43 protein-coding genes (1 of these 43 running past the window's edge) are annotated in these 41,151 nt (G+C 40.1%); 29 read left to right on the top strand and 14 right to left on the bottom strand.

What is annotated here, in order from left to right; all coding sequences use genetic code 11:
- The 7 genes from pntB to R7127_RS09705 form a co-directional block, all read left to right on the top strand.
- Positions 1 to 1,228, top strand: partial view of a Re/Si-specific NAD(P)(+) transhydrogenase subunit beta gene (pntB, locus tag R7127_RS09675; protein ID WP_005376248.1) — the 3' portion only. Its footprint begins 149 nt before the window's first position; the window shows 1,228 of its 1,377 coding nt (coding positions 150-1,377); its start codon lies beyond the left edge, outside the window; it ends in the stop codon at positions 1,226 to 1,228.
- A 155-nt stretch (positions 1,229 to 1,383) separates the two neighbouring features.
- Entirely contained in the window at positions 1,384 to 2,838 is a 1,455-nt protein-coding gene (vxrA, locus tag R7127_RS09680; protein WP_025767766.1) for a sensor histidine kinase VxrA, read from the top strand.
- Positions 2,813 to 3,475, top strand: a complete 663-nt coding sequence (gene vxrB / locus R7127_RS09685; RefSeq protein WP_005376251.1) for a response regulator transcription factor VxrB — start codon at positions 2,813 to 2,815, stop codon at positions 3,473 to 3,475. Before vxrA ends, vxrB begins: the two co-directional genes overlap by 26 nt.
- 6 nt (positions 3,476 to 3,481) lie before the next feature.
- Positions 3,482 to 4,363: a DUF2861 family protein gene (locus tag R7127_RS09690; RefSeq protein ID WP_053303637.1), complete on the top strand. Its 882-nt coding sequence runs from the start codon at positions 3,482 to 3,484 to the stop codon at positions 4,361 to 4,363.
- A 60-nt stretch (positions 4,364 to 4,423) separates the two neighbouring features.
- Complete coding sequence (locus tag R7127_RS09695; RefSeq protein ID WP_053349901.1) at positions 4,424 to 5,545, top strand: conjugal transfer protein TraF; 1,122 nt, start codon at positions 4,424 to 4,426, stop codon at positions 5,543 to 5,545.
- Between the two features lie 41 nt (positions 5,546 to 5,586).
- Complete coding sequence (locus R7127_RS09700; protein ID WP_005376257.1) at positions 5,587 to 5,748, top strand: YoaH family protein; 162 nt, start codon at positions 5,587 to 5,589, stop codon at positions 5,746 to 5,748.
- 874 nt (positions 5,749 to 6,622) lie between these two features.
- Positions 6,623 to 7,012, top strand: coding sequence for a universal stress protein (locus R7127_RS09705; protein WP_172563962.1), 390 nt, complete (start codon positions 6,623 to 6,625; stop codon positions 7,010 to 7,012).
- Positions 7,013 to 7,102: 90 nt separating this feature from the next.
- Here R7127_RS09705 and R7127_RS09710 read toward each other — a convergent pair whose 3' ends face one another.
- Positions 7,103 to 7,315 (bottom strand): hypothetical protein, encoded by a 213-nt coding sequence (locus R7127_RS09710; RefSeq protein WP_005376260.1) that lies wholly within the window; start codon positions 7,313 to 7,315, stop codon positions 7,103 to 7,105.
- A gap of 296 nt (positions 7,316 to 7,611) precedes the next feature.
- Complete coding sequence (locus R7127_RS09715; RefSeq protein WP_025998628.1) at positions 7,612 to 8,451, bottom strand: LysR family transcriptional regulator; 840 nt, start codon at positions 8,449 to 8,451, stop codon at positions 7,612 to 7,614.
- An 81-nt stretch (positions 8,452 to 8,532) separates the two neighbouring features.
- Here R7127_RS09715 and R7127_RS09720 point away from each other — a divergent pair, with 81 nt between their 5' ends.
- On the top strand, positions 8,533 to 8,883 hold the full coding sequence (locus R7127_RS09720) for a hypothetical protein (protein WP_064376838.1): 351 nt from the start codon (positions 8,533 to 8,535) through the stop codon (positions 8,881 to 8,883).
- Positions 8,884 to 9,627: 744 nt separating this feature from the next.
- Here the strand turns inward: R7127_RS09720 and yciH are convergent.
- The 4 genes from yciH to R7127_RS09740 all read right to left on the bottom strand — a co-directional run bounded on the left by yciH (position 9,628) and on the right by R7127_RS09740 (position 12,164).
- Entirely contained in the window at positions 9,628 to 9,939 is a 312-nt protein-coding gene (yciH, locus tag R7127_RS09725) for a stress response translation initiation inhibitor YciH (protein ID WP_005376292.1), read from the bottom strand.
- Position 9,940: 1 nt separating this feature from the next.
- Positions 9,941 to 10,327 carry a DUF3319 domain-containing protein gene (locus R7127_RS09730; RefSeq protein WP_005376294.1) on the bottom strand — a complete coding sequence of 129 codons (387 nt, stop codon included), beginning with the start codon at positions 10,325 to 10,327 and terminating at the stop codon, positions 9,941 to 9,943.
- Between the two features lie 128 nt (positions 10,328 to 10,455).
- On the bottom strand, positions 10,456 to 11,445 hold the full coding sequence (locus R7127_RS09735) for a D-alanine--D-alanine ligase (protein ID WP_085569029.1): 990 nt from the start codon (positions 11,443 to 11,445) through the stop codon (positions 10,456 to 10,458).
- A gap of 149 nt (positions 11,446 to 11,594) precedes the next feature.
- Positions 11,595 to 12,164: an SPOR domain-containing protein gene (locus R7127_RS09740; protein WP_005390018.1), complete on the bottom strand. Its 570-nt coding sequence runs from the start codon at positions 12,162 to 12,164 to the stop codon at positions 11,595 to 11,597.
- Between the two features lie 236 nt (positions 12,165 to 12,400).
- Between R7127_RS09740 and R7127_RS09745 the strand changes: the two genes are divergently transcribed.
- Positions 12,401 to 15,034 (top strand): bifunctional acetate--CoA ligase family protein/GNAT family N-acetyltransferase, encoded by a 2,634-nt coding sequence (locus R7127_RS09745; RefSeq protein ID WP_085569030.1) that lies wholly within the window; start codon positions 12,401 to 12,403, stop codon positions 15,032 to 15,034.
- 77 nt (positions 15,035 to 15,111) lie between these two features.
- Here the strand turns inward: R7127_RS09745 and R7127_RS09750 are convergent, their stop codons facing one another.
- Positions 15,112 to 15,999: a LysR family transcriptional regulator gene (locus R7127_RS09750; RefSeq protein WP_017634152.1), complete on the bottom strand. Its 888-nt coding sequence runs from the start codon at positions 15,997 to 15,999 to the stop codon at positions 15,112 to 15,114.
- A 231-nt stretch (positions 16,000 to 16,230) separates the two neighbouring features.
- On the opposite strand from R7127_RS09750, the gene R7127_RS09755 reads away from it, so the two are divergent.
- Positions 16,231 to 18,369, top strand: a complete 2,139-nt coding sequence (locus tag R7127_RS09755; protein WP_033907072.1) for a TonB-dependent hemoglobin/transferrin/lactoferrin family receptor — start codon at positions 16,231 to 16,233, stop codon at positions 18,367 to 18,369.
- A gap of 334 nt (positions 18,370 to 18,703) precedes the next feature.
- Here the strand turns inward: R7127_RS09755 and galE are convergent, their stop codons facing one another.
- Both galE and R7127_RS09765 read right to left on the bottom strand, forming a co-directional pair.
- Positions 18,704 to 19,720: a UDP-glucose 4-epimerase GalE gene (galE, locus tag R7127_RS09760; protein WP_085569031.1), complete on the bottom strand. Its 1,017-nt coding sequence runs from the start codon at positions 19,718 to 19,720 to the stop codon at positions 18,704 to 18,706.
- A gap of 54 nt (positions 19,721 to 19,774) precedes the next feature.
- Complete coding sequence (locus R7127_RS09765) at positions 19,775 to 21,733, bottom strand: diguanylate cyclase domain-containing protein (RefSeq protein ID WP_085569032.1); 1,959 nt, start codon at positions 21,731 to 21,733, stop codon at positions 19,775 to 19,777.
- 319 nt (positions 21,734 to 22,052) lie between these two features.
- On the opposite strand from R7127_RS09765, the gene R7127_RS09770 reads away from it, so the two are divergent.
- Genes R7127_RS09770 through R7127_RS09780 form a run of 3 tightly spaced genes read left to right on the top strand, consistent with a single transcriptional unit; the run spans position 22,053 to position 24,423 of the window.
- On the top strand, positions 22,053 to 22,808 hold the full coding sequence (locus tag R7127_RS09770) for a 5-oxoprolinase subunit PxpA (RefSeq protein ID WP_005386314.1): 756 nt from the start codon (positions 22,053 to 22,055) through the stop codon (positions 22,806 to 22,808).
- Positions 22,808 to 23,491: a 5-oxoprolinase subunit B family protein gene (locus R7127_RS09775; RefSeq protein ID WP_318141793.1), complete on the top strand. Its 684-nt coding sequence runs from the start codon at positions 22,808 to 22,810 to the stop codon at positions 23,489 to 23,491. Before R7127_RS09770 ends, R7127_RS09775 begins: the two co-directional genes overlap by 1 nt.
- The gene (locus tag R7127_RS09780) at positions 23,488 to 24,423 is read left to right on the top strand and encodes a biotin-dependent carboxyltransferase family protein (RefSeq protein WP_005376316.1); all 936 of its coding nucleotides are present in this window, start codon (positions 23,488 to 23,490) and stop codon (positions 24,421 to 24,423) included. Before R7127_RS09775 ends, R7127_RS09780 begins: the two co-directional genes overlap by 4 nt.
- A gap of 28 nt (positions 24,424 to 24,451) precedes the next feature.
- Here R7127_RS09780 and R7127_RS09785 read toward each other — a convergent pair whose 3' ends face one another.
- A complete protein-coding gene (locus tag R7127_RS09785) occupies positions 24,452 to 25,891 on the bottom strand; it encodes an FAD-dependent oxidoreductase (RefSeq protein ID WP_025767775.1) in 1,440 nt (479 codons plus the stop codon).
- A gap of 515 nt (positions 25,892 to 26,406) precedes the next feature.
- Here R7127_RS09785 and R7127_RS09790 point away from each other — a divergent pair.
- The 3 genes from R7127_RS09790 (at position 26,407) to R7127_RS09800 (ending at position 29,505) form a co-directional block, all read left to right on the top strand.
- Positions 26,407 to 28,038 carry a tyrosine-type recombinase/integrase gene (locus R7127_RS09790; protein WP_318148386.1) on the top strand — a complete coding sequence of 544 codons (1,632 nt, stop codon included), beginning with the start codon at positions 26,407 to 26,409 and terminating at the stop codon, positions 28,036 to 28,038.
- A 456-nt stretch (positions 28,039 to 28,494) separates the two neighbouring features.
- A complete protein-coding gene (locus tag R7127_RS09795; protein WP_318148387.1) occupies positions 28,495 to 29,070 on the top strand; it encodes a hypothetical protein in 576 nt (191 codons plus the stop codon).
- Between the two features lie 123 nt (positions 29,071 to 29,193).
- Entirely contained in the window at positions 29,194 to 29,505 is a 312-nt protein-coding gene (locus R7127_RS09800; protein WP_153645782.1) for a superinfection immunity protein, read from the top strand.
- Between the two features lie 86 nt (positions 29,506 to 29,591).
- Here R7127_RS09800 and R7127_RS09805 read toward each other — a convergent pair whose 3' ends face one another.
- From R7127_RS09805 to R7127_RS09815, 3 genes are read right to left on the bottom strand one after another with little or no spacing between them, the layout of a single operon-like run.
- The gene (locus R7127_RS09805; protein ID WP_318148388.1) at positions 29,592 to 29,963 is read right to left on the bottom strand and encodes a hypothetical protein; all 372 of its coding nucleotides are present in this window, start codon (positions 29,961 to 29,963) and stop codon (positions 29,592 to 29,594) included.
- Positions 29,964 to 29,977: 14 nt separating this feature from the next.
- Complete coding sequence (locus R7127_RS09810; RefSeq protein WP_213965947.1) at positions 29,978 to 30,331, bottom strand: hypothetical protein; 354 nt, start codon at positions 30,329 to 30,331, stop codon at positions 29,978 to 29,980.
- An 18-nt stretch (positions 30,332 to 30,349) separates the two neighbouring features.
- Positions 30,350 to 30,634, bottom strand: coding sequence for a hypothetical protein (locus R7127_RS09815; RefSeq protein WP_169644188.1), 285 nt, complete (start codon positions 30,632 to 30,634; stop codon positions 30,350 to 30,352).
- A gap of 656 nt (positions 30,635 to 31,290) precedes the next feature.
- Here R7127_RS09815 and R7127_RS09820 point away from each other — a divergent pair.
- Entirely contained in the window at positions 31,291 to 31,842 is a 552-nt protein-coding gene (locus R7127_RS09820; RefSeq protein WP_318148389.1) for a recombinase family protein, read from the top strand.
- A 467-nt stretch (positions 31,843 to 32,309) separates the two neighbouring features.
- Here the strand turns inward: R7127_RS09820 and R7127_RS09825 are convergent, their stop codons facing one another.
- Positions 32,310 to 33,014 carry a hypothetical protein gene (locus R7127_RS09825; RefSeq protein WP_049875208.1) on the bottom strand — a complete coding sequence of 235 codons (705 nt, stop codon included), beginning with the start codon at positions 33,012 to 33,014 and terminating at the stop codon, positions 32,310 to 32,312.
- A 1,500-nt stretch (positions 33,015 to 34,514) separates the two neighbouring features.
- On the opposite strand from R7127_RS09825, the gene R7127_RS09830 reads away from it, so the two are divergent.
- From R7127_RS09830 to R7127_RS27040, 12 genes are all read left to right on the top strand, one after another.
- Complete coding sequence (locus R7127_RS09830; RefSeq protein WP_069547987.1) at positions 34,515 to 34,721, top strand: hypothetical protein; 207 nt, start codon at positions 34,515 to 34,517, stop codon at positions 34,719 to 34,721.
- On the top strand, positions 34,715 to 34,870 hold the full coding sequence (locus R7127_RS09835; protein ID WP_176721303.1) for a hypothetical protein: 156 nt from the start codon (positions 34,715 to 34,717) through the stop codon (positions 34,868 to 34,870). Before R7127_RS09830 ends, R7127_RS09835 begins: the two co-directional genes overlap by 7 nt.
- 14 nt (positions 34,871 to 34,884) lie before the next feature.
- Positions 34,885 to 35,058: a hypothetical protein gene (locus tag R7127_RS09840; protein ID WP_176721302.1), complete on the top strand. Its 174-nt coding sequence runs from the start codon at positions 34,885 to 34,887 to the stop codon at positions 35,056 to 35,058.
- Positions 35,042 to 36,196: a DUF6945 domain-containing protein gene (locus tag R7127_RS09845; RefSeq protein WP_318148390.1), complete on the top strand. Its 1,155-nt coding sequence runs from the start codon at positions 35,042 to 35,044 to the stop codon at positions 36,194 to 36,196. Before R7127_RS09840 ends, R7127_RS09845 begins: the two co-directional genes overlap by 17 nt.
- 147 nt (positions 36,197 to 36,343) lie before the next feature.
- On the top strand, positions 36,344 to 36,742 hold the full coding sequence (locus R7127_RS09850; RefSeq protein ID WP_318148391.1) for a hypothetical protein: 399 nt from the start codon (positions 36,344 to 36,346) through the stop codon (positions 36,740 to 36,742).
- A 188-nt stretch (positions 36,743 to 36,930) separates the two neighbouring features.
- Complete coding sequence (locus tag R7127_RS09855) at positions 36,931 to 37,524, top strand: hypothetical protein (protein WP_318148392.1); 594 nt, start codon at positions 36,931 to 36,933, stop codon at positions 37,522 to 37,524.
- A 374-nt stretch (positions 37,525 to 37,898) separates the two neighbouring features.
- Positions 37,899 to 38,096, top strand: coding sequence for a hypothetical protein (locus R7127_RS09860; RefSeq protein ID WP_318148393.1), 198 nt, complete (start codon positions 37,899 to 37,901; stop codon positions 38,094 to 38,096).
- Between the two features lie 50 nt (positions 38,097 to 38,146).
- On the top strand, positions 38,147 to 38,656 hold the full coding sequence (locus R7127_RS09865; RefSeq protein ID WP_213963562.1) for a hypothetical protein: 510 nt from the start codon (positions 38,147 to 38,149) through the stop codon (positions 38,654 to 38,656).
- Positions 38,657 to 38,673: 17 nt separating this feature from the next.
- Entirely contained in the window at positions 38,674 to 39,744 is a 1,071-nt protein-coding gene (locus R7127_RS09870; protein ID WP_318148394.1) for a S49 family peptidase, read from the top strand.
- 91 nt (positions 39,745 to 39,835) lie between these two features.
- The gene (locus tag R7127_RS09875; protein WP_318148395.1) at positions 39,836 to 40,681 is read left to right on the top strand and encodes a hypothetical protein; all 846 of its coding nucleotides are present in this window, start codon (positions 39,836 to 39,838) and stop codon (positions 40,679 to 40,681) included.
- 37 nt (positions 40,682 to 40,718) lie between these two features.
- Positions 40,719 to 40,886, top strand: coding sequence for a hypothetical protein (locus R7127_RS09880; protein ID WP_154216245.1), 168 nt, complete (start codon positions 40,719 to 40,721; stop codon positions 40,884 to 40,886).
- 30 nt (positions 40,887 to 40,916) lie between these two features.
- Positions 40,917 to 41,099, top strand: coding sequence for a phage baseplate protein (locus R7127_RS27040; RefSeq protein WP_411977853.1), 183 nt, complete (start codon positions 40,917 to 40,919; stop codon positions 41,097 to 41,099).
- The last annotated feature ends 52 nt before the right edge of the window (positions 41,100 to 41,151 follow it).

Below are 41,151 nucleotides of genomic sequence, written 5' to 3' on the forward strand. Positions count from 1 at the left end.
TAGCCCAGATGCGCAAGGTTTTGGTTGGATCATTATCGCGATGGCGATAGGTGGTGCGATCGGTATTTTCTATGCGAAGAAAGTAGAAATGACCGAGATGCCAGAACTGGTTGCGATTCTACACAGCTTTGTAGGTTTAGCTGCGGTTTTAGTTGGCTACAACAGTTACCTAGATGCGCCAGAAGCAGCAACACATGCTGAGCATGTTATCCACCTTGTAGAAGTATTCTTGGGTGTGTTCATCGGTGCCGTAACTTTCACCGGTTCAATTGTCGCATTTGGTAAGCTGCGTGGTGTGATTTCTTCGTCGCCACTTAACCTGCCTCATAAGCACAAAATGAACCTCGCAGCGGTTGTTATTTCTACGCTTCTTATGATCTACTTCGTAAAAGCAGATGGCAGCATGTTCGCTCTTATTGTGATGACTTTGATCGCGTTCGCATTCGGCTACCATTTAGTCGCTTCAATCGGTGGTGCTGATATGCCAGTTGTTGTCTCTATGTTGAACTCATATTCAGGTTGGGCAGCAGCGGCAGCAGGTTTCATGCTAGCAAATGATCTATTGATTGTAACAGGTGCTTTGGTAGGTTCATCAGGTGCGATTCTTTCTTACATCATGTGTAAAGCAATGAACCGTTCGTTTATCAGTGTTATTGCCGGTGGTTTTGGTCAAGAGATAGTGATTTCAGGTGACGAAGAGCAGGGCGAATATCGTGAAACAACGGCTGAAGAAGTTGCAGAGATGTTGAAGAACTCAAAATCAGTAATCATCACTCCAGGATATGGCATGGCAGTAGCTCAGGCACAATACCCTGTTCATGAAATTACTGATGTACTTCGTTCACAAGGTATTGAAGTTCGCTTTGGGATTCACCCAGTAGCGGGTCGTCTACCGGGGCATATGAATGTGTTACTCGCTGAAGCAAAAGTACCGTATGATATCGTTCTTGAAATGGATGAAATCAATGATGACTTTGCAGAAACCGATACCGTATTGGTTATCGGTGCTAACGATACGGTCAACCCAGCCGCACTGGAAGATCCGAACAGCCCAATCGCTGGTATGCCCGTATTGGAGGTATGGAACGCGAAAAACGTAGTGGTATTCAAGCGCTCAATGAATACTGGTTACGCAGGAGTACAGAACCCACTGTTCTTCAAAGAAAATACATCAATGCTATTTGGTGATGCGAAAGAAAGTGTTGAGTCTATTTTTAAAGCACTTTAACCATTCTTGATTTAAAACTATACAGGGTCAGCAATCGCTGGCCCTTTTTTGTTCCGTTTCAATGTTATAGTAATGCAAATCCTTCTGTTAGCAGATGTCAATTGCTTGTAGATTGATGTATAGTTTTGGCTAATGTAACAAGTGACGGTAACAGTTTGATTAAAAAGTTTTTGCTCGGTTTTGCAACTGTATTGCCGCTTTTTTCGGCACCTGCATTTTCCGATTCACTACCAGAAAGAATAGATACGTTTACAGAGCTATTTAACTATGAAGTAGCTCTTAAGTCGTACGATATTCGTATTCTGCAATCAAATTATCCTACCAAGTTACTTGCGCCAGATTCGCTTCTGCCGCAAACGTCTGACTATCCGTTAAAAGATATCCAACAGCTTTACAGCTTGGCGAATACTTGTCGTGGCAAATTACCATTAAGTCCTTTAATTACTGAGCCTTTAGTATTTACAAGAGCGATTTGTAAAGGGACGCAGCTGACACCTCGTTGGTTCTCGCGTAGTGGTCTCATTCACCCTGGTGGTGGGACGTATGCGGCACGTTATGTGGATAAGTATCCAGAACTCAAACCCAAACTATCTCAGTACATGCATATAAAAGAGCGTGATAACGAGGAAGGGGATGAGTTGCTAGAAAGCTTGAAAAACATGGATGACGACGCCATTAATGCTTTGATTGCAGGCGCGAGCATGTTTATTGAAGGTAACGAACTTTGGCTAAGACGTGGTGACCGTTACTTTGTTTTCGAGAAAGATATCTGGCAAGAGAACGTAGCGAATGCGGGTCTGTCATACGCTCTAGCCTCTCAAAGCAAAAGTTGCTTTGTTAAACGAGGCAATATTTGTTGGGATGTAGAAGATCACTCGCAAGTTTTGCGGATCAGTATGATCATACTGGTAATCGCCAATATTCTTTTGGTGATTGGTTGGGCGGTGTACCGTTGGAATAGCAAGCGAGAAGAACTACGTAGTAGAATGCTCGTGTTGCAAATTTTAACGCATGAGCTCAGAACACCGATTGCATCTCTGTCACTAACGGTTGAAGGCTTTCGTCGAGAGTTCGAGCATTTGCCTGAAAGTGTGTATGACGAATTCCGCAGATTGTGTGAAGATACGCGCCGCCTGCGTCAATTGGCAGAAGCAAGTAAAGATTATTTGCAATCTGATAACCAAATGCTTGCAACAGACTGGGTACCATCCGTTGCAGATTGGTTAGAATTTAAGATCGAAGAAGAATTTGATAGTGCCGTGCTTTTTAACATCAATGAAGATGTGGCTGCTAAAGTTAATGTGTACTGGTTAGGAACTTGTATCGATAACTTGCTTCGTAATGCGCTTAAGTACGGTGTCGCACCGGTTGAATTGGATGTCTCAACTAGTGAAGAAAAAATAGTATTCCAAGTCCGAGATGCAGGAGGCCTAACGGCTAAAGATTGGGCAAATTTGAAGAAACCGTTCGTAAGTAAGAGCGGGTTAGGACTTGGATTAACAATCGTTGAATCTATGGTAGGCCGCATGGGCGGAAAAATGTCCTTAATGGGACCACCTACAACTTTTATATTGGAGATACCTTGTGAAACAGACACTGCTTCTCGTTGAGGACGATAAAAACTTGGCTGACGGCCTGTTAGTAAGCCTGGAACAAGCAGGATATGAGTGTTTACATGTGGAGCGTATTGCAGACGTAGAGCCACAATGGAAAAAAGCTGACTTGGTAATTCTCGATCGCCAACTCCCAGATGGTGACTCTGTACAATGTCTCCCAGAATGGAAACAGATTAAAGACGTACCAGTTATCTTGTTAACGGCACTTGTTACCGTAAAAGATAAAGTTGCAGGCCTTGATTCCGGCGCGAACGACTACTTAACAAAGCCTTTTGCTGAGGCGGAGCTTTTTGCGAGAATCCGTGCACAGCTACGAGCACCGGATTCAGCAGAACAAAGCAACGCTGATAAAGTGATTACAAAAGACTTAGAGATTGACCGCTCGACTCGTGAAGTGACTTATAAAGACGAGCTAATTACGCTTACTCGAACAGAGTTTGATTTGCTGCTATTTTTGGCGTCAAACTTAGGTCGCGTGTTTACTCGTGATGAGCTACTTGACCACGTTTGGGGTTACAATCACTTCCCGACAACACGTACGGTTGATACACATGTACTACAGCTTCGTCAAAAACTGCCAGGACTGGAAATTGAAACACTTCGTGGTGTTGGCTACAAGATGAAAGCATAAGTCGTAATGAAAATACTACTCCCTGTAGTTCTCTCATTAGCGTTAGTGAAACCAGTCCATGCAATGGACTGGTTTCAAACTAACACGCCTTTAACACAGGCACATCAACACTTACTTGAAGATGATCTTGCGGGTATGTTCAACTCTCTTGTTGAACTCTGGCAAACGGAACCAAGTAAAGATTTGACTCCTCACCTTAATGATCTTCTTGGTCAGTCACTATCTAAAAACTGTGGCAAGGCTCTCACTGGTGTAACGCTGCCTGATTGGATAAGTGGTGTGAACGTTATTCGTCAGACTATTCAAAGCCCTGGGCGAGATACATTTAGATTGGTGATCAAGCTAAGAGCTACAACTGACATCGAAAATATTTCATTTAATCGATGGGTGGATGATTCTATATCCGCGGACAGTTCATTCAGCTATGAACAACAGCCGAACGGGACAGAACTTGCCAACGAGCGTAGTTACTCGAAACGCTATAACTTAACCGGTAAGCTTGAAGCTGGTTTATATCACTTAACCGTTGTTTCTACTGATAAACAAGAGTATCGAACTTGGGTAATACTTGGAGATTCAAACTCTTCTCAATATGTTCGTTGGACATCTAAAGAGAATTGGAAAGTAGAAAAGAGCGCACTTCGTAATCCCCATTGTCCATTACCGCAACTTGAAGTCGGTTTGTATGACTACATTGATGGCCAGTACGAGCAAATGTGGAAAAAGACTTACGAGTCTAACTATCCAAATTCATTGGAGCTAGCGGGTGTCCCAAACGATAGATACGTATTGGCGGTAAGTATCAATAGTCGCCGTTGGCAGGGCGATATAATTGTTGAGCAGGCTCAAACTATTAGCCGAACCTATGATCTTTCCCAGGAAGAATAGTTAAAGAAATACTACTTGTGCCGATAAAGGTTCAGGACGAACTAAAATCACAAGTGTAGTATGAAAAACAAATATAAAATTCTTGCCACTTCTGTTGCTACTATTCTTTTCGCTAATGCTGCCTCTGCTGCTACTTATGCGATAGAGGCTCGTAGTGATGCAATGGGTGGCGTTGGTACCGTATCAGCAACTTATCTAACTGCGCCTTTTTTCAACCCCGCTCTTACTGCGATTTATCGTCGAAATGACGATGCAGGCATGATCGTGCCAAGTTTTGGTGGCAGCTACGATGATCAATATGATCTAGTTGATGAGATCGAACGCATCAGCAAATTAACAGACGTCGATGAAATCAAAAAATCGATGGATGCTATCGATGGGAAAAAGACAGACTTTGATCTTGGTGGTGTCGTTGCCATTGGTATCCCCAACAAATTCTTATCTGCAACTGCATACGGTAAGCTATACACTGAATCATTCGTACAACCAAATGTTGATACCTCAGGTACTAATCCATTAGATGATAGCTATGTACAAGGTGTTTCTATTGGCGTGGCTGAAGCTGGTATTTCACTTGCTAAATACACTAATTTCATGAACCAACACCTTTCTTTTGGTGTTACTCCTAAACTTCAGCGTATATACACGTACTCATACGCCACGAGTTTTCAGAATTTTGATACTAAAGACTTACGTGAAAATGAGACCGCGGAAACGATGTTTAACTTAGACGCAGGCGCACTTTGGTTCTTTGGCCCATATCGTCTCGGTATTTCAGCGAAAAATTTGATCGGAAGAGACGTTAAAACAAAATCATTCCAATATGGCAGCGATACGATAAAATCATACGAATATAGCATGCGTCCTGTATACACCGTTGGGGCAGGGATTGTTGCCGATTACTTTACGATGAGTGTTGACTACGATCTTAACGAAGAAAAACGTTTTTCATCCTTTGATGATAATACGCAAATGATTCGAGCTGGTATTGAATTTGATATTTTGCGTCAAATGGCATTACGAGCAGGGTATATGAAGAACTTAGCTCGAAGTAAGGACGAAGGAACCATTACTGCTGGTATCGGGTTGTCTCCACTTAAGTTGTTCGAATTGGATATCGCAGCTCAGTACACAAACGAGAACGCTATGGGTGCATCCATTAATTTCCTTGCTACCTATTAATTGAATCGTTATAGTCAGCTCCTCAAAATGAGGAGCTTTTTATGTTTGACGATTTACCCCCTCTATCTCACCAAGAGCAACAACAAGCTGTAGAGAGAATTCAAGAATTGATGGCGAAGGGCACAAGTACTGCAGAAGCTATCAAAATTGTTGCCGAACGGATTCGTTCTGAGTACGCAGAAAAACAACAGCAACAAAACTAATCAATTCATGGACAGGGCATACGCCCTGTTTTTTTGCCTTTCTATTTTCAATTCCTTTACATTCCCAAACACCACCCTAGTTACGCTGTAACTACAATTTACTAAACCTATATGATTTTAATCTTGTTCAATTGCCTTTAAGACTAAATAGCGAGTTGGTAAAATTTTACCCAATCGTGTTAACCTTAGTTTTCGTAGCACAGGTAATTAGGCGTTTTTTAAAGAACTTACAAGTTAAACTCAATTATATCAATTGTTTACCTCGGTCTTTTAATCTGCCAACCATATTGGTCGCGATTGATCTTGTAATTTAATTACAAAGCCCAAGATGGTCTCGTTCTCAGGTAGAAGATTATGCTAAAAAAATAAAAAAGAGACACCGTAACTTATAGCGATAATTCAACTAGAGTTATTAAATAAGCGATATAAGAACAGTAAGCACTCGCAGACATATGTAATAGATGAAGCGAAATTCATCTTATTGAGCTGCTTTTTTTAGCCGAAATACGTCTCCTGGATTTGAGCGGAGCGTTACATATTGAGCATGCTTAATCTAAAGTAGTTTTACTAAACTAGGCGACGTTGAAGTGGGTAATATGAAACCTCAAGAGTAGTAGAAATCAAGAGTAGTAACGCGTGTTACAACGTAATGTTTTCTGGCATCCTTCCTGTTAAATAGTCCGATAATTAGAGAAGAAATTGGAAAAACATCGTTGATCTTTGGATGAGAGGAAGCAACAAGGTTGCAATGAAAACTATTTGCCTGTTTTACACTAAACTCCTTTAACTATCATGTAGCAGTAGTTTTGATGTTGTGTTCGCTCTATGTGGACTAGACTTAATATGAGAACAAAAACTAACCAAGGGAGGAATGATGGGTTACAAGCACGTTTTGGTTGCTGTCGACTTATCTAAATCTAGCCAAGCCGTTATCGAAAAAGCAATAATGCAAGCAGATAACTCAAGCAGCAAACTCTCATTTGTTTACGTAGATGTTGATCGGATAGTCATGGAAGCGAAGGAAGAGCAAGAATTGGAAAGAAGGCTGCGAGAGCTCGCTGATAAATGCTTATACCCAGTAAACGAGACCATGGTAGTAATCGGCGATCTTCATATAAAACTATCGGGAATCGTCAAAAAAGAGGGGATAGATTTAGTTGTCTGTGGTCATCATCACAACTTATTGAGTCGCTTTTTTTCATCGATACCAAAGGTTGTGAACGAAGTTGAAGCTGATTTATTAATCGTCTATTTAGACGAGTGATCGACAACTCTTGTTCGCACTCATCATTTTTTGTCACTAAAAAGCCGAACGTTTATGTTCGGCTTGGTGTATCGGTGATAATAAAAGTTTTTAGCCAGGAATGATTGATGCCTCATGAGATAAAACAGATGCAGACTCCGCGTTTGACTGCAGATCAAAATGTACGTTAACTTGCACGCCTTCTCGCTCAAAAGTGACATCATCAAAATCGGTCATAGCGATTTTGAATCCATTTCTAGCAAAAAAGCCAGTCACCATAGTTCGCTGCTTAATTTCTAATGCAGACGCGAGTAGCTTATCCATGGCATTCTCCTTGGTTATTGTGGGGATATGGGTAGAAGATACACATAGATTGGTATGAAATCAATTTTATATAAAGTTGCTTTTGATGAAAATTTTAATGTAAGTCAATCTATCGTTTACCCCACGTGATTTATTCCACGCAAAACCTTGATAACAAGACGGCGGAGCATTTCACATTGTGATAGCAAGCATAAAGATGGGGGTGTTAATAAATACCGCTGAAACAATATGTTACAAAGATTAGCGTTAGGCCTAGTTGAGTAGACAACGCAAAATTCTAAATCTGAACAACCGCCCTAAAATGACTCACTCTTCAATACTTGTGATAACTCAGACCTAATAAAAGTAGATATCTCAGCTAGCTTTCTTGGCAAAGGGTTTTGATAAGGGTAGGCAATATACATGGAACGTTCTATATCAAAAGTTTGCGATATTCGGATGTTTTTGTCTATATAGTTACTTTTAATAAGATAGTTTGGAATGACACCAACCCCAACTCCCTCAGAAACAAAGTTTATTAAAATAGAGGTGTTATCAACTTCGATAACATCAGTATATTGATTTTTAATTGATTCCTTATTCGAATGATGTTTGTAGATTAATAGTGTTTTGTTGTTGGCATTACTTACCCTAGATATCAAAACATCACTATAATCACCAATTTTATGTGCAATAAGAGTGTCATCAATAACATTATTAAGCCTAATCGCTAAATCTACATTGCTTTCTAATAAATTTTCTACATTGTTACTTGACGATATTTCAAAATCAACTTTTGGATATCGTTCTTGTAAGTCTTTAAGAACAGAACCAAAAATAGAAGAGGCTATAGAGTTGGGCATTGTGATTTTAAACTTTCCATCAATGCATTCACTCAACGAGCTAGCTCTGTAATTTAACTCGTGCAAACTCTCTAACGTCTTGATAGCAAGCTCTCTAATGCTTTCGCCATGATCAGTTAAAACGAGTTTCCTTGTTGTCCTGTGGACGAGTGTTACACCAAGTTGTTTTTCTAATGCTGCTAGCTGCCTGCTGACTTGAGCTTTCGACTTTCCAAGTTCTTTTGATGCCTCTGTAAGAGAGAGGTGTTTACAAATGGCTGCAAAGCAGATCAACTCATTGTTCATCAATTCCATGATTGTTACCTTTTTGCAACTCTGAGTCACGTTGTCTTTTAACTGGTGGGAAAGTATAACTTGCTTCATCGGAGGGGGACAATGATATTTAAAAGCCGCCATGAAATAAAGGCAGACTACTATCTTAATAAAATCATATTGGATATTAAGTTAAACCGATATCCTGAAGAAATTAACTCAATCGGATTAAATATAGAAAATAAAGATTTAAAAATAAAGAATTTGTCTCGTGAAATTACTAAGTTGGATTCGGGTGATTTAATTGTTGATTGTGCATCATTGATAATGACTCATTACATATCGAAAAAAGTAATAATAAAAGTTGAAATTGATTTTTTAAATTATAAAGTTAAACGTGTAAGGATATTAAAATATGAAGACTGCAATACAAAATTCGAAAAGATCTGTTTATCAGAAAGATACATTGTATAGAATAATAAATAATATTAGTACTTTGTATACCAAATCACTAGTAAAATTATTTGGTGAAGAGTTGAGAATCCATCATTGCAAACATAAGATTAATGTAAGAACCACTAACGAGTTGAGTGAACATATGAAGAAAGATCTAGGTATAGATTGAAAAGTAGAGAGTTTACATCTGTTAGATTCCTTGTTCCTATAAAGATAATCTAGTACTTACACGTTAGGGTTAAGCAAACGCGTATCCATGTTGACTCATATTGAATGAGCAAGATGCAAAACCAACGTGCATGGTGTCGGACGTAACCAAAGATACAGTTCAAGTGGTCGCTGTGGTGGAATCGAAGTTCATGGCCCATACAAGACAGCTGATGAAGCTTGCAAGGAAGCAAAAGCCAAATACGGTGTAACTAAACTGACTTCACCAATGCTAATCTTCTAACTCTTAAGTTCGCATTATATGTGTTATGTTAAATTCACAATGATTAGTATTCTGTACACGTACTTACCCTAAGGCTAGATAAATTAGAACGTTAACTTTATAACCCCTCTTACTTTCTTGGCAAAATCTATGAGCGTATATTTGTACATATAATGCCCTGAAAGCTGTTTTTCTAATTTAACCATAATCTATTTACCATAAAATAGCTAATATCAATCTATCAATCTACGATTGCTTGCTCTTCAATTAGCAACTTATAAAAATGGCGTCTATTTCTTTAGACGCCATTTTTGTTTACTGGAAATATTAAATTAGCCACCGGCTAATTTGACTGTCATGCCTTTCTTTTCAAGATGTGCCTTGATCTTGTCTCTAGCATCACCTTGAATCTCGATATTGCCATCTTTTACAGAGCCACCACAGCCACAGACTTTTTTGAGTTCTGCCGCTAATAACTTTAAAGGTGCATCATCCAAGTCTAAACCTGTAACAATGCATACGCCTTTACCTTTACGGCCTTTCGTTTGGCGCTGAATCCGAACAACACCATCGCCTTTAGGGCGAGATACTTTTTCTTCTTCCGGTTTAATTCGACCGGTTTCTGTTGAATATACCAGAGTCATTCTATTGTTTCTTTTGTTGTTGAGCTTGCATCGCTTTTTGCTTTGCAACCAAATAAGCTTCGATATGGCGTTGAATAGCGGCTTTGCTGCCCTTAATCAGTTTACCATTAAACATACAGTACCAAGAGTTAGGTTGGCCTGTATCGTTTTGAATAGTATAGCCGTTAAAGACCTCTGATTTTGCAACACCAGTTTGCTGCACTCTTTGTCCGAGTGAAGCAAACTCTTTGGGATCAATAATCGATGCGGTGTCGCACCACCAATCAATGCTTTTCTTTACCGCCGTCAAACTGCCCTGTAAAACGTGGTTCTTGATTTTAACCTTCCAAACACTGCCATCTGATCCGACTGACTGCAGGTTAAAACCTCTATAATTTGAAATCGCCATACCACTGAGTCATCTGTTTAATGCGTTGATATAATCATAATTGCTACTGAGCAATATTCAAATACGGCTTGAATAATCCTTGCTCTAGAAAACAACTTGTATCATAAAACGCGTCTCGATAACGTTAATCACTTTGCACTGTTTATACAATCTTCCAAGAACTCATGAAATTTGTGCCCGTTGTTTTGAAGCATTTTAGGGAACATTGAGATTGGAGTCATTCCTGGAAATGTGTTTACTTCGTTTAAGTAAATCTCATCATCTTCCGTTAGGAAAAAGTCGATACGAGATAAATGACGAAGATTCATTTGTTTAAATACCGTCTCTGACGCATGTTGGATGGAATCTAATTGTACTTGAGTTAGATTCTTCGCCTCAACTTCTGTGAGCGAGTGACTTGAACTGCTGTACTTTTCATCGTAAGAGTAAAAAGCACCATCAGGCGCGATGACCTCGCCTGGCTTAGTGATATGTAGTTGGCCATTCATCTCATATACAGCAACTTCAAGTTCTCGAGGTTTTACTGCTTTCTCAACCAACACTTGGTCAGAAAACCCAAAAGCATCATTTACTGCATTAGAAAGTTTGTCTTTTGCTGTGACACTGTAACAGCCAACGGAAGAGCCTTGACGAGCGGCTTTAACAAAAACTTTCCCCCATTTTTCAAAGGCTTTATGAGCTTGAGCGTGAGCTTCTTCATCGTTTCGCGTTAAGAATAAGTATGGCGTATTGGGTATGCCGATAGCGTCGTACCAAAGCTTAGATGTGATTTTATTGAAACTATTGCTACTCGCTTCTGGCCCGCAGCCAAGATAAGGAATACCTGCGATTTCAAACAGAGATTGAATGTCGCCTGTTTCGCCAGGAAAACCATGTATACAAGGCACGATGAAATCAATGGTTTGATTAGATCCACTTGAGCACAACTGCTTGGTATTGAGATCCAAGTAAACCAACTCACCTTGGTTGGTCATCCAACCTTCGTTTTTTATTTCTACGCGTGTAACGTGAACGTCTTCAATAAGATTTAGTTGTTGTTCGACAAAGTTTGCAGACAATAATGAAATCTCGTGCTCAGAAGAGCCACCGCCGCATAGTAAAAGAATATTTTTAATCATGAATCCATCTTTCCGTGACCTACAAAAGATACTATTTATTATGATAAACCTTTGAAGTGTGACGTACAGTAATTTTAATGTGAGGAATGTTGTTCGAATAGGATTTGAGCAAATAAATAAGGGAGCTATTCGCTCCCTTATTTGATGTGTTAATTTAATTTGTTAAGCGTTGGGTAAGCTGAGTTTTTGATTGCATCAATGCTTTTAACAAATGGTCTTAACTGCTGAAATTGAGCTGGCAAAGTCGAAATCGCTTGCTTGGCTTCTGCGCTTGTTGCGTAGTCTCCGTATAAAACTGAGAACCACTTAGTACCGTTTACAACTTTGTAGTTTTCCCAAATTGGCTGACCGTTCTGTGGCAGCTTATTTGCAAACTGATCGACTTTAGCTTGGCTACCCACAGCTGCGACTTGAATGGTATAGCCGAATCGTTGAATGCCAGCTTGCTTTTTACTTGGTGGTACGATCTTAACTGGCTTCGCCTGCTCTTTTGGCGTTAGCTTGACTACTTTCTTTTCTTCAGGCTTTGCCGTCATTTTCACAACAGTTGGTTGTACGTCTTTTTCTACTACAGCGTTTTCAGACGCCATAATTGGTTTAGAGATACGATCTGATTTGTAGTCCTCTCGGTAACTTTCTGAGGTCACATCCGTGATGTAAGTTTCAGATGCACAAGCAGAAAGCAGAACTGACAAGCCGATGATTGCGATTTTTTTCATGAAGTAACAAATGCTCTGGATAAATATTACGATAAATCATGCCGATAGCAGGGCCGTTTATCAAGCATCAAATACAATAATCTGTGATTTTGATGTGATGAATAACACAAACTCCATAAGCATCGTACACATTTTCTGCAATGTCTGGTCTGAAGATGTTTTATCAGTAAATTATTCGTTTATGATTGATATGAAACCGAGAAGCCAACGTGACTTACAAACGGCCAGGAGTCAGCATGAATAAACTACATAAACTCTTTAAACCCAACTCTGTGGCCGTTATTGGGGCATCTCAAAAAGCATTGCGAGCAGGACATGTTGTGATGCGCAACCTTCTACAAAGTGGATTTGGTGGCGCGATTATGCCAGTAACGCCGCGATATAAAGCCGTATCTGGCGTGATCGCTTACCCTGATGTAGCTTCCCTGCCCTATACGCCAGATATTGCAATTTTGTGTACGAACGTTTCACGTAACGAGCAATTGCTTAAAGAGCTAGATGAGAGAGGCACACCGTTTGCGATTGTTATCTCTGATGACCCTAATCCTTTAGATATCTCATCATTGAACATTCGAGTCTTAGGCCCAAACAGCTTAGGTATCATCCTTCCTTGGCACAATTTTAACTGCACGTTTTCCCCTGTTGCAGCTAAACCCGGAAAAATTGCTTTCATCTCACAATCCGCGGCGGTTTGTACCACGGTTTTAGACTGGGCAAATGATAAGAACATTGGTTTTTCTTCGTTCATTTCGATTGGGCGCGGACAAGATATCGATTTTGCAGATTTGCTCGACTATTTGAGTATGGATGGAAACACTGAAGCTATTCTGCTTTATGTTGATAATATCCAAGACGCTCGCCGATTTATGTCTGCTGCGCGCGCCGCTTCACGTAACCGACGTATATTGGTGCTAAAAGCGGGCCGCTCTAAAGAGATGAATACTTTTGAGCAGCAAGACGGAGATACACTTGACGTAATTTACGATTCTGCTATTCGCAGAACTGGTATGTTACGAGTCAGCAATACGCATGAGCTTTTTGCCGCGGTAGAAACACTCACGCATTCTGTGCCACTTCGTGGAGAGCGTTTAGCGATCATCACCAATGGCGGCGGCCCTGCTGTTATGTCCGTTGATACTTTGATTGAACGTGGTGGCCAACTCGCAACGCTTGATGACGCTTCCATTGAGCAATTACAAGCAGTACTTCCATCCAACTGGCGTGCTCGAAATCCAATTGATCTGTCTGGTGACGCAACCCAAAAACGCTATATTGATACCATTAACGCACTGATGAATAACGACTGTGCAGATGCGATATTGATTATGCATAGTCCTTCTGCTGTTTCTGATCCTCTTGAAACTGCTCAAGTCGTTATTAATGCCATCAAATCTCACCCTCGGCATAAGCATTTTAATATCTTGACCAACTGGTCAGGAGAACAAACGTCGAGAGAAGCGCGACTGGCCTTTACTCAAGCAGGCATTCCAACCTATAGAACACCTGAAAGTGCGGTTGTAGCATACATGCACTTGGTCGAATACAGACGAAACCAGAAACAACTAATGGAAACGCCAACGACGGCAGAGCCATTACATTCTGGAAGTGTGAGTTCAGCAAAAGAATGGGTAAACGAACGACTACTGGATAAAAACACAGTCACCTTGGATACGCATCAAACCAGCCCATTATTTAAGCTGTTCGGGTTTAACGTTTTGCCTACGTGGATTGCATCTGACGACATTGAAGCCGTTCATATGGCAGAAAATATTGGATATCCTGTTGCGGTTAAATTGCGTTCTCCAGACATTCCTCATAAATCGGATGTTCACGGTGTTGCTCTAAATTTAAGAAACAGTCGAGAAGTTTCCAACGCAGCGCTATCCATTTTAGATACCGTAAAGCTCAGTTACCCTTCCGCCAATGTACATGGGCTGTTAGTACAAGGGATGGCAAAGCTCGGCAGCGCTGAAGAGCTACGGATTAGTATTGCAGTAGATAAAGTCTTTGGACCAGTGATCTTGCTTGGTCAAGGCGGCTCTGAGTGGAATATCGCCCAAGATGCCGTCGCTGCACTTCCTCCTTTGAACATGACGCTTGCGCGCTACCTTGTCGTTGTTGCCCTAAAGTCTGGAAAGATTCGCCTGCAGAAACACAAAGATGCGCTCGATATTACTGAGTTGTCGAAGTTCTTGGTTCGTATCTCCCAAATGGCAGTTGAGTTACCAGAAATACAAAAACTGGATATCCATCCAGTACTGGTGTCCGGAAGCGATTTAACTATCCTTGATGCAGATGTCACACTGTGTAAGTACGAAGGAGACGCCCAAAAACGGCTAGCGATTCGCCCTTTCCCGGCAGAGTTTGTCGAAACGGTGACGCTTCGAGATGGCCAACCTATCCTGCTTCGCCCTATCTTGCCTGAGGATGAGCCGCTGCATGCTCAATTCATTAATAGCGTATCGAAAGAAGATCTCTATAAGCGTTTCTTTTCTGAAGTTGGAGAGTTCAACCATGAGGCTTTGGCAAACTTTACTCAAATCGACTACGACCGCGAAATGGCGTTTGTTGCGGTAGCGTTTAATACTGACGGACCGTCTATCATAGGGGTAGCCCGCGCATTGATTACACCAGACAATAGTGACGCTGAGTTTGCTATTTTGGTTCGTTCAGATTTGAAAGGAAAAGGTTTAGGCAAAGTGCTGATGCAGAAAATAATCAGCTATTGCAAAATTAAAGGCACAAAGCAAATGTCTGGAATGACCATGCCAACAAACAGAGGAATGTTGATGTTGGCTCAGAACTTGGGGTTTGAGATCGATGTCCAGTTTGCAGACGGTACGGCAGATATGGTGCTCCCTTTAAATTGAAAAGCGCAGCATTAGCGATGACTTTTACTTCTTACATTCGATAATCAATGGGAATCTAAGAAGTAAAAGTTACGTTGTTACTTTAGTTTCCAATTCTTTTTTAAGTACTGAATACACCAGGATTTTGCCTCACCCATAGTGTTCCGGCGCCATGCCAAAATAATATCCATCGGCTGTTCTTCAGTGCCTTCGATTCGTTTCAATACACCACTATCAATAAGAGGTTGTGCAATTTGGCTTGGTAATGTACCAATGCCTAAACCTGCAGTTAGCGCTTCTACTTTTGCCGTAAAGTTGGTGACGGTCAAGCGAGGTTGTTTTTGAATGATATTAATTGAGAGCGCGGGTTGCTCACGTGCGGTATCTGCAATAGCAATAATCCGATACTTTTCTCGCGCTGCTTCATCAAACTTACCACTACGCTTGTGAACATAGTGATCAGCGGAAGCTACCCAATACATACTCATTTTACCAATTTTTTCTGACTTAACTTCTTGAGGAAGCGTATCCAGTGATGGGCAAATCAGTAAATCAGCTCTCCCCGTATTCAAAGACTCCCAGCTACCAGCCAGAATCTCCTCTTGCAGCCTGACTCGAGTTGAGCTGACCTCGGCCAACGCATCAACCATCGGGAAAAAATTGGATATAGGAATAATGCCATCAAAGGCAATGGTAATATCCAGTTCCCAACCATTCGCCAATAACGTTGCATCGTTCACTAACTTTTCACTGGCTTGTAAAATGGCTCTTCCTCTTTCAAGAATAAGCTTACCTGCTTCAGTAAAATGGGCTTTGTGACCAGAGCGATCGAAGATAATAATGTCTAAATCTTGCTCGAGTTTCTGGATTTGATAGCTCAGCGATGACGGGGCTCTGTCTAACTCATTCGCAGCAGCAGCAAAACTCCCTCTTCGATCAATAGCATCTAGAATATGGAGTGCTTCTAACGTAATTGGACTCTGCACATGGCCTCTCTTAATGTGACATTTATCACATTCGTTGTATTTGGATGAACTTATCAAGAACTAACGACAAATTATATAACATATTGATAACTAAAGACTAGGAATGCTAATAGCCTAAGAAGAAGATTCAATACAAATCAATAAATGACAATGGTAATGATAGTAATTACCATTTAGATCCATTAATATCCGCGTGTTGTTACCTATTATGGATCTAAGGTATTGAAGCCAATGTATAAAAAATCAATTTTGTCAGCCTCCATTTTAGTTGCCCTTTCCCATACTGCTTATGCGGAAGAAGCTTCTAAGTTTGAAGAAGTCGTTGTGTCGGCCACCCGTACCAACCAAACCATAAACACTGTTGCTGCTTCTGTTGCTGTTGTATCAGAGAAAGACATCGAAGAAAACATGGTAAAGGACTTGAATGATCTATTCGAGTATACGCCAGGTGTTACTGTTAATGGCACTCAACGCCAAGGCGTCCAAAGTATTAACATTCGCGGGATGGAAGGTAAACGAGTTAAAATCTTAGTAGACGGTGCATCTCAACCAGGTGTATTCAGCGGTGGACCATATTCGTTTATCAATTCTAGTGCCGTTACTGTCGACCCCGATATGCTAAAGAGTGTCGAAATTGTTAAAGGAGCAGCTTCTAGCCTACATGGTAGTGATGCAATTGGCGGTGTTGTCGCATTCGAAACAAAAGATCCGAAGGATTTCCTCAAAGATGGCAAAGACTTTGGTGGTCAAGCTAAACTCTCTTATTCATCGGAAGATAACTCTTTTAGTGAGCATGTAGCTTTAGCAAAGCGTTTCGGTAGTACAGAAGCACTTGTAGCCTTTACACGCCGTGATGGTGCAGAGCTACAAAATTTCTCTAAGGCGCCTTACGATAACTATTCTGTGGACAACCAAGATTATTACAAAAACGATCTATTGGTAAAACTTCAATCTCAATTGAATGACGCTCATCGCTTGGAGTTTTTGGGAGAAGTTATTTACAACGAGACTGACTCAGAGATCGCACATAAAAGTTACAAAAACTTCAACGCTGAAGACACAACCAAGCAAAATCGCATTGGGCTCAAGCACATTTGGTTTGCAGATGCAGCTATCTCGGATACGATCACGTCCAAGCTTACATGGATTGGTAAAGAAGAAAACGGCGTCTCTAATCGCTTTATCGAAGCTAGCCCTGGTTACCCACCTTACGTACCGCCTAGTGGTGACAACCAACAGAAAAAAGATTACGAATATACTGAAGACAAATTTGAATTCGAAACTCAGTTAGATAAAGAGATTCAAAATCACTATATTGTTTACGGAATATCGTACAAACATAGTGACATCAGTAATACCAATCGCGAGTTTAATTCCGATCCTGGCACGCCAGATACTGTTTACGTTTACACACCGGATGCAAAAGAAGAAAGCTTTGGTTTATTCTTGCAAGATGAAATTTCGCTTCTTAATGACAAGCTAATTCTGACTCCAGGTGTGCGTTACGATTACTTCTCTACTAATCCTTCAAATACTTCTGAAGAGTCATTCGAGAAGTTTAGCGACTCTGCATTAACTGGTCGTTTAGGAGCAACTTACTCTATATCGCAACCAGGCACGATCTTCGCGCAAGTGAGCCAAGGGTTCCGAGCGCCATCGTTCGACGAGCTTTACTACACCTACGATAATCCGGCTCATGGCTATACCAACCGCCCTAACCCAAATTTGGGATCTGAAAAGAGTTTGTCTTATGAGCTTGGTTACCGTCATAACACTGCAGCGTCGGCAACTGAAGTAGCGTTCTACTACAGTGATTACAGTGACTTTATTGAGCAAACGTCATCAAACAATGGTGGTTTAACTGAATTCACAAATATCAATATTAGTGAAGCAAACATTAAAGGGGTTGAGCTCTCTAACCGTCTTGATTGGCATGCCATTGCTGGTCTTCCATCAGGCGTGACAACTCGCTTTGTTGCAGCATACACAGAAGGTGAAGATGGTGATGGTAATCCTTTGAACAGTGTAAACCCATGGAATGCCGTAGCTGCTGTAAATTACGATTCACCAAATGCACTTTGGGGGACAAGCCTAAAAGTAAACTACACGGCTAAGAAATCGAACAGTGATATCAACTCTGATGGTGATAAAGGCGGAATCAAAGACCAAGTTGCTTTGCCGTCTGCGACAGTCGTTGACTTAACGGCGTACTACAAACCAATGAAAGATATAACCATTCGTGCTGGTGTTATGAATCTAACGAATGAAGAATACCATCTTTGGAACGATGTTCGCGGTAAGACTGAGTTAAGTCGAGACAAAACGCAAGCTGAGCGTAATTATAACATTAGTGTTAAATACGAGTTCTAAACCTTAAAAACACAAAAGCCAGCTTAATGCTGGCTTTTTTATGGCTTTCATTTCAAAAATGTAAAGAAAAGTATGAAAAATGAAAGTTTACTGTTTTGCCATCTCTTTTTTCACCATTACTGCTGCTGCAATGATGAAAGTGATGATCAGACCGAGTTCCATGAACTACCCCAATAGCTATGAGAAAATTTATAACCCAAATTAAGAGTCGGGCATAGTTTAACAGCTCTATATATACTTGCTACCTTTTAACCAGTAATTTACGATTTTTTCCGATTTGGATCAAAAAAGACGCAATCACGCGCCTTTTTGTTACTATTATGTAAATTAAAGATTAGACATCTGGATAACCTTGAGGGTTAGTAGACTGCCAGCGCCATGTATCGCCAGTCATTTCTTCTAGAGTGCGAGTTGCTTTCCAACCTAACTCATTCATCGCTTTTGATGGATCCGCCCAACACTCTGCAATATCACCTGGACGACGCTCAACAAGTTGGTATGGGACATCTTTACCACTTGCGGCTTCAAACGCTTTCACCATGTCCAGTACACTGTAGCCGTTACCAGTACCGAGGTTATAGATATGAAGGCCAGCTTTGCTACCTACTTTTTCTAATGCAGCAACGTGACCATCAGATAAGTCCATTACATGAATATAATCACGTACGCCTGTGCCATCTTTGGTCGGATAATCACTACCAAACACAGAAAGGAACTCTCTGCGCCCTACCGCAACTTGAGAAACAAACGGCATTAAGTTGTTTGGAATACCTTGAGGATCTTCACCTAGCTCGCCTGTTGGATGTGAACCTACCGGGTTAAAGTAACGAAGAAGTGTAATGCTCCAGTCAGGGTTCGCATTTTGGAAGTCGGTTAAACACTCTTCCACCATTAACTTGCTGCGACCATATGGGTTAGTTGCGCTAGTTGGAAAGTCCTCAGTGATGGGTACAGATGCAGGATCACCGTATACAGTCGCTGATGAACTAAATACCAACGATTTAACTCCGGCTTCGCGCATTGCATCAACCAATACTAAAGTGCCATTAACGTTGTTGTCGTAATACTCTAGAGGTTTTGCTACAGACTCACCGACGGCCTTTAAACCTGCAAAATGGATAACAGCTTCAATATTGTGCGACTTTAGTGCTTCTACCATCGCCAATTTATCTCTGATATCGGCTTTAATGAAGGTTGGCTTTACACCACATACCTTTTCAATTCGATCTAATACCGTAGATTTACTGTTGTACAGGTTGTCTAGAATCACTGGCGTCATGCCAGCTTCGATCATTTGAATACACGTATGACTACCGATATAGCCCATACCACCCGTAACGAGTACTTTCATTTTATTATTCCTTCTGACGCGAATTGGGTTAGTTTAAAGCTTTGACGTTACGATTTAAACTGTCTCTTGTAATTCGCATCCCATTAATATTGCTTGGCCTTTTCCGGCTTTCTTTGCTTGATACATTGCCGTATCCGCACTTTTTAAAACTCGAGTAGCATCGCGCTCATTTACGCCGACTAATTTTACGCCGATACTAACGCCAACTTTGAGTAAGTGACCTTTGTACTCAATTGGAGCACATATGCTCTCGAGCAACTGTTCTGCTATTCGGGTGACCACTTTTTGATTGGCGGGATTTACCAACATGACAAATTCATCACCAGAAAGTCTTGCGATTAAATCACTATGTCTCGTCGCAGATGTTAGACGCTCGGAAACTTTTTTCAAAACTTCATCACCTGCATCATGACCGTAGGTATCGTTAACTTCTTTAAATCCATCCAGATCGAGGTACAAAACTGCAAATTCGTCACGCAAGTATCCAGAGCGTTGTACTAGTTGTTCCAACTCTAAATGGAACTTAGATCGATTGGCTAACCCCGTTAAAGCATCGTGATGAGCTAAATGCTCCAATCGTTCCATCTCTTTTGCGCCGGAAAGGTCGGTAAGAACAATAACCAGATCATAGAAACCATAGTCTTCACACTTAACGATACGATTGACTCGAGCAAACATCGGTACAAACTGACCAATATGGTTCTTCTCGATAACTTCACCTTGCCAAACGCCATAATTTTCTATCGACTCGATGATACTAGGCATCATTTCCTGTAACTTGCGCCACTTTAGCGTTTGGATGAATGATTTCCCAATAAGCTGATCCACCTCTAAGCCGACTAACTTAGTGACGGCAGGGTTTGCCATCGTAATGACACCGCGATGATTAAGAACAATGAGACCATCTTGGCTGCTTTCAAAAACACGCCCCGCAACACGTTGCCGGTTTATGGCTTCTTCAATTTCGGTGATATCTTGAATCGAAAACAGTAAGTATTCATGTGTCGAGAGGCGACGACTGGTTAGGCTCAACTGCTGTTCGTTATCTGCATTTTTGAGGTGAATATCATCGCACTCTAGGCCTCGACTCAGGATCTGACTCAGCTCATTCGGTGTTTTGGTTTTAATTAGATCACGAATATTGGCATATTTAAGTTCATCTAATTTTTTTTGAAATATTTGCTGGGTCGCCGTATTACAATGAATAACACGTCCGGAATTGTCGGTAATAACTAATGCATGCTGAACAGATTCGATAACCTCTTCTGAAAATGCGCGCTTTTGTTCTAGTGTGTCTAGCGAATGTTGCCGCTGCTTCTCACGTACTGTTAACCTATTCATCATTTGATTGAAAGATCTCGCGAGCTCTCCAATTTCATCGTTGGCGTAATAGCGTGCTTGATTTTCCGTGCTTCGTCCGTGTGTCACATTCTCTATTAAGCGGCTAAGCTCCATAACGGGCTTGAGAACAAGCCTCTCGATACTTATGTAAAAAACAGTGCCACCAGCGATCAGAAACAGAAGAAGTAAAGCGCCATCTTGAAGTAAAGATTGTATGGCTTCTACAATTGGGCGATGAGAAAGCGTAACTCTCATGCTACCAATGACATAGCCATCATGGATAATCGGCTCTAGAACATAAAGAAATTTGGTTGATAAGGCATAGCCTAGAGCGTGCAACCTACTTCTTTCGGTTTGACTTGGAACGGGTGCTAGTGCCCCACTTATCTCCATAACAGCGAATGGTTGGTCATCTTGGTCATAAAGTTTGACCCGCGTTACATTTGGCTGGTTTAAAAAGTTGGCGAGAATAGTTTGAGCTTTTTGCTTGTCCTTTGTTGTCAGCGCATCTTTAATTGAGAAAGAAACATTGTTAATCAGCTTTCTTGTCTGCTCGACCAGTTCATGCTTAGACGATTGGTATACAGTATACGAGGTGTAACCTTTTGAGATAACAAAGATAGCCGTTAAAAAGACCAGAAGAGGCCAAATAAGCTTCGCTCGTAATGACATATATATTCCTGTCGCAGACAACCACAAAAATGACAGAAGAACCATTATGCAATCTATCACCCATGAAGGGCGACAAGATTAACACGATGCTAATGCAAAATAACCTTAAATTCTCAAAAATTGGATGGAAAAGAAACGAAATACCTCAAAATTCGGATCAACTCAAATAACGGCAACATCTTTATGGACTAACGTGATCTTTTTCGTCACCTATCTGCTCAAAAAGCCTCGTTTTCATGATAGAAGAATGAAGTGAGTCACTGAACCTAGATGCATTTTCCTGCATCGTAACCCCATTGCTTGTGTAGAAATAAAACGTATGACATTGAATAAACAGCAACTTACATTGAACTGTGATATGGGCGAGAGCTTTGGCTCTTGGAGTATGGGCGCAGATGAAGACGTGATGCCCCATGTTGATATGGCGAACATCGCGTGTGGTTTTCATGCCTCCGACCCTAATGTCATGCACGACACTATCACCCTAGCGAATGACAACGATGTTGATATTGGCGCACACCCAGGTTACGCCGACCTACAAGGCTTTGGCAGACGAAGCATAAGCATGACGGGTGATGAAATTACGAACATGGTTATATATCAGGTTGGTGCTTTACAAGCATTATGCCGGGCGCAATACACAGACATCAGTTACATAAAGCCTCATGGTGCTCTATACAACGACATGATGAAAAGTGATGCGATATTTAGAGCGGTAGTAAAGGCGGCAGCACTGTTCAAAGTACCGTTAATGATCCTAGCTTCACAGGAAAACGAAAAATACTTAGAAATCGCAGACGATTATGATGTTCCCTTGTTATTTGAAGCATTTGCAGATCGTTTATACCAAGATGACGGCTTACTGACTCCTAGAACACAGCCCAATGCCGTGTTAAAAAGCGAGCACGCGATACTTGAGCAAGTCCGGACCTTAGCTGACTCTGGGCGTGTCAAAACCGCTTCAGGCGGTTACATATTATTGGAAGCCGACACAATTTGTGTTCATGGTGACAATGAAGAGTCGATCGCGCTGATCCAAAAGATCCGCCAAAGCCTATACGCTGGAGGAAATTAATGCATAAAGAGAAATTTAGTATCTCTTTGATCTCCGAGTGCAGTATTTTCATTAAGTTTGATGAGAGTATTTCTGAAAATGCAGTCGGAGAGCTTGCTCGCAGCATAAGAGAAACTTTCGCTTCAATTGTTATGAACGTTGTCCCCTCCTATCAAACTATTCTCATTGATTACTTACCTTTTCGAATCAACGAAAAGAACTTAGCCAATGAGCTGCAACAAATCGTGAGCCAGTTTGATACTCAATCACTTAAGCTTTCCCAGCCGAATCACATTACTATCCCTGTATATTACTCTGAAGAAACCGCGTTAGATCTATCTCGTTTTAAAAAGCGAGGTCTGTCATTAGACGATCTTATTACCCTGCATACGAAAACCGAGTACGCGGTTTCTGCAATTGGCTTTGCTCCAGGCTTTGCATTTCTCTCGGACGTTGATACTCAATTGCACATGGCAAGGCTTGCCACACCAAGAACTCAAGTGCCGGCCGGAAGTGTAGGAATCGCAGACTCTAAAACGGCCGTCTATCCATCAGATAGTCCTGGCGGATGGAACATTATTGGTAAAAGCCCGCTTGCGCTCTTCTCCGACTCTCCTCCTTTTATACCGTTTGAAGTGGGTGACAAGGTCACCTTTAATGCTATTTCAAAACAAGAGTTTATCGATTTAGGAGGCGTACTATGAGTTACGGTGGATTACTGGTGGAAAAGCCAGGACCGCTCTCTTTAGTTCAAGACTTTGGTCGTTTTGGCTTAGCGCATGTCGGTGTGACTCAAGGTGGCCCGGTCGACGACTATGCTTACAGTTGGGCCAACCATTTGCTTGGTAACGTAGTCAATTGCGTTGCGATTGAAATTACTCTGGGTAACGCTTGTTTTATTGCATTGCATAACTGCCACCTTGCTATATGTGGCGGTGACTTAAATGCGAAAATAGATGGTGAACCTATTTCAAATTGGTCTGACTTTACGTTGAAAAAAGGACAGAAGCTTCAGTTCGGAGTCGCAAGGAATGGACTTCGCTCCTACCTAGCGGTTAAAGGTGGATTCAATGTTGCTCAGCACTTAGGAAGCGCATCGACCGTCTTGCGAGAATCTCTAGGTGGTTATGATTCAAATGGTGGCGCTTTGAAAGCTGGTGATATTCTTCCCTTTGTCCCTCATAACTTACCGAAACGTAAACCAAGGCAAATGACGTTTCGCTTTAAGCCAGATTACAACTTACCCATTAAGCTGAGAGTGATTGAAGGCTATCAGAACGAGGACTTTGATGAAGACGCTCGCCAAGCATTTTATAACAAAGCATTCATCATCTCCCCAAATTCGAATCGCATGGGCTACCGTCTTGAGGGCAATAACATTCGTCCACCTTACGAAGGCGTCCTATCAGAGGGAATTGCATTAGGTTCAATTCAAGTACCTAGCGATGGTAACCCTATTGTGCTGCTCAACGATCACCAGACTATTGGCGGGTATCCTAAATTTGGCTGCGTAGCTCGTATTGACTTACCTAGACTGGCACAGGCGAAACCCGGACAAAAAGTCAATTTTGTGAAAGGAGATAGACTAGGCTTGCAAGAAGTATGGTGCCAATGGGCTCAGTTTTTTGGGTATTAATACAACCACTGAGCCCAAACACAGCCGATTATGCAGGCATACCATAACGCACTGCTAAAGCTTGTGGATAGCCTCGCTCTTGAGTGAGTTTAATCGCGTACTGCTCGACCTCTTGTTCAGACCACTTCACAGCGACCGGATGCTGTGTTTCCACATTTTGGTTAGGATCGATGTCAAACCAGAATTGAAGCATTTTTTGCGCTGCGAGTAGTGTCGATGACGCTTTTACCACCTCTATTCTCGCGTAGTGGTTATCTTCAAAAGTCACATCTGCCGCTCTGAGTACTGGATCTGTGCCGGGAATTTGCTGAGCGCCAAATAATGCTTTTCCTCCTTTTACAGCAGAGTGATAGTCGGGAATGAACTGTGCCATGTGTTTGATGGCGTTGTTCGTTCGCTCTTCTAACACTTCTTCTCTCCAGCCGTTACGGATCTTCGAGAGTAAAGGCATAGGCAGTTCAGGTTGAGCAGATGAGTTCGTGCTCTCCACTAAACCATCTTCAAACAGCGTGATTCCTTTTGTCATACCATGAAGTTGAAAGTAACCATCGCCATAAGGCGTCAATTGAGCCATTCCTTTATCGGTTCCACGCGGGCCATGAAAAATAACTTCTGGCCATTGTTGTTGACAGTCTGCCCACCTCGTAACGTAAGCGGCTTTAAACTCCACCAACCTGTCTCGCTTGGCACCAACTGTGTTGTCAATTGAGCCTGTTTCAAAGCCACACGCGTTAACCAAGTAGTCGCATGTCATCAGGTAATCGATACCTTCACGTTCATAGCCAAGTTGCCAGTGTTCCCCCATCCAATCGGCTTGCTTAAACGTTGCTTGTGTGAAGACCGAAGCATTAGGAAGCGTATCTAGTGTTAAGTTGGCAATTGCGGCGAGGCGAAAAACACTCCAACCATATTCTTGAACTGCGACAACAGGATACTTTAGCGCTTCAAGATCAGCATGTTGAGCAAAAGGAATGCACCACTCATCGAAGTTTGTAGGATGACTTGGTTGAGTACGTTGCGCGAGAGCTTCTAGCTCCGCTTTTGAATACAGTTTGTAGTATTTGCTTGGCTCGCCGAGCACTTTATTACTCTCATCTTTATCAACGAGCGTCTGATAAGCACTTTTCACAACCTCTAATCGCGGAATTAGTGTGGATGGGTCTCCACCATCGGAATGAGGAACCGCGATGATTGTCGGACGAATATTCAGTGAAAGCGGATACAGGCGAACAGTATCAATAGATTGTGCTAACAAGTCTAAGCACTGTTGCTCGGAAATCTCTCGATATAAATTACCACCAGCATGCAAATGACAAATGGGTGGACCATTTACTAGTGATACGCCCTTCTCTATTACGGAAACTTTAAAACCCAGCTCCGCAAAATGAATTGCTGCTGTTGCACCTGCTACACCGCCACCAACAACAGCGATATGCTTATCTTTATAACTTGGAAACTCAGACTTCATTGCTTCACTAAAAATTTTATAAGGAAAATTCTTTACTAACGGTGAATTCTACTCGTGTTTGGACTTGATTAAAATCACAAAAAGTTCATGGGTTTGCGAAATATCCAACAGCGCCTGTAAAGTGCATTAAAGTAGAAAAAATTTGCGAAAAAGTACTTGACGACATGGTTAAGAAGACACTTTTTTGTGTCTATGTGAATAAGAATTTCACTGTAAGACCCATGGCGCAAAGCCTGCAGAAACACCCCACTTTTTACCCCATTTAGTTATCCCAAAAGTTATCCACTGTTTTTGTGGATAACTAAAATAAAAGTGTCATGGAGTGTTCCAAACTTGATAACACTCTCTGCGATTAAGTGTTTACTGGCGTTAACAATCTTTTCAACAAACTCATCACTACAAGTGCCAACGTAACAAATGTTGCAAGCGGTAAAGCTATCCACAATTCGGGGTTCTCAGATAAGTAAAACACGTGCTTTCCGGTAGGTTAGCATGATTATCTGGATGATATACACATGTCATACGTCTTGTCATACACGAATGGTTCAAATTACCTAATAAAAAGAGGAAGATTTTTTTATATTTCTATCCGTTGCGAAGGGAAAATTTTTAGGAAGTCACTTAAAACCGATATACTACCGATTGCTCAAGAGATGGTAGAAAATGTATTAATCGAAGCAAGGAGAATGGGAAAGATGTCTGTAGAGCTACTGAAAGCTATTGTTGATGACCAGATAGAGATTGCGTTAGATGCTGTTACAGCCGTTCTATATCCCCGTTCAATTCAAGGTAAGGCAGCTATCAAAGCTCACTACAAGCAGACTATAGGCGCGACCTTACACAATATGCAGGTAGAAGATGCAGAAGGAATGGCAAGCGAAGATCTAAGCCAGCATTACAAACATGTGCCTACTTTTAGAGAATCACAGGTTGATAAGCTTCGCCGTCCTTCGAATTTACCTCAAGCAGATGAAAACGATTGTGGTTTAGAAGAACATTATGAACAGCCTACCCAAGAGTTAGGACTACTCGACACATATAAAAAATCGATTGCTAACGCTCTAGCCAATGATGACCTAGTTACGGCTCACAACAACCTAGCTGCTTTAAAACAAAGTTTTGAGATTGGTACAGCGTCACAAACTGAGTTAGTAGATTCCCCAACCACACCGACTTTCAAAGAAGCCTTAGATCAATATATTCATGATAAATCGAGCAACTTGTACATTAAGAAAAACAAGCCTGTTAGTAAGAAAGCCTCAGATGAAAAGATTAACTATCTATCAGGTTTAATTCTGCACTTGTTGAAGGATAAACCAATCGGCGACATCAACGGTAAGGATATTGATAGAGCTTTCAGGTTGTATAGTCAGTTCCCTTTAACCAAACACAACCCTTGGAAGTCGATGACCCTTGAGGAGCGCATAGAAGCAGCAGAACAAGGTGATGTTCCAGAAGGTGAACGTGTAGGTAAAACACTAGGTAGGATTAAAACGGCTGTTAATTTGTTTTTTGACCACTTTTGGCGTTTGGCTGTGATAGATAACAATCCAGTGAAAGATATGCGCTTTAATGACTTTGTTGGAGGTGGTGAACGTGGTTCATTTACAAAAGCTCAGTTGAATGACTTTCATACCTTTGCAACGACTAATGATTTAGATGGTTTCAAAGTAGCGATCCTTCTTCAAATGTATAGTGGGATGAGGAATAGTGAAATCTCTAACATTCAACCAGAAGATATTAAGACTGAACAAGGTGTTGATTACATACATGTAAGAGGGACTAAAACCGTCAATGCTGAACGTTACATACCTATTCACTCTAAGTTAAAAGAATTCGGTGTGGTCGATTATATTAAAGCAGGTGGTGAAATATACACCTCTCAAAGCATCACACAACGTTTTAATCGTTTGATGCAATCTCTCAGTATGTCTAAAGAAGATAGCAAAGGCTTACCACTAAGCTTTTACAGCTTTAGACATAACTTTGCTTCTGGTTTGGCTTCTGGTGGTGTTTCAGAGCTTCACATTGAATGGTTAATGGGGCACAGCCACCAAGGGACGAAGCAACGATATATAGATAGAGGTGTTGAACACGTTCCATCATTAGCCGAGAGTATCAATTGCTTAAGCTATGAATTCATGTAGAACTACAGGCGGCTATGTTGCCGCCTTATTTACCTTTCAAGTTTGCACCTCTCAACGTTTGCCAGTGTACAAAGTCATGATCATTGTTGATTCTTACAAAGGGATAAGGCGCAGCAAAATAGACTAATTGATTACAGCTGGAACAAAGGTGTGGGATCTGATTGTGTCTCGTTATCGGGTGGTCTTGAGATACACGATAAAAACCTTCACCACATTCACAACGGTACTCTACGAGCAATGCAGATTTTAACGGTCTGGTAAAATGGTTCTCTGTAAGCTTCATATTGACATCCTCACTTGCTCAAAATGCTAGAATATACCAATACTGTATAAATACACAGTTCTGTGAAATTTTTCCATAAGTGCAATTTCTACACTTTTTGAACTAGTGCAATCTTACTTTAAGGTTAAGGCACTAAAATATGTAACTAGATGAGCATGATCTAGGATGTGTTGATGGCATTGATAACGTGTACAGAGTGTGGAAAGGAATACAGCGATAAGGCAAGCGCATGTATAAACTGTGGTTGTCCAACGGAAGTTAATGTTTCACCACCTCAACAAGAATCTGAACAAACAGAAGAAGAAAGCAATTTAGCAAGTGATTCTTATGAGCTTACACCGCTTCCACATCAGGAAGACCGGAACAGCCTTGAAAGTACCGAAGAAGAACCAACCAAGGAAGCTAAGGCTAGGTCAGTATTCGTATTAGTTTCAATAGTATTAGTCGCTATGACCATTGGGATAAGTAATCTGGAAAACAGTAGGGTAAGAAAAAACGCTGAACAAGCAAATACCTTTACTCACCCTCTCCTCGAATCAGGAGCTAGAGTACCAGAAGGTATCAAAGAAAACCCTGAAGTAATAAATCAACTTGTTAAAATCATTGGTTTGTACGGGTACAAATGCAACAGCGTATCGGGGATTGTAGAAATGTCATTTACAAGAGGGTTTTCCGTGTGGTGTAACAACCACAACTACGCCTATCACATTAAGGATAAAGGCGGTAACTGGGTGGTGACACTTCAATGATTCTCATGTGTAGGTACTTCACTAAAATTTTTGCATGATATTAAAAACAGGATCTCAACCAAGATATGATATGAAACCTTATGTTATCATGTCTTCAGTTTAACTTATTAATTAGGTGTTGATATGGGTGGCGTTAGCGTTTGGCAATTACTCATTATTTTAGTTTTACTACCGCTGGCTTTTCTTCCAACGATTATTTCTATCAGAAAAAATCACCCTTACAAAATTCCCATAATCCTTATTAACGTATTAGGCGGATTATTCTGGGGTGTTGGGTGGCTAGTCGCCCTAATCTGGTGCTTCATAGTCCCTGAGAAGAAAACCAATATATCGGGTAGTATCGCTGATGAGATTGAAAAGCTACATTCACTGAAAGAAAAAGGTGTTATCTCTGAAGATGAGTTCAATTCAAAAAAAAGTGAATTAATGCAATAGGTACACACTCAAATATCAGGTAACAACGTTACTTACAGCGCAAAAAGGAGCAATTAAGCTCCTTTTTAATTATGCCAAGTGTGACTTCAATTACTGTCTCCAAAACCCATTATGATCTCACAACCAACAACCTTTTCTTTGTTGTAGAGCTTCACAGCATCATTGAACGCTTGTGTGAGTTCTTCTTGTGTTGGTGGCGAAAAATGTAAGCTTGTATTTTCAACAAATTGCTGTAGTACAAAAATCAAATGATTGAACCCACCAGTTTTTAGAACGCTAAACAGTGTTTCATGCTCAGTCAGAAGAAATCCAAACAAAGCTTCTGAAGTATCGGTAGAGGTTAGGCTGATTAATGGACAGTATACCCCTTTCTCTTGGATCTCTTCTTCACTGTAACCAAGGTGTGTTAAATACCTGTACAGCAATGAGATGTGCTCACCTATCATTCGAATTTGCATAGGACATCTCTCGATTAAAGTTTAGGGAGAAGAGAAGATTTACTATCTTTCGGTGCTGCCTTCTCTGCTTCTTTGACAGCTTCAAGAGCTAAAACAATTTGCTCACTATCTTTGATAGATTTTTCTAAATCTGTTACCAGTGATAAAGCCATTTGCACTGCTTTTAACTGAACGCCGGAAATATCAGTGTTCTTTCCTGTAGCTGCATCTAGGATCACTTTAGTGAGTTTTGGGTACGCCTTAGTAATATCAGCAAGGCTCTTATTCTTAGCGGTGATGAGGTCTAGGATTTGATCTAGTTGCTGGTCAAGAATTCGCTGGCTTGTATTTTTTGGTTGAACTGGGATGTTCACTGTTACGGCTGACATTGTGTTACTTCCTTATTTTTATAGTAGGTTGGCTTTTGCGTAGAGTTCGTGAGATTCGATCTTTAGTAACTTCACTGTGTCTTTGAATCGACTAGAAATCTTATAAACGGTTGTTAGTGTCGGGGATGAGTTGTGTACGGCTGGCTGAAGCTCTACCACTTGCTTAGGAGTTAGGTTCAAACCTAATAACCAGACTGTGATTACCGTACTCTCTGCGATCCTTGGTGTATCACCTATCAATGAGAACGTAAGAGTTCTTAAATCTGATTGAATTAATTCTGCAAGGCGTTGTTTTGCTGTCATTGGGATACCTTGATGTGCTGAAATATCGTGTAAAAAGGTGTGCTGCTTACTTTTGTCCAAACATGCCAATATTTAATATAATTTACTTATATTTCAGTATCTTATGAAAGCTCTTGGTGTACTGCTTAAAATTGGGGTATTTGGACTAGTTCGGGAAGGATAGAAATATTTCTATATGTCTAATTATACCATAAACAACATATTTATTCTTACAAATACGCATATTTATGAAATTAAATTTGACACATAAGCATTTAAAATATTGGCTCTGGTGTAGATATGGCAAAATATCTAAATGGATAGATAAGGTAATGCTAGCAAGGTTTTGAAGTTCAAAATTGAGAGATCGACTCACTGAGCACGGCACACACGCCCAGATTTGAAAATCGTAGAAATGTAGAAATATTTATGCACCTATTCCGCATACAAACAACGCTCTATTTACCCCACCAATCACTGCCCTTTTCTGTGGACATTTTAAGAATCATTTAAGCAACAAATGATAGTGGTGATAATTGAGAATTACTCTCATTTAAACCTTGTGATGTACGATTGTATAACAACAATTACGGACATGTCCGAAACTTAACTTTACAAACAATGTACACCACCCTATAGTCATGTACGTAACTACATAGTTTTGGACAGGGGGATTTATGACATTAGTAGGCTATGCACGAGTAAGTACACATGACCAAGATTTATCAGCACAGCTTGAAGCACTGAATAACGCAGGATGCGATAAGGTATTTCATGGTAAACAATCAGGTAAATCAGACGATAACCAGAAGCAGCTAGATGCACTTGTAGATTATGTTCGAGAAGGTGACACTGTTGTATTAACAAAGCTTGATCGTATGGGTAGAAGCCTCAACGCTATTCTGTTCACTATCCAAACCTTGCAACAGAAAGGTGTTCAAGTTCGTACGCTTGATGGTCAAGTAGATACTACCAGTACCAATCCAATGCAAAAGGCTATGACACAACTACTTGGGGTATTTGCAGAGCTTGAGCACTCCATAATAGTAGATAGATTGCAGACAGGGAGAGAACGTACAGGTAATAAAGGTGGACGCTCTAAGGCTCTCACAGACGCTCAGATTGATGATGTTAAGAAAAAGCTTGTTGATGGTGTGAGTAAGTCAGAACTTGCAAGAGAATACGAGGTAAGCCGTCAAACTATCATAAGAATTTCAAAGACTATCTAACCGTTCAATCTATCCCCTGTCCTATCACCAAGCCGCCTATCATGGCGGTTTTTTATTGTCTGCTAGAACTTGTTCTACCTCCCTGAAATAACTCCTCAAAGCCTCTCACAACGTTTCAATCAACATTAATACAATCACACCGATTCACAGCTAAAACGCTTCTCCAAGCTGTACACGCTCATTCTTGAGTAGTCTTACCCCAGACTCATACACCCAGTGCACAAATCGACTCAATAAAGCTGTATTTGCATTTATATTGCGCATGTGGGCTATATGCATTTATTGAATGATTATTCAGTGGCGATTATTCCATTTTTGGAATGAACCATTACATTTATGAAATCTTGGTCTGGATGATTGAGAGCGATAGCGCATTTTGTTTAGCAAGTAATAAGAAACCTATCGTTAATAGGTGTACTACTTAATTTCACTAGTAATGACCTCTTTATCATCCACTATCGACTACTTTACAGAACCAACAACGGGTCAAGAATACGCCTAGTTACTGCACTTACATCGGCACAATCTCGGATAGATTTTACTTTTAAGGCTTCTTGATAATGTGGAAATACATGATCGTAAAAGTCATTCAAAGATGGTGCATTATTCAAATCTGTAATAACCCCATTATAAACTACGGTTTTCATCTGCTTATAAGTTTCATCCCAGTTTTTACTTCTACCACTTAGATTGGAATTAGCGATAATACTAAAAGCAGTTTCTGCGTTTTCTAGATAACTCCGATCTTCAATCGGTGAACCGATATCATTTGAATATCTGCTGATAGCAGCACATGTCAGGTTAGACGCTGTTACTCCCAAGAGCACTTGGTTTTGTTCTTCCGTTAATTCTAAACTAGGGATGGATACCGATTCGTAATCACCACAGCCTGACATTGCTATTACCAACAACGTAGTAACGTATTTTATTTTTATCATATAAGCCTCGTTCTTAATCCTTACACCTAACCGTACCCTGTAAATCCTTCTTACATATCGTGCCGTTGCTCCCCCTAAGAGATCCATCAGAGCTACGCTTCCATGTGTTGCCTTTATTGTCTCGAATGATCCCATTGGAATCCTTGGAGATGATCGTTCCTGTCTTATCATTACGCCATTTACCATGGGGGTCTTGTCGCCAAACATTGCCTTGGTCATCTCGAATTTTTCCATGGGGATCGACTCAATACCTTGCCTCTGTACCTGTGGAGGAGTTCTTACAGCGTGTGATCCCGTTTGCATTGTTAGTTTTACAGACGGTTTCTGCTTGTCCAGTAGCCGTAAGTAAGCACATAGCAGCCAGCAATAAACGTTTCATGGTGATGTCTCAGCGTTGAACAGAGTTAAAAGTATCATGAGGTTAAGTATAGCAATGTGTTGGATTACGACACTGCGAACTCTTTGAATAACACAAGATTTATGAAAGCAACACACAGCCCCTTTAGGGGTTAGATGAACACATCACACATGGAAAGTGAAATAGCTTGTCTATGAGCTTTACAGGTGGGTTGTATCGTGAATCTTACATATACATAGATAGCGGAGCTATAAAACACATTCACTATCACGAAGTGATAAACACACAACATGTGTAAGCAGAGCTTAAAGACAACACAGGGTTTCTTTTCTTAGTGAACACAGTGAACATAGAAAACACATAAGCGTAGCGTTGAGGACGAGGTTACGAGTCTCTTCTATATAACATATTAGTAAGCCCTTTAGGGCAGACGAACACAGTGAGTCTCTGATCTTACATATCTATATATTAATATTGTTAATACAAATATTACTGTGTTGGTTAGACGAACATGGTGAGTCTTGAGTGAGCACAGCGAACGAGATCTAACATATGGTGTTTAGGACGAATGTAATGAGTCTATGAACGTAGTGAAGATCTGACATATATTGGTTTGACGAGTTTACGAGTCTCTGATCTGACTTAGTATTATCTATATATAACATAGGTGACCTCTAGCGGGCAGTTTTGAGGTTAAGATTGCCTAAATTTAGGCACTTTTACTTATTGGTAGGATAAATCTGCCTGAAATCAGGCAAAGTTCAGATATGTAGAAATAAAAGATTGCCTAGATTTAGGCAGTTTCAAAACGATGTTACCTTTTAGAATTGCCTAAAATCAGGCAGAAATACAGACTGGTTTCACAAGAATACAAAGTGTTGTTTCTGCTAAGAGGAAGATTAGGTAGATCACGACATTTCAAAATTAATTGAAATAATTTCACCTTACCAAACGTCATTCTATTAAATGGTATTCTGTTAATCTCCTATATTTTTTATGAAAAGTCTGTGTTTGGACAGATACAACCACTCCAATAACTTTAATATCTAACAGTTAAACGATTCATAGTGATAAGCTCTAAAATTTGCAAAATAATATAGTTCATGAGATTATTAAAGTATGGTTATCACAAATAAAAACAGTAGTCAACGATAAATAACAAAAGTTCTTGACAAAGATCTCATATCTTGGTATGATTATTGTATGGTTTGAAATTAACCAATCAAATTACCCTGCTCTATCGGTCATCCTGACCACCTAGTTACACCTACTCCGTAAGGTGACATCACCACAATCTAACCTTTGCAACTGTGCCTTTACCAAAAGGAATCACACAGGGGCAGTTTTCGTGTATCTGCTATATAAGGAAATTTTATATGAACGACATTATCAATAACATTCCCCTGCTCGATTGGGATTACATCCGATACCAACTCAAACGACTTGAACGAGATGAGATCAAGCGTACCGCTATTGTGAGAACATCATACCGCAACCCAGATGACCTGCTCTTGTGTATGCAAAACGACATCATTCTGGCTCTTTATTACCGTCAACAGAAACAGGAGACAACATCATGCTAACACCAGAAGAAATCAGAGAGATTGAACTTGAATGCTACCTAGAAGAAGTGGAAGCCCTAGAGGGGCAGATTCCGTGGGAATGGTTATCTAAACGACCACAAGTTAAAGAGTTAGTAAAATCGTTAGGTCTACTACCGCAAACGCACTAATAGGAGTAACACTCGTGAAAATTCAACTCAAACACCCTTACGATAAATTAGCTGGTGAGTTAGCGGATCAAACAGGTCTCAGCCCGACACAATTAACCATCCAGTTAATGCAGCAATTACAACGTCAACTTTCTGAAACAAGTGCCCAAGTGGAGGCAAAGGAGAATACAAGTGGTAAGCGACTATAACAAGAATATTGGATTTGTTCAGATTGATGCTAGATATACGCTGGCAACTGGATTTAAGAATAAAAAGACAGGAGAGATCATTCCTTTTGATGGTGTGGACTTCAAGATCATTACCTTTATTACTCAACGTGAAGCCTACTTCAAGAACGTTAAACATTCTCCCTACTTCGAAAGCCTAGACAGGATTTGCACTGCTGTTACTGGTAGTTCATATCGTTCTAGTGGGAGTAACAGAGCACGTATAAAAAAGCTAATGCAGATTGGTTTGCTTGATGTGGCAACAACTTCTAAAGGTTCGATTAAAAATGCTGGTAAGAAGTCAATCCGTAAGCTTGATAATGTGTTGAAAGATTACGATCTGGTAAACCCTGCCCTTTCTACTTTCGATACACCAGAAGCAACCGAGCAACGTAATGAGGCTAAAGCTGAACGATTAGAAGAACAGAAAAAACGAGAAGAAGACAGAAAGCAACCTTGTTACGGAACAGAATCATACTTCACCGAACACCCACACGTCGAATGTTATATGTTTGCTCTTACGGAACCAGATGGTTATGACGACGAAACAGATGCAAATTTCGGATTTGTCGATGATATAAACACTACAACTAACGATCCATGCCCTACTTACTATATGTGTGCTGCAGAGTTAGCAAGTTACAAACAGTGTTTAATGGTGGATGAAGAAACAGAAGAACGAGAGGACGCAGCAGTATATAGTTTTGTTCAGTCTAGTGATGGAAAGCCCGAACCAGTAAAACACCTGGCACCTGTTGAAGAAGCAGAAGCAACAACAAAGATTGTTGAAACATCAACAGAAGTAACAGCACCGAAAGGTGACAAGTCCAAGCTGGTCAGCCTGATCGGAAATGTCGATGTTTCAGATATAGATGTTGAATCTAAAGGAGTTGGTTGGTTTGCTGCACCACTGGCGAGAGGTGAACTTAACCGAGTAGACACAAAACGTTGGCTCACAGTGTTACATACACATTTTTGGGATGACTACTCACCAGATCAAACAACCGTAGAAGCTATACTTAAAAAGCTAATCTGTGAAGTTTGTGGTGACAATTTAGATGATCTCGGGTACTGCTTAAACCGTGATTGTCCCGAACACGAATCCGTAATCCCATTCTAACCAATCCCCTTTTAGCGCAACGCTAACACCTTATTCAGCCTCTACAGGCTAATCCAAACAACACTAAAACAAACCTGATACATGCTTGAATGAAGCACAATGTAGGGCTACTTGTATGTATCACTCCAAACAAGAGGAAACAATGATATGAACACTTTCACGGTATTAAAGCCAGAGCAAGGTTATGACACCATTTTTATTACTCGCCAAGATCACAAGATCGAGGAGATTTTTGTAAATAGTTCAGTTCCGCTAATGATCACTGAGTTACCTATTCCCACTAAGGAAACGAAGGAGATTATCGAGCTATATGAAGATCAATGGTTAGATTTGAATGACAACGAATTTAAAGTTCCAACATCAAAACAGCATGACGTTTTTGTATATGAACATCTAGATTCAGATGACTTTTTAGCCTTGTTGATAAGATACCCTCGTGTGGTTGGCAAATTAATAGCTAGAGAGTTTTATAAGGACATTGAAGAAGTGACAAATCGATTAGATTGCGAGTTGTATGAGTTTTATCAAACTCATAAGGCAACCTAACCCAACCTAACCCCTCTCTAAATACAACCGAATACAAAACCTCTCGTATACATGCTGAATAGCTTGTAGACACGTTCACACCTTTGTATGGGGAGGTAATAACAAGAAGGAAAATAACGTGAAGAAATATCGAGTTAGAAAATTAAAGCAGTCACGCCGCCGTTTTAACTATGCAAGGTTGGTGTGAAATGGAAGACTTACACAAAAAGTACGAAATGCTCCTTTCAAAACTAGAGCCAAAGAAACAGGAAAAGCTTAATAAACTGGTTGATGAATGGCTACCAATCTACAAACAAGATCTAGATGATATCTTATTTAACACTGATTATGTCATCGAGCAAAGCCCTCAATTGATACCTATGGGTGGTGGATTATCAGTTTCTAAAATAAGGTTTCAGGCTTACATAAAACACTCACAGACATACAAAACCATTCTTTTAGATGTAGGTTTCAACGCTTATAAAAGCAAACCTGAAAAGGCGCGAATGCCTTATTTAAATAACTGGTTAGAACGTTCTTTATCACCTCCTAAGAGACAAAAACCCGTTAAGACGCTGAGTGCAAGGTTCATTAAGATGCTCAAAGACTTCGACGCTGGCGCAAGTGTAGATAAACACATGACAACTTTAACCGAAGTAAACCGATTAATTTCACATATGAAGAATGTTATAAACTGTAAAAGACAGCCTACCGTTTACGATTGGTTTTATAATAATAAGATACCCCATGCTGAACTATGTATTTTAATTCAAGAAACTCATAATCAGTTAACACAAAAATAAGTAATAGTCTATATTATTTTAATGAATATACTATACAAATAAATATATTTTTGGTATAATAGTTGTATAGAGTGATTTAAAAGACTTCTCTAGTTTTATTCGACATCCTTCCTATGTTTTCGATAAAATTTTCCTTTGTTATCTCTAGTGTTGCAATGCTTTAAACATTTCTCATGTTTACTCAACTTAATTAGTAGTGACGGGCACCTCCTTTCCCTTATCTATTATTTAAGTTGAGGTTTTGCAAGATTGAATTGTAATCAAAATGTTTACAATACTCTATACATCCCTATTCACCTCTCCAGTGAAATAAAAATAAGTTATATCCTCACCTAATTTAAATTAAACCTAATCCAGTTAATGGAGACAAAACCATGCGAAAAAGGCTTTTGTATGATTCCCCTGAAGCTTTACTCGATGAGCTTATTACAGGTAAACGAACAATCCAAAACACTTACATATTACGTTATCGAGCTTTGAACGTTTATGATGACTATGAGCAATTTCAGATCATAGACGAAGCTATAAAAATGTATCAAGCATCAAACAAAATAAAATCAATCGATTTCTAATCTATCCCCTACCAATAGCAGCAACCCTATAATAATAAAAAGGAAGTAACATGAAGATAACTGAGCTTATCGAACTATACCCACAGTTAAACAAACAACAATTAATTAAATTGAGAAGTCATTTTTACAGCATTAAAGGTCGCTGTAATAGTAAATGTGAACATCATAAACACTATCACGATGTTGATTTTAACTTTACAGACTTAATTGAATTCATCGACTTTATTCTATCTGAAAAATCGAAAGGTCGTGATTACTTTACAATCAAAAATCCACATGTTTGTAGACTCTTCGATAAAGGCGAATATTCCCCGACTAATTGTATTATCCGGAGCAGAAAGGCCAATATTAGAGAAAGTTCTGGATATGAATTCAAGATTTACGACAGTCTGACTGGAAAGGTCGAGTATTTTAATAGTGTGAGGCTTTTCTATGAAATCAACAAGAATGTATTAGACATTTCACTCGCTACATTATATCGACGTATCACAGATAATAAGATTATTAATGTAAACGATGGCGTAACATTTGGCTATATCAAAATTTCCTACATCAAATAACTATAACAAGGCATATCATGAATTACCTTTCAAAAGAAATCTTATCTCGACCTCAATTAGCGAGTGTTGAACTTTTTACAACTGTTAGTGAGATTCTTGAAGATCGAGAACTTCGAAAGCAATTAGCCTCTGATAATAGCGGCTTTAAATCTACAAACACTTTGATTAATAAAATTGAATCATTACCTAACACGAAGGTTTTAAATGTAGAGGGTGCGTGTACTTACCGCAGCAATCCATATCAAATGTTGTGTGGTGGGTGCAGTTATCAAGACCTTGTATCACAAATGGAAAGCTATGCAGCTAATGGAGTTAAAACCGTTGTCATGCTTGCCGATTCTGGCGGCGGTGAGGCTATGGGAGTGTTTCAAGCTGCAACCACAATCAAACGTATTGCCAAAGAGAATAATATTAAGCTCATTGGATACTGTGATGGAACGGCAGCCAGCGCTTGTTATGCACTTTTAGCGATTTGCGAGAGCATTTATACACATCCTATGGGTCAGCTTGGTTCTATTGGTGTAGTTGTTCAGCTTACTGATACATCAAAAGCTCTTGATATGGCGGGAATTAAAAGAATTTTCGTATCTGCAGGTGAGTCCAAAATTAGCGTGAATGAATCAGGGCACTTCAAAGATGAGTTTTTAGCAGACCTTCAGCAAAGCGTCGATGAACTTTATACAGATTTTATCAATCATGTAGCATCTAACCGCCCTATGTCAGCTAAACAAGTAAGAGATACGCAAGCTAAGGTTTTCTCTGCCAATAAATGTTTAGATATTGGCTTAGTCAATGGAATCAAAACACCAGATGAGTTTCTTCAGTTTTTGAAAAATTCAAAACCACATCAACCTGTTAATTCACAAACAAAAGCGTCTACATCAACCTCTAAACCAACTTCAAGTACTTTAACTGGCTATGAACGTGCTAAAGCCGTAGCAGAAGCAAGTGTTAAGCCCGTAGTCAAGAGTGATGAACCAGAACAAGAACTAAGTTACGAGCAAGAGAAATTAGAACACAAACTTAAACTTGAAGCAGCAGTTCGTAGAGCAGCGATGAAACGTAAACAAGAACAAGGTGGTTTGTAATATGTCAGACGAAACAAAAACAGTATTACAAAAACTTCGAACTCTCCAATCTCTAACTCTAATTAAAAAACAAAAATAAGGAATAACAATAATGAGCATTGCAACTACTAACACCCTACCAAATGTCCAAACTGTTGAAGAATTAATTAAAGAGTATTACCGAACTCAAGTGACTAAACCAGAACAAATTGATCAGGAACGTGTTGATAAGGTGGTTAATTTCAACCTAGCCTCTTATAACCTTCCTTATATCTCCACGTCCGCACCTAAAGCATTTAGTTCACGTAAGGATGAAATTACATACCTTTTAAGTGGTAGCAACCTTGTAAAAGAAAATAAACTGTGTGCATATCACCATGAATTTATCCGAGAAGGATTACAACAGCTTCTAGTAAAGCATGCTGAGTTAATTGATCGAGGTTTTAAAACAGTCTCTAATCAAGAACACAATTTATTCCATCAATTGAGTGTTAATAAGCTTATCTTGAAGAAGCCTGATTGCTTGATTGAAAAAGATATTAAATTTCTCAAAGAGAAAGTTTTATCTATTCTTGATGAACTCAACGAAATTGAACGTAAAGAAAAAATGGATGTTGTAAAAGCAACGAATTGGGCGCAAAACAAGCATTCTGAACAGAAAGCAGCTTATGATAAAGCTATTGCTGAATTAGCCGCTAGTGAAGCTAATATCCTAAATGATATGTATGTTAATTTCTCACAATACTTTGATAGCATTGAGTCAAGAGATTATTGGTTCTTTGATGATTTAAAAGATATGTGTGGAAACGCCTCAAACAAAGATATCGAAGAAGTTCTTACCCATTTAAATTTCATCCCTCTTCGTAAATATCTCGCTGATGATAAACAGCATAAACTTTGGGTGAAAGAAAGTGAAGCTGAAAATCTAGACTATAAGAGTATCCAATATAACAAATAAAAATATAACATCCCCTTTTAACTAAGGGGTTAATAAAATGCCTATGGAAATATTACAACAATTACCCCCTCTCTTTTTAATCCTCATCCCAATCTTAATTATCAATACCCTATTTGGTAAACCAAAAGAGAAAGATCCTAAAGAAGATTATCGAACAGTATTGAAGAAGATAAAGAAGATTGTGGATGAAGAGCTGAGAAAATAAGGAAGATTTATGATTACACCCACATATATTATGGATAACAACCTTGGAAGATTTTACGCCGATGCGTTTACTGAGGTGTTACCCAGTTATCAAGCTAATGCTACCAAATACCCAGTAAGCGATAAGAGCGTTATCACTTCAAATGTAGTTAAGAGTAACCCAACATTAAGCCTTACTTGTTATGTTGGTAGGCTTTGTTGCTTAATTCGATGAGAAGACATGGTAGCCCCATGTTGTTCAGTTCTTAAACAATATACTGAGTTTC

This window comes from Vibrio sp. 1159, from assembly GCF_033340395.1.
In the GTDB taxonomy this organism is placed as follows: domain Bacteria; phylum Pseudomonadota; class Gammaproteobacteria; order Enterobacterales; family Vibrionaceae; genus Vibrio; species Vibrio alginolyticus.

Excerpts from the sequence above, each read along its gene's own strand:
- R7127_RS09690 (WP_053303637.1), top strand. The coding sequence starts at position 3,482 with ATGAAAATACTACTCCCTGTAGTTCTCTCATTAGCGTTAGTGAAACCA.
- R7127_RS09695 (WP_053349901.1), top strand. The coding sequence starts at position 4,424 with ATGAAAAACAAATATAAAATTCTTGCCACTTCTGTTGCTACTATTCTT.
- R7127_RS09700 (WP_005376257.1), top strand. The coding sequence starts at position 5,587 with ATGTTTGACGATTTACCCCCTCTATCTCACCAAGAGCAACAACAAGCT.
- R7127_RS09705 (WP_172563962.1), top strand. The coding sequence starts at position 6,623 with ATGGGTTACAAGCACGTTTTGGTTGCTGTCGACTTATCTAAATCTAGC.
- R7127_RS09710 (WP_005376260.1), bottom strand. The coding sequence starts at position 7,315 with ATGGATAAGCTACTCGCGTCTGCATTAGAAATTAAGCAGCGAACTATG.
- R7127_RS09715 (WP_025998628.1), bottom strand. The coding sequence starts at position 8,451 with ATGGAATTGATGAACAATGAGTTGATCTGCTTTGCAGCCATTTGTAAA.
- R7127_RS09720 (WP_064376838.1), top strand. The coding sequence starts at position 8,533 with ATGATATTTAAAAGCCGCCATGAAATAAAGGCAGACTACTATCTTAAT.
- yciH (WP_005376292.1), bottom strand. The coding sequence starts at position 9,939 with ATGACTCTGGTATATTCAACAGAAACCGGTCGAATTAAACCGGAAGAA.
- R7127_RS09730 (WP_005376294.1), bottom strand. The coding sequence starts at position 10,327 with ATGGCGATTTCAAATTATAGAGGTTTTAACCTGCAGTCAGTCGGATCA.
- R7127_RS09735 (WP_085569029.1), bottom strand. The coding sequence starts at position 11,445 with ATGATTAAAAATATTCTTTTACTATGCGGCGGTGGCTCTTCTGAGCAC.
- R7127_RS09740 (WP_005390018.1), bottom strand. The coding sequence starts at position 12,164 with ATGAAAAAAATCGCAATCATCGGCTTGTCAGTTCTGCTTTCTGCTTGT.
- R7127_RS09745 (WP_085569030.1), top strand. The coding sequence starts at position 12,401 with ATGAATAAACTACATAAACTCTTTAAACCCAACTCTGTGGCCGTTATT.
- R7127_RS09755 (WP_033907072.1), top strand. The coding sequence starts at position 16,231 with ATGTATAAAAAATCAATTTTGTCAGCCTCCATTTTAGTTGCCCTTTCC.
- galE (WP_085569031.1), bottom strand. The coding sequence starts at position 19,720 with ATGAAAGTACTCGTTACGGGTGGTATGGGCTATATCGGTAGTCATACG.
- R7127_RS09765 (WP_085569032.1), bottom strand. The coding sequence starts at position 21,733 with ATGTCATTACGAGCGAAGCTTATTTGGCCTCTTCTGGTCTTTTTAACG.
- R7127_RS09770 (WP_005386314.1), top strand. The coding sequence starts at position 22,053 with ATGACATTGAATAAACAGCAACTTACATTGAACTGTGATATGGGCGAG.
- R7127_RS09775 (WP_318141793.1), top strand. The coding sequence starts at position 22,808 with ATGCATAAAGAGAAATTTAGTATCTCTTTGATCTCCGAGTGCAGTATT.
- R7127_RS09780 (WP_005376316.1), top strand. The coding sequence starts at position 23,488 with ATGAGTTACGGTGGATTACTGGTGGAAAAGCCAGGACCGCTCTCTTTA.
- R7127_RS09785 (WP_025767775.1), bottom strand. The coding sequence starts at position 25,891 with ATGAAGTCTGAGTTTCCAAGTTATAAAGATAAGCATATCGCTGTTGTT.
- R7127_RS09790 (WP_318148386.1), top strand. The coding sequence starts at position 26,407 with ATGTCATACGTCTTGTCATACACGAATGGTTCAAATTACCTAATAAAA.
- R7127_RS09795 (WP_318148387.1), top strand. The coding sequence starts at position 28,495 with ATGGCATTGATAACGTGTACAGAGTGTGGAAAGGAATACAGCGATAAG.
- R7127_RS09800 (WP_153645782.1), top strand. The coding sequence starts at position 29,194 with ATGGGTGGCGTTAGCGTTTGGCAATTACTCATTATTTTAGTTTTACTA.
- R7127_RS09805 (WP_318148388.1), bottom strand. The coding sequence starts at position 29,963 with ATGCAAATTCGAATGATAGGTGAGCACATCTCATTGCTGTACAGGTAT.
- R7127_RS09810 (WP_213965947.1), bottom strand. The coding sequence starts at position 30,331 with ATGTCAGCCGTAACAGTGAACATCCCAGTTCAACCAAAAAATACAAGC.
- R7127_RS09815 (WP_169644188.1), bottom strand. The coding sequence starts at position 30,634 with ATGACAGCAAAACAACGCCTTGCAGAATTAATTCAATCAGATTTAAGA.
- R7127_RS09820 (WP_318148389.1), top strand. The coding sequence starts at position 31,291 with ATGACATTAGTAGGCTATGCACGAGTAAGTACACATGACCAAGATTTA.
- R7127_RS09825 (WP_049875208.1), bottom strand. The coding sequence starts at position 33,014 with ATGGAAAAATTCGAGATGACCAAGGCAATGTTTGGCGACAAGACCCCC.
- R7127_RS09830 (WP_069547987.1), top strand. The coding sequence starts at position 34,515 with ATGAACGACATTATCAATAACATTCCCCTGCTCGATTGGGATTACATC.
- R7127_RS09835 (WP_176721303.1), top strand. The coding sequence starts at position 34,715 with ATGCTAACACCAGAAGAAATCAGAGAGATTGAACTTGAATGCTACCTA.
- R7127_RS09850 (WP_318148391.1), top strand. The coding sequence starts at position 36,344 with ATGAACACTTTCACGGTATTAAAGCCAGAGCAAGGTTATGACACCATT.
- R7127_RS09855 (WP_318148392.1), top strand. The coding sequence starts at position 36,931 with ATGGAAGACTTACACAAAAAGTACGAAATGCTCCTTTCAAAACTAGAG.
- R7127_RS09860 (WP_318148393.1), top strand. The coding sequence starts at position 37,899 with ATGCGAAAAAGGCTTTTGTATGATTCCCCTGAAGCTTTACTCGATGAG.
- R7127_RS09865 (WP_213963562.1), top strand. The coding sequence starts at position 38,147 with ATGAAGATAACTGAGCTTATCGAACTATACCCACAGTTAAACAAACAA.
- R7127_RS09870 (WP_318148394.1), top strand. The coding sequence starts at position 38,674 with ATGAATTACCTTTCAAAAGAAATCTTATCTCGACCTCAATTAGCGAGT.
- R7127_RS09875 (WP_318148395.1), top strand. The coding sequence starts at position 39,836 with ATGAGCATTGCAACTACTAACACCCTACCAAATGTCCAAACTGTTGAA.
- R7127_RS09880 (WP_154216245.1), top strand. The coding sequence starts at position 40,719 with ATGCCTATGGAAATATTACAACAATTACCCCCTCTCTTTTTAATCCTC.
- R7127_RS27040 (WP_411977853.1), top strand. The coding sequence starts at position 40,917 with ATGGATAACAACCTTGGAAGATTTTACGCCGATGCGTTTACTGAGGTG.